37 protein-coding genes are annotated in these 40,981 nt (G+C 61.2%); 20 read left to right on the plus strand and 17 right to left on the minus strand.

Going from position 1 to position 40,981, the window contains the following annotated elements:
- Window positions 1-122: 122 nt before the first annotated feature.
- The 7 genes from FFS45_RS35630 to ureG all read left to right on the plus strand — a co-directional run bounded on the left by FFS45_RS35630 (window position 123) and on the right by ureG (window position 5,537).
- Window positions 123-926 carry a transporter substrate-binding domain-containing protein gene (locus FFS45_RS35630; RefSeq protein WP_137959360.1) on the plus strand — a complete coding sequence of 268 codons (804 nt, stop codon included), beginning with the start codon at window positions 123-125 and terminating at the stop codon, window positions 924-926.
- Window positions 927-1,080: 154 nt separating this feature from the next.
- The gene (gene ureA / locus FFS45_RS35635) at window positions 1,081-1,383 is read left to right on the plus strand and encodes an urease subunit gamma (RefSeq protein ID WP_074266173.1); all 303 of its coding nucleotides are present in this window, start codon (window positions 1,081-1,083) and stop codon (window positions 1,381-1,383) included.
- An 18-nt stretch (window positions 1,384-1,401) separates the two neighbouring features.
- Window positions 1,402-1,707 carry an urease subunit beta gene (locus tag FFS45_RS35640; protein ID WP_137959329.1) on the plus strand — a complete coding sequence of 102 codons (306 nt, stop codon included), beginning with the start codon at window positions 1,402-1,404 and terminating at the stop codon, window positions 1,705-1,707.
- Between the two features lie 70 nt (window positions 1,708-1,777).
- Window positions 1,778-3,484: an urease subunit alpha gene (gene ureC / locus FFS45_RS35645; RefSeq protein ID WP_137959330.1), complete on the plus strand. Its 1,707-nt coding sequence runs from the start codon at window positions 1,778-1,780 to the stop codon at window positions 3,482-3,484.
- Window positions 3,485-3,487: 3 nt separating this feature from the next.
- Window positions 3,488-4,210 carry an urease accessory protein UreE gene (ureE, locus tag FFS45_RS35650; RefSeq protein WP_137959331.1) on the plus strand — a complete coding sequence of 241 codons (723 nt, stop codon included), beginning with the start codon at window positions 3,488-3,490 and terminating at the stop codon, window positions 4,208-4,210.
- Window positions 4,197-4,877 (plus strand): urease accessory protein UreF, encoded by a 681-nt coding sequence (locus tag FFS45_RS35655; protein ID WP_137959332.1) that lies wholly within the window; start codon window positions 4,197-4,199, stop codon window positions 4,875-4,877. The genes ureE and FFS45_RS35655 overlap by 14 nt, the downstream gene beginning before the upstream one ends.
- A 12-nt stretch (window positions 4,878-4,889) precedes the next feature.
- Window positions 4,890-5,537: an urease accessory protein UreG gene (gene ureG / locus FFS45_RS35660; RefSeq protein WP_137959333.1), complete on the plus strand. Its 648-nt coding sequence runs from the start codon at window positions 4,890-4,892 to the stop codon at window positions 5,535-5,537.
- A 21-nt stretch (window positions 5,538-5,558) separates the two neighbouring features.
- On the opposite strand, the gene waaA is transcribed toward ureG, so the two are convergent.
- The 4 genes from waaA to FFS45_RS35680 all read right to left on the minus strand — a co-directional run bounded on the left by waaA (window position 5,559) and on the right by FFS45_RS35680 (window position 10,590).
- Complete coding sequence (waaA, locus tag FFS45_RS35665; RefSeq protein ID WP_137959334.1) at window positions 5,559-6,860, minus strand: lipid IV(A) 3-deoxy-D-manno-octulosonic acid transferase; 1,302 nt, start codon at window positions 6,858-6,860, stop codon at window positions 5,559-5,561.
- Window positions 6,861-6,927: 67 nt separating this feature from the next.
- On the minus strand, window positions 6,928-7,812 hold the full coding sequence (locus FFS45_RS35670; RefSeq protein ID WP_137959335.1) for a Kdo hydroxylase family protein: 885 nt from the start codon (window positions 7,810-7,812) through the stop codon (window positions 6,928-6,930).
- Window positions 7,813-8,007: 195 nt separating this feature from the next.
- Complete coding sequence (gene waaC / locus FFS45_RS35675) at window positions 8,008-9,009, minus strand: lipopolysaccharide heptosyltransferase I (protein WP_137959336.1); 1,002 nt, start codon at window positions 9,007-9,009, stop codon at window positions 8,008-8,010.
- A gap of 186 nt (window positions 9,010-9,195) precedes the next feature.
- Complete coding sequence (locus FFS45_RS35680; RefSeq protein WP_137959337.1) at window positions 9,196-10,590, minus strand: phosphomannomutase/phosphoglucomutase; 1,395 nt, start codon at window positions 10,588-10,590, stop codon at window positions 9,196-9,198.
- A 258-nt stretch (window positions 10,591-10,848) separates the two neighbouring features.
- Here FFS45_RS35680 and FFS45_RS35685 point away from each other — a divergent pair, with 258 nt between their 5' ends.
- The 4 genes from FFS45_RS35685 to galE all read left to right on the plus strand — a co-directional run bounded on the left by FFS45_RS35685 (window position 10,849) and on the right by galE (window position 15,266).
- Window positions 10,849-12,123: an oligosaccharide flippase family protein gene (locus FFS45_RS35685; RefSeq protein WP_137959361.1), complete on the plus strand. Its 1,275-nt coding sequence runs from the start codon at window positions 10,849-10,851 to the stop codon at window positions 12,121-12,123.
- 113 nt (window positions 12,124-12,236) lie between these two features.
- Complete coding sequence (locus FFS45_RS35690; RefSeq protein ID WP_249363062.1) at window positions 12,237-13,013, plus strand: glycosyltransferase; 777 nt, start codon at window positions 12,237-12,239, stop codon at window positions 13,011-13,013.
- A 67-nt stretch (window positions 13,014-13,080) separates the two neighbouring features.
- The gene (locus FFS45_RS35695; protein ID WP_137959339.1) at window positions 13,081-14,226 is read left to right on the plus strand and encodes a glycosyltransferase family 4 protein; all 1,146 of its coding nucleotides are present in this window, start codon (window positions 13,081-13,083) and stop codon (window positions 14,224-14,226) included.
- Window positions 14,227-14,237: 11 nt separating this feature from the next.
- A complete protein-coding gene (gene galE, locus FFS45_RS35700; RefSeq protein ID WP_137959340.1) occupies window positions 14,238-15,266 on the plus strand; it encodes a UDP-glucose 4-epimerase GalE in 1,029 nt (342 codons plus the stop codon).
- Window positions 15,267-15,452: 186 nt separating this feature from the next.
- On the opposite strand, the gene FFS45_RS35705 is transcribed toward galE, so the two are convergent.
- Entirely contained in the window at window positions 15,453-16,574 is a 1,122-nt protein-coding gene (locus tag FFS45_RS35705; protein WP_137959341.1) for a porin, read from the minus strand.
- Window positions 16,575-17,065: 491 nt separating this feature from the next.
- Window positions 17,066-17,815, minus strand: a complete 750-nt coding sequence (locus FFS45_RS35710; protein WP_137959342.1) for a winged helix-turn-helix domain-containing protein — start codon at window positions 17,813-17,815, stop codon at window positions 17,066-17,068.
- Between the two features lie 269 nt (window positions 17,816-18,084).
- Here FFS45_RS35710 and FFS45_RS35715 point away from each other — a divergent pair, with 269 nt between their 5' ends.
- Both FFS45_RS35715 and FFS45_RS35720 read left to right on the plus strand, forming a co-directional pair.
- On the plus strand, window positions 18,085-19,047 hold the full coding sequence (locus FFS45_RS35715) for a LysR family transcriptional regulator (protein ID WP_137959343.1): 963 nt from the start codon (window positions 18,085-18,087) through the stop codon (window positions 19,045-19,047).
- 78 nt (window positions 19,048-19,125) lie between these two features.
- Window positions 19,126-19,452, plus strand: a complete 327-nt coding sequence (locus tag FFS45_RS35720; protein ID WP_137959344.1) for a hypothetical protein — start codon at window positions 19,126-19,128, stop codon at window positions 19,450-19,452.
- Window positions 19,453-19,472: 20 nt separating this feature from the next.
- Here the strand turns inward: FFS45_RS35720 and FFS45_RS35725 are convergent, their stop codons facing one another.
- Window positions 19,473-20,339: a GNAT family N-acetyltransferase gene (locus tag FFS45_RS35725; protein ID WP_249363060.1), complete on the minus strand. Its 867-nt coding sequence runs from the start codon at window positions 20,337-20,339 to the stop codon at window positions 19,473-19,475.
- Window positions 20,340-20,456: 117 nt separating this feature from the next.
- On the opposite strand from FFS45_RS35725, the gene FFS45_RS35730 reads away from it, so the two are divergent.
- Window positions 20,457-20,681, plus strand: a complete 225-nt coding sequence (locus tag FFS45_RS35730) for a hypothetical protein (protein WP_137959345.1) — start codon at window positions 20,457-20,459, stop codon at window positions 20,679-20,681.
- Window positions 20,682-20,733: 52 nt separating this feature from the next.
- Here the strand turns inward: FFS45_RS35730 and FFS45_RS35735 are convergent, their stop codons facing one another.
- Window positions 20,734-20,919 (minus strand): hypothetical protein, encoded by a 186-nt coding sequence (locus FFS45_RS35735; RefSeq protein ID WP_137959346.1) that lies wholly within the window; start codon window positions 20,917-20,919, stop codon window positions 20,734-20,736.
- A 283-nt stretch (window positions 20,920-21,202) separates the two neighbouring features.
- Here FFS45_RS35735 and FFS45_RS35740 point away from each other — a divergent pair, with 283 nt between their 5' ends.
- On the plus strand, window positions 21,203-22,429 hold the full coding sequence (locus FFS45_RS35740) for a glycosyltransferase (protein WP_137959347.1): 1,227 nt from the start codon (window positions 21,203-21,205) through the stop codon (window positions 22,427-22,429).
- Window positions 22,430-22,463: 34 nt separating this feature from the next.
- On the opposite strand, the gene FFS45_RS35745 is transcribed toward FFS45_RS35740, so the two are convergent.
- On the minus strand, window positions 22,464-22,769 hold the full coding sequence (locus FFS45_RS35745) for a hypothetical protein (protein ID WP_249363061.1): 306 nt from the start codon (window positions 22,767-22,769) through the stop codon (window positions 22,464-22,466).
- Window positions 22,770-23,031: 262 nt separating this feature from the next.
- On the opposite strand from FFS45_RS35745, the gene FFS45_RS35750 reads away from it, so the two are divergent.
- Window positions 23,032-23,418: a GtrA family protein gene (locus FFS45_RS35750; RefSeq protein WP_137959348.1), complete on the plus strand. Its 387-nt coding sequence runs from the start codon at window positions 23,032-23,034 to the stop codon at window positions 23,416-23,418.
- Between the two features lie 12 nt (window positions 23,419-23,430).
- Window positions 23,431-25,308 (plus strand): glycosyltransferase 87 family protein, encoded by a 1,878-nt coding sequence (locus FFS45_RS35755; protein ID WP_137959349.1) that lies wholly within the window; start codon window positions 23,431-23,433, stop codon window positions 25,306-25,308.
- A 67-nt stretch (window positions 25,309-25,375) separates the two neighbouring features.
- Here the strand turns inward: FFS45_RS35755 and FFS45_RS35760 are convergent, their stop codons facing one another.
- Together FFS45_RS35760 and FFS45_RS35765 are read right to left on the minus strand one after the other, a co-directional pair.
- Complete coding sequence (locus FFS45_RS35760; RefSeq protein WP_137959350.1) at window positions 25,376-26,926, minus strand: methyl-accepting chemotaxis protein; 1,551 nt, start codon at window positions 26,924-26,926, stop codon at window positions 25,376-25,378.
- 181 nt (window positions 26,927-27,107) lie between these two features.
- On the minus strand, window positions 27,108-27,494 hold the full coding sequence (locus FFS45_RS35765) for a hypothetical protein (protein WP_137959351.1): 387 nt from the start codon (window positions 27,492-27,494) through the stop codon (window positions 27,108-27,110).
- 202 nt (window positions 27,495-27,696) lie between these two features.
- Here FFS45_RS35765 and FFS45_RS35770 point away from each other — a divergent pair, with 202 nt between their 5' ends.
- The gene (locus FFS45_RS35770) at window positions 27,697-28,800 is read left to right on the plus strand and encodes a glycosyltransferase (protein ID WP_137959352.1); all 1,104 of its coding nucleotides are present in this window, start codon (window positions 27,697-27,699) and stop codon (window positions 28,798-28,800) included.
- 79 nt (window positions 28,801-28,879) lie between these two features.
- On the opposite strand, the gene FFS45_RS35775 is transcribed toward FFS45_RS35770, so the two are convergent.
- The 6 genes from FFS45_RS35775 to FFS45_RS35800 all read right to left on the minus strand — a co-directional run bounded on the left by FFS45_RS35775 (window position 28,880) and on the right by FFS45_RS35800 (window position 36,969).
- Window positions 28,880-30,766 (minus strand): nucleoside-diphosphate sugar epimerase/dehydratase, encoded by a 1,887-nt coding sequence (locus FFS45_RS35775; protein WP_137959353.1) that lies wholly within the window; start codon window positions 30,764-30,766, stop codon window positions 28,880-28,882.
- Between the two features lie 5 nt (window positions 30,767-30,771).
- A complete protein-coding gene (locus tag FFS45_RS35780) occupies window positions 30,772-31,806 on the minus strand; it encodes a glycosyltransferase family 4 protein (RefSeq protein ID WP_137959364.1) in 1,035 nt (344 codons plus the stop codon).
- 8 nt (window positions 31,807-31,814) lie between these two features.
- Window positions 31,815-32,771, minus strand: a complete 957-nt coding sequence (locus tag FFS45_RS35785) for an SDR family oxidoreductase (RefSeq protein ID WP_137959354.1) — start codon at window positions 32,769-32,771, stop codon at window positions 31,815-31,817.
- Complete coding sequence (locus FFS45_RS35790) at window positions 32,768-33,613, minus strand: glycosyltransferase family 2 protein (protein WP_137959355.1); 846 nt, start codon at window positions 33,611-33,613, stop codon at window positions 32,768-32,770. Before FFS45_RS35790 ends, FFS45_RS35785 begins: the two co-directional genes overlap by 4 nt.
- 164 nt (window positions 33,614-33,777) lie before the next feature.
- A complete protein-coding gene (locus FFS45_RS35795; RefSeq protein ID WP_137959356.1) occupies window positions 33,778-35,805 on the minus strand; it encodes a hypothetical protein in 2,028 nt (675 codons plus the stop codon).
- A gap of 228 nt (window positions 35,806-36,033) precedes the next feature.
- Window positions 36,034-36,969, minus strand: coding sequence for a glycosyltransferase family 2 protein (locus tag FFS45_RS35800; RefSeq protein WP_137959357.1), 936 nt, complete (start codon window positions 36,967-36,969; stop codon window positions 36,034-36,036).
- 607 nt (window positions 36,970-37,576) lie between these two features.
- Here FFS45_RS35800 and FFS45_RS35805 point away from each other — a divergent pair.
- Both FFS45_RS35805 and FFS45_RS35810 read left to right on the plus strand, forming a co-directional pair.
- Window positions 37,577-38,431: a sulfotransferase family 2 domain-containing protein gene (locus FFS45_RS35805; protein WP_137959358.1), complete on the plus strand. Its 855-nt coding sequence runs from the start codon at window positions 37,577-37,579 to the stop codon at window positions 38,429-38,431.
- 396 nt (window positions 38,432-38,827) lie between these two features.
- Window positions 38,828-40,396: an acyltransferase gene (locus FFS45_RS35810; RefSeq protein ID WP_137959359.1), complete on the plus strand. Its 1,569-nt coding sequence runs from the start codon at window positions 38,828-38,830 to the stop codon at window positions 40,394-40,396.
- Window positions 40,397-40,981 lie beyond the last annotated feature (585 nt).

Here is a 40,981-nt window from a genome sequence, read left to right on the forward strand (position 1 = left end):
ACCCCGATCAAGGCCAGAACCCCCACCACCCCGACATGGCACACAGCTTGCTCACCAACCCACAAAAACACAGCCGCCGCCACCGGCGACCCCCGTCCCACCCAAATCACCGCTCAAAAATCATGACCCAATCACCCTTCCGCCAAACGCGCCGCGCCTGGCTGGCCGCCCTGCTCCTTTCCCCAGTCCTCGCATTAACCACCCCCACAGCACACGCCGACGCACTCGACAACATCACCAAAGCCGGCGTATTAAAAGTAGCCGTCCCAGAGGACTACCCGCCGTTCGGCTCAGTCGGCCCCGACATGCAACCACAAGGCTACGACATCGACACCGCCGCGCTGCTCGCCAAGTCGATGAACGTCAAGCTGCAGCTCGTGCCGGTCAACAGCGCAAACCGCATCCCCTACCTGCAGACCAACAAGGTCGACCTGGTGATCTCATCGCTCGGCAAAACACCCGACCGCGAAAAGGTGATCGACTTCTCGGACGCCTACGCCCCCTACTATCAAGGCGTGTTCGGCCCCGCCGACATCAAGGTAAACAGCCCCGCGGATCTCACCGGCATGACGGTTGGCGCCACCCGCGGCGCGCTGGAAGAAATCGCCCTCACACAGATGGCGCCGAACGCAACCATCAAGCGCTTCGAAGACAACAACGCCACCATCGCGGCGTTCCTCTCCGGCCAGGTGCAACTGATCGCGGCCGGCAACATCGTCGCCGCTGCGATCAATGCGAAGAACCCGCCGCGCCGTCCTGAGCCGAAGTTCATCATCAAGGACTCGCCGTGCTTCATCGGCATGAACAAGAACGAAGGCCGCCTGATGGCGAAGGTCAACGCTTCCATCGCGCAAGCAAAGGCCGATGGCACGCTCAACACCATGTCGAAGAAGTGGTTCGGCGCCCCCTTGCCGGCTCACCTGTAAGCCGTTCGTCAAATACAGCGGATATCTTTGCAAGCTGATCTGGCGTTAAGCTTGTCGCGGCTCTTTGTGTCCCTGCGCGAACACGCTGACGCCCATCCTCCATAGCATTGCGCGCCTGTCCTGTCGGGACGGGCGCAATCCAACCCGACATCCGATGAAGCTGACACCCCGCGAGAAGGACAAGCTGCTGATCTTCACCGCTGCACTGCTGGCCGAGCGCCGTCGCGCACGCGGCCTCAAACTGAACTACCCGGAGGCGATTGCGTTCATTTCGGCAGCGCTCATGGAAGCGGCGCGCGACGGCAAGACCGTCGCCGAAGTCATGCACTACGGCACCACCCTGCTTACGCGCGACGACGTCATGGAAGGCGTGCCCGAGATGATTCCGGACATTCAGGTGGAAGCCACCTTCCCTGACGGCACGAAACTCGTGACCGTTCACCATCCGATTCCCTGACCCGTCCCGGAGCTCCTGATGATTCCCGGCGAACTTCTCACCGACGACGGCGAGCACGAACTCAATGCGGGCCGCGCAACGGTCACGATCACCGTGTCGAACACCGGCGACCGTCCGGTGCAAATCGGCTCGCACTACCACTTCTACGAAGTGAACCCGGCGCTGTCGTTCGACCGCGAAGCGGCGCGCGGCTTTCGGCTGAACATTGCGGCGGGCACCGCCGTGCGCTTCGAGCCAGGCCAGGAGCGCACCGTCGAGCTGGTCGAACTGGCCGGCGCACGCATCGTCTACGGCTTCAACGGCAAGGTCATGGGGCCGCTTTAAGCTGCGGCGGCACGAGCCCCCGCAGCGAGCGCCACACGCACCCGCCCTGCCACTTTCCGGACTTCACACCATGACATTACGCATTGGCCGCCGCGCATACGCGGAAATGTTCGGCCCCACGACCGGCGACCGGGTACGGCTCGCCGACACCGAATTGCTGATCGAAATCGAGCGCGACTTCACCACCTACGGCGAAGAAGTGAAGTTCGGCGGCGGCAAGGTGATCCGCGACGGCATGGGCCAGTCGCAGCGCGTCGCGGCCGAGGTGGTCGATACCGTCGTCACCAATGCGGTGATCCTCGATCATTGGGGCATCGTCAAGGCCGATATCGGCATCAGGAACGGCCGCATTGCGGCCATCGGCAAGGCGGGCAATCCGGACATCCAGCCGGGTGTGACGATTCCCATTGGCGCGGCCACCGAAGTGATCGCCGGCGAAGGGCTGATCGTGACGGCCGGCGGCATCGACACGCACATTCACTTCATCAGCCCGCAGCAGATCGACGAAGCGCTCGCGAGCGGTGTGACGACCATGATCGGCGGCGGCACCGGCCCGGCCACCGGCACCAATGCCACCACCTGCACGCCGGGGCCGTGGCACCTCGAACGCATGCTGCAGGCCGCCGATGGCTATCCGATGAATCTCGGCTTTCTCGGCAAGGGCAACGTGAGCGTGCCGGAGCCGGCCACCGAGCAGATCGCCGCGGGCGCGATCGGTCTCAAGCTGCATGAAGACTGGGGCACCACGCCCGCGGCAATCGACAACTGTCTTTCAGTTGCCGACGACACCGACACCCAGGTCGCCATCCACACCGATACGCTGAACGAGGCCGGCTTCGTCGAAGCGACGGTTGCCGCGTTCAAGGGCCGCACGATCCACACGTACCACACCGAAGGCGCGGGTGGCGGCCACGCACCGGACATCATCAAGGTCTGCGGCGAGGCCAACGTGCTGCCGTCCTCGACCAATCCGACCCGGCCGTACACCGTCAACACGCTCGAAGAGCACCTCGACATGCTGATGGTGTGCCACCACCTGGACCCGTCGATTGCGGAGGACATCGCGTTTGCCGAATCGCGGATCCGCCGCGAGACGATTGCCGCGGAAGATATCCTGCACGACCTCGGCGCGCTCTCGATGCTCTCGTCCGACTCGCAGGCTATGGGCCGCGTGGGCGAAGTGATCATCCGCACGTGGCAGACCGCGCACAAGATGAAGGTGCAACGCGGCGCGCTGCCGGAAGACAGTACGCGCCACGATAACTTCCGCGCGAAGCGCTATGTCGCCAAGTACACGATCAATCCGGCCATCACGCACGGCATCTCACACGAAGTCGGCTCGATCGAAGCCGGCAAGTGGGCCGATCTGGTGTTCTGGGAGCCGGCGTTTTTCGGCATCAAGCCGTCGCTGATTCTCAAGGGCGGCATGATCGCGATGGCGCAGATGGGCGACCCGAACGCTTCGATTCCCACGCCGCAGCCGGTGCACTACCGCGATATGTTCGCCACACGCGGCGGTGCGCTGTCACGGACGTCGCTGACCTTTGTGTCGCAGATGAGCGCCGATGCGGGCATCGCCGAGCGCTATGGCCTGAACAAGCGTATCGTACCGGTGAAGAACTGCCGCAATATCAGCAAGGCCGACATGATCCACAACGCCTGGCGTCCGGCGATCAGCGTCGACCCGGAAACCTATCAGGTAATCGCAGACGGCCAGTTGCTGACCTGCGAACCGGCCACCGTGCTGCCAATGGCGCAACGTTACTTCCTGTTCTAAGCCATGCGCACTATCGACAAACTGATTGCTCCCAACGTCAAGCTTGCTGCCGTGCTGATCAAGCGCGCGCCCACGCTCACACTCGACTTCGACGCGCGCCGCAAGAGCCGTCTCGCGGCGACGCTCGACAACGGTGAAGAGGTGGCGCTGGTGCTGCCGCGCGGCACGGTGCTGCGCGACGGCGACGTGCTGGTGGCGCAGGACGGCGGCCTGGTGCGCGTAGTCGCGGCAGCCGAAGCGGTGCTGATGGTCACCGCGCGGGATCGGCTGACGCTCACGCGCGCCGCTTATCACCTTGGCAACCGGCATACACCGGTCGAGGTGGGCGCGGATTATCTGAAGCTCGAATACGATCCGGTGCTCGCGGATATGCTCAAGCGAATCGGCGCGCTGGCCGAGCAGGTGACGTTGCCGTTTCAACCGGAGTCCGGGGCTTATGGCGGCGGACACAAGCACGGGCATGACGAGACGTTCGCTGAGGACTATGCGCTCGCGCAGCAGGTTTATGGTGAGCATCATGGTCATGACCATGAGCATCATGACCACGACCATAGCCACGGGCACGCTCATGACCACGGCCATAGCCATGACCATGATCACAGCCACGAGCACGCACACGGCGCGGGACATGGGCACGAGCATGGGCACAATCACAGTCACGGGCACGACCACAACGACTGCGATGCGTCCTGCGACCACGACCACTCGAAACATGCGCATCGCTGAACTCACTGCATTGCTGCATCTCGCGTCGCCGGCGTTGCCGATCGGCGCGTTCAGCTATTCGCAGGGACTCGAAGCGGCCATCGAAGCAAACCTGATCGCCGACGCCGACAGCGCCCGCGACTGGATTGCCAGCGGCCTCGCCAACGTGCTTGCGCGCGGCGAGCTACCGTTCCTCGCCCATCAGATCGAACGCTGGCACACGCATGACGCAACGAACCTCACCCAGGCCAATAGCGAGTTCCTCGCGAGCCGCGAATCCGCGGAACTGCGCCGCGAAACCGAGCAGATGGGCTGGTCGTTGCGGCAATTGTGCGTTTCGCTCGAATGGGGCGACGCCGAACGCCGCGCCACGCTGGCCGCAATAGTGCCTCTGGCACAACCGACCGCCTTTGCGTACGCCGCCTTCGCTCACGGCGTCTCTACTGAGGCTGCGCTCGCCGCCTACGCATTCAGCTGGGTCGAGAACCAGGCCGCCGCTGCCTTGAAAGCGGTCCCGCTTGGACAACTCGCAGGGCAACGGATCATCGTCGCGCTACGCGCACCCATCGACGCTGCCGTCCAGCACGCACTCGCCACCGCACCCGGTGACATCAATACCTTCGCGCCGCAGCTAGGTATTCTGTCGGCGCGTCACGAGTCGCAGTATTCGCGACTGTTCCGCTCATAGCACTGAAAGATCATGAACACACTTCAGCACCATACCGCTCAACGCACCAAGAAACTTCCACCGTTGCGTGTGGGAGTCGGAGGCCCGGTCGGCTCCGGCAAGACTACGCTGCTCGAAATGCTCTGCAAGGCGATGCGCGAGCGCTACGACCTGGTCGCGATTACCAACGACATCTACACCAAGGAAGACCAGCGTCTGCTGACCGTGGCGGGAGCGTTGCCCGCAGAGCGGATCATGGGTGTGGAAACAGGCGGCTGCCCGCACACCGCCATCCGCGAAGACGCCTCGATCAATCTGGAAGCGGTCGACCGCATGCTGACGCGCTTTCCCGATGCAGACATCGTGTTTATCGAATCGGGCGGTGACAACCTGGCGGCGACCTTCAGCCCGGAACTGTCGGACCTGACGATTTACGTGATCGACGTGGCCGGTGGCGAGAAGATTCCGCGCAAGGGCGGACCGGGGATCACGAAGTCGGATCTGCTGGTCATCAACAAGACCGACCTCGCGCCGATGGTCGGCGCGAATCTCGACGTGATGGCTTCGGACGCGAAGAAGATGCGCGGCGAGCGGCCGTTCGTGATGTGCAATCTGAAGGCGCTCGACGGGTTGGATGTGGTGGTGTCGTTTATCGAAAGGAAGGGGTTGTTGACTGTTTGACGTGTCAGCAACCGTCAGAGGTCACTCCGGCAACAACGCCATCAACACATCCACCGTGCGCGCCGTCGCCCCGCGATGGCGCGCCGCAAACGCCGAGGCCGCGCCGCTCATCGCCGTGCGCCGCGCCTTGTCGCTGAACAGCTCACGCAATGCCTGCGCCAGTTCCGCCGGGTCCTGCACCTGCACCGCCGCGCCCGCCGCCACAGCATCCGCCGTGGCCTGGGTGAAATTGAACACATGCGGCCCGATCAGCACAGGCACACCCACCGCACACGCCTCAATCAGATTCTGCCCGCCCAGCGGCAACAAGCTGCCACCGATAAACGCCAGATCCGACGCCGCGTAGTAAGCGCCCAGCTCGCCCATCGAGTCGCCGAGCAACACGGTCACATTGGCCGGCAACGCACGCGCGACGCCCTGCGCGGACGCCCCCGCCGCACCCGGCGCCCAGGTCGAGCGACGCTCATAGCGCAACCCCGTTCTCTCGACCAGCGCCGCCACCTCGTTAAAGCGCTGCGGATGACGCGGCACCAGAATCAGCAACGCGTCCTCGACGCCCAGCGCCGCAAACGCCTGCAGCACCAGTTCCTCTTCGCCTTCACGCGTACTCGCCGCCACCCACACCGGACGCGTGCCGATCGCCGCACGCCAGGTGTGGCCACGCGCCGCGAGTTCAGGCGGCGTGCTCATATCGAACTTCAGATTGCCGAGCACTGCAACGTTACGTGCGCCCAGCGCCGTCAGGCGTTCGGCATCGGACGGACTTTGCGCCAGCACCCGCGCAAAGCCGCCGAACACCTCGCGGGTGCCCTTGCCAAACCTCGCCGCGCGCCTGAACGAGCGCGCCGACATCCGCGCATTGGTCAGCACCAGCGGCACATCGGCGCGGCGGCATTCGTCGATCAGCGCCGGCCACACTTCGGTTTCCATCACCAGTCCCAGCGACGGCCGCCAGGCACGCAGAAAACGCCGCACCACATGCGGCATGTCATACGGCACATAGCTGCGCAGTACGCGGTCGCCGAAAATCTGCTCGCCGGTGGCGCGCCCGCTCGGCGTCATATGAGTGAGCAGGATGCGCGCATCGGGCCGCGCCTTCATCAGCGCCTCGATCAGCGGCTGCGCCGCGCGAGTCTCGCCCACCGACACCGCATGCACCCAGATCAACGGCGCATCGTCCTCCGGCAGCCTGCCGCGTGCATAGCCAAAACGCTCGCCGATATGCTCGCGGTAGCCGCGTTCCTTGCGCGAACGGATCAGCAAACGCAACACCGCCACCGGCGCGATGATCCACCAGAGCGCGTTATAGATTGCCCTTAGCATCCGCGCTCCGCACTCGGGTCCGCAATGTTGTCGAAATCGGCGCGGCTCCGCGCAAAGCTGGCGGCGCTCAAACCAGCGCCCTGCCCTTGAGGCGTTCGAGGATGCCGAGCGGCGCGCACTCGGGCTGCGCCATGGCCTTGACCGGCAGGAAGAAGGTCTGCTCCATCATGAACTGGCCGGACATCACGGCATGCGAGGTCTGATCGGAGAAGCACACCCACACGCAGCCAGGTGGAAACGGCATGGTCTCCTGCGGGCTCGATTTCTGATACTCGAGATCGGCCTTCATGCTGTCGTGCAGATTCAGCATCAGATGGTCGTACTCGCTGCGCAGCGACTTGGTGACGTGCAGCAGGTTCATCAGCCACGCGGAACCGGGCATTTGCGGCTTGATGCGCGGCAGGAAACGGTTAGCCATGTCCTCGAACGGCTCGCCCACCCGCCACACACGCGGCGCGCCATGCGGGTTGATATTGGTGAACACGCGCAAGATACGCTCGCCGTAATTCGGGCGCGACGGGAAGGCATCCACGTGCAGGCGGCTGTCGTCCTTGCGCCACGAGGTCTGGCGGGTTTCGACCTGATGCAGCCGCAGGCTCGTCGGCGCGACGCGCAGCTTGCCGTCGTACTCGGGGAACAGAGCGTCCACCAGCGAGCGGGCGTTGGCCTGATAACGTGCGATCAAGGCACGCACCGCCGATTGCGTCACCGCATCGCCCACCACGCCATGCAGCGCGCCGCCGTTCGGTTCGAGACTGATGTTCTTGCGGTTCGGATCGGCCAGCGCCGGGTCGAGCAGCGCCTGCTCGCCGCCTTCGATCGCAAAACGCAAATTCGGGAAATACAGCACCTTGCCGCGCTCGACGCCGGCCAGCAGCGTCTCGCGCGGCACAGACAGGTTGTGTCCGTGCCAGTCAGCGCTTGCAACTTCGATGATCTGGGTTTCGTTCATGGTCGCCCTTCAAAAGCGGATGGAGCGTAATTCGCGTGGCTGCGGGGGTTTGCTGTCCCGCAGCATGTTGTCCTGGCTACGTGGCCCTGGCCTCGCGGTCCTCGTAACCGGGCCGGGATGCCGCGCCGGTCACCTGTCACCGGTCGGCCAGCGTGAGCCATAGAGCCGCAGAGTCACAGCGCCCCAGGCACGGCCTTATAGCAGCCCAAAACCGGCCAGCGCGGACTTTACCTGCTGCAGCGTCGGCGGCTGGCCGGCGGTGCCGAGATTGACGACATTCGGCGACCAGTAGCCGCCGGTGCGCCAGGCGGTCGCGAAATTGTACAACTCGACCGTGGGCCGCTTCAGCGCAGCCGCAATATGAACTAGACCTGTGTCAACCCCGACGGTCGCGGCTGCGCCGTCGATCAGGCCGACCACCGCCGGTAACGAGAGGCGCGGCGGCACGATCGCCGCGGCGCCGAACTCCTTCGCAAGCCGCTCGCTGGTAGCGCGTTCCGCGTCGCTGCCCCACGGCAGCACGATCGAGGCGCCGCGCCGCACCAAGGCCTGACCCAACTCGATCCACGCGGCGTCCGGCCATTGCTTGTCGGCGCGCGAGGTGGCGTGCACGAACACCACGTAAGGCACCGGCAGGTTCAGATTTGCCTCGGACAGGGCCAGCGCAGCGCGGCCGGTGTCGAGGCCGAAATCGATCTCGTCGGTCGGCTCGGGCTTCGGGTCGTTCAGCGCGGCGGCTACCAGTTGGCGCGTGCGCTCCACTACGTGGGTGCGCGGCTCGATCGGCACGCGCTTGTCGTAGAAGAAGCGCACCGGCCATTCGTAGCCGGCGCCGTCGGTGCGGTTGCCCAGCCCGACCACCGGACCGCGCGCCATGCTGGCCACCCATGCGGTCTTGATGAGCCCCTGGCAGTCGATTACCAGATCGTATTTCTCGTCAGCCAGCGCGCGGCGGAACGCACCGATTTCGCGCCAGTTGTCGAGCGACAGCAGCCGCTTGCGCCAGCGCCGCAGCGAGACGGGGATAGCCCGGTGCACACCGCTTACAAGCTGCACGAGCCCCATGAAGCTCTCTTCGACGAGCCAGTCGATCTGCGCATCGGGATGGCGGCGGCGAATGTCCGCGATCACCGGCATGTTGTGCACGACGTCGCCCAGCGACGACACTCGCACGATCAGTATCTTTTGCACGCTCAAAAGTGGAACGCCGGCAATCCGGCCATAAGATGCGTTGAAAGGACGGCAATTTTAGCTTGCCGCGTGCAAAAAACATGAAAAAACGCGGCGCAGTGCAAAAGCACCGCGCCGCGTGTGGCGGCGATCCAGCCCGGCGCGCCCGCGGGCCGTGAGGCCGGAGGAAGCGCGCCGCCGCCGTTATAGCGGTCAGAACGGCAGTTTGGCGTCCGGCTTCTCGGCCAGAATCACGCGGCGGAAGTCCTCCTGAATGCGCGCGAGCGCGGCGTCGTTATCCGCCTCGAAGCGCATCACGACCACCGGCGTGGTGTTCGACGAGCGCGCCAGACCGAAGCCGTCCGGGTATTCGACGCGCAGGCCGTCGATCTTGACCACGTCGTCCGCGCCGGTGAACTGGGCGCTCTTCTGCAGACGCGCGATCAGTTCGAAGTTTTCGCCTTCTTCGAGCTTCAGTTGCAATTCCGGCGTGGAATGCGAATTGGGCAGCGAGTTCAGCAGCGCGCTCGGGTCGCTGACGCGGGCGAGAATTTCAAGCAGGCGCGCACCCGTGTACAGGCCGTCGTCGAAGCCGTACCAGCGGTCCTTGAAGAACACGTGGCCGCTCATCTCACCGGCCAGCGGGGCGCCGGTTTCGCGCAGCTTGGCCTTCACCAGCGAGTGGCCGGTCTTCCACATCAGCGGCTCGCCGCCCTTGTCCTTGACCCACTTCGCCAGATTGCGCGTGCACTTCACGTCATAGATGATCTGCGCGCCCTTGTTGCGCGACAGCACTTCTTCGGCAAACAGCATCAACTGGCGGTCCGGATAGATGATCTGGCCGTCCTTGGTGACCACGCCGAGACGGTCGCCGTCGCCGTCGAACGCGAAACCGATTTCAGCGTCGGTCTCCTTCAGCGCCTTGATGACGTCCTGGAGGTTCTCCGGGTGAGCCGGGTCCGGGTGGTGATTCGGGAAGTTGCCGTCGATTTCCGTGAACAGTTCAACCAGTTCGCAGCCGAGCTTCCTGAACAGCTTCGGCGCAAGGCCGCCGGCCACGCCGTTACCGGTGTCCACGACGATCTTCAGCGGCCGGGCCAGCTTGATGTCGCTGGCGATGCGCTCGAGGTACGCGTCGGCGATGTCGTAGTCGGCATAGCTGCCGTTGCCGCTGGCGAAGTTGTCGTCGACGATGCGCTGATGGAGCGCAAGGATCTGCTCGCCGTAAATGGCGGCGCCGCGCAGCACCATCTTGAAGCCGTTGTAGTCGGGCGGATTGTGGCTGCCGGTCACGACGATGCACGAGTCGACGCGGCGCTCGCCGCCTGCCAGCTGGAGCGGCACGTTCGCGGCGAAGTAGCCGACCGGCGTGGGCACCATGCCGACGTTGACCACATCGACGCCTGCCGAGCGCAGGCCGTCCGACAGCGCGGCGACCAGCTCGGGACCCGACAGGCGGCCGTCGCGCGCGACCACGACGGCGTCGCCGCCTTGCGCACGCACTTCACTGCCGAACGCGCGGCCGATCAGACGAGCGGTATCGGCATCGAGCGTCTTGCCGATCACGCCGCGAATGTCGTACGCCTTGAAAATGGATTTGGAAATCATGGTTGGCTCACTTGCGTGCATTGGGAAAGTTGACCGGTACCTTGCGTGGTTATGGGCGGTCGTGGGTGGTCATCGCGCTGCGCCCCGGCCGGAAGCACTCCGGTTCCAACTTATAATTGCGCTTTTCTGACACGCCATACAGACGACTATTCTAATGCTTAGACGCCCTCCTCTTGCAAAGTTGCCGCTTCGGACGGCCAGGTGGGCAATCGCAGCCACAGCCGCGCCGGGTCCGGCCAGGCGGCGGGCGGGCGCTGGATGCTGACGCTCCGGCGCCTCTCCGCGCGCTTCGCCAATCCCGACGTCACGCGGGCGTTTGCGAATATCGTCTGGCTCGGGCTGGAACGGCTGACGCAGATCGCCGTCGCCATTCTCATCAGCGGCATGCTGGCGCGCTACTTCGGCCCGGATATCTTCGGCAAATGGCAGTACGCCAATACGCTGCTGCTGGTGCTCTCGCCCATCACCTGGGTGTGCGGCGCCGAAATCCTCGTGCCGACCATCGTCAACCGGCCGCCGGCGCAACTCGGCACCGTGCTGGGGAGTGCCTTTGCGCTACGCATCTCGGTTTCGGCCGGCGCGCTGCTGCTGACCTGGATCGGGATTGCCGCCGGACTCACCGATCCGCTCGTCGGCGCCATGCTGGCCGGGCTGGCCGTGACCATGCTGTTTCGCGAGCCGTTTGTCGGCGTGATCAATTCGTGGCTGCAAAGCATGACGTACAGCAAGCCGCAACTGCTCACCAGCATGAGTACCGCCATCGTCAAGGCCGGACTCGTGTACCTGCTGGTGCGGGCCGCCACCACGCCGTCGCGCTTCGGCTGGCTGTGGGCGCTCGAATCGGCGGCAATCGGCGCGGTGCTGCTCGTGTATTACATCCGGCGTCACGGCGGCAAGCTCGGCTGGCACGTAGACCGCTCGCTCTTCAGGCACTTTGCCTCGGCCGGCACGGTGTTCTGGCTCGGCCTGATCTGCATGTACCTGTTCCTGAAACTCGACCGGCTGATGCTGGAACGGGCCATTTCATTTGCCGATCTCGGCCGCTACTCCGCGGCCCAGCAACTGAACGAGAACTGGATCACGCTCGCGCTGATGCTGGCGCAGACTATCGCTCCCGCTTTCGTCTACCGGGTCCAGGAACCCGGTCACCTGCGCCGCAACATGTGGCGCCTGACGGCGATGACCGCGGCCCTGATGGTGAGCGGCGCGGTGGTGCTCGACCTGCTGGCGGGAATCATCATCCGCCGCGTGTTCGGTCCGGCCTACGAAGGCGCCATCGAGATCTTCCGTTGGGCCGTCTGGCTCTCCGTGCCGGCCGGGATCGAGGCGATCGGTAACCTGATCGTGCTGAAATATCAGGCCAAGTTCGTGCTGCTGGCGAAGTGGCTGCTGGCGCTGGCCGTGGCGTTCGTCGTCAATCTGCTGGCGATTCCGCGCCTCGGCCCCTATGGCGCGCTGGTCGGACTTGCGGTGGGCTATCTGGCCGCCGCGTCGGTCAACCTCTATTACATCCGCTTCAAGCTGCGCCCATGACGAATTCATCCGCCTCCGGGCACGGCGTCCAAACCCCGGGATCGACAGCGCAACCGGCGGAGGACACGTGGCTCCGTCCTTCGGGCGATGCCCTCGGCGATATCGCCGTGCTGATGCCCGCGTATAACGGTCAGGCGGATGTCGAGCGCACGCTGGCCTCGTTCAGCGAAGAGGCACCGGTCCATGTGCTGATCGTCGATGACGGCAGCACGCCGCCGATCGTGGCTCCTTTCCTGCCGAACCTCATAGTCGAGGTCCTGCGCATGCCGCAAAACGGCGGAATCGAGAAGGCTCTGCAAAGCGGCATCGACGCGCTTGCCGAGCGGGGATTCCGCTACGCGGCACGAATCGACGCGGGCGACCTGACCGTGCCGCAGCGGCTCGCGAAACAGCGCGCGTATCTGGAAGCGAACCCGCGGGTGGCCGGTCTCGGCATGTGGACCCAGGTGGTCAAGCGCGACGGCACACCGCTCTTCATGCTGACGCCGCCCGCCGCACCCAGCGCAATTCGCCGCATGCGCTTTTACCGTAGCTGTCTCGCCCATCCTTCGATGACGCTGCGTATCGACGCCGTGCGCGCGGTCGGCAATTATCAGGCGCAGTACCGTTCGGCTGAGGACCTTGATCTGTTCCTGCGTCTGATGGAGCGTTACGACTGCGCGAACCTGCCGGAACTGGGCCTTTACTACGAACTGAACGAAGGCGGCATCAGCGCCACCAAACGACGCCGCCAGGTGAGCTCCACACTGCGCCTGCAACTGCGCTACTTCAACGCGGCCAACCTGTATGACTGGCTGGGGCTGGCCAAGAACCTGCTGCATCTCGTCACACCGTATCGCACGTTGCAGGCGGTGAAGCGCAGGCTGTTCGCCCCGCGCGCCGGCGCCTAGCCACGCAGCCCGCCGGCCATGAATTACCCAGGCACTCTCCGTCTCGTCAAGCCCCAGTAGAACAACCATGAAGCCCAACGTTTCCAGCGTGTCCCTGCGCATTACACTCGTCTGCAACACTGCGTGGGCAATCTACACGTACCGGCAGGGGCTGATCCGCGAGCTCGTTGCACGCGGCGTCGAAGTCACGGTGCTGGCGCCGCGCGACCGTACCTTCGAACTGTTGAGCGGCATGGGTTGCCGCTGCATCGATCTGCCGGTAGCATCGAAAGGCACCAACCCACGCGACGACCTGCGCACGCTGTGGGCGCTCTACCGCCACTACCGGACGATCCGGCCGCACATCGTGTTTCACTATACGATCAAGCCGAACATCTACGGCTCGATTGCGGCGAGGCTGGCGGGCGTCGATTCGGTGGCGGTGACCACCGGACTCGGCTACGTGTTCATCCAGCAGAGCCGCGCGGCCCAGGTCGCCAAAAAGCTGTACCGTTTTGCCTTCCGCTTTCCGCGCGAAGTCTGGTTTCTGAATCGCGACGATCAAGCCGCCTTCGTCGATCAAAAGCTGCTCGCGCATCCCGAGCGCGCCCGCCTGCTGCACGGCGAGGGGGTCGATCTCGAGCAGTTCGCCTTCACGCCGCTGCCGGACAAGGCGCAGTTCGATTTTGTGCTGATCGGCCGGCTGCTATGGGACAAGGGCGTGGGCGAATACGTCGAGGCGGCGCGGCGCCTGCGCGCACGCTATCCGCACGCGCGCTTCCGTCTGCTCGGGCCGGTGGGCGTGGATAATCCCAGTGCGATCACGCGCGAAGAGGTGGCCGCATGGGAGCAGGAAGGTGTGATCGAATATCTGGGCGAGGCACATGACGTGCGGCCGTTTATCGCCGCGGCGGATTGTGTCGTATTACCCTCGTATCGTGAGGGCGTGCCGCGCACGCTGATGGAAGCCTCGGCGATGGGCCGGCCGATCGTCGCGACCGATGTGCCCGGCTGCCGGGAAGTGGTCGCAGACGGCGTCAATGGTTTGCTGTGCGAAGTCCGCAATGCGGAGAGTCTTGCTGCGCGGCTCGCACAGATGCTCGAGATGAGCGGCGAAGCACGCCGTGCGATGGGCGAACGCGGCCGGCAGAAAGTCGCGGCGGAATTCGACGAGAAGGTGGTCGTCGAAAAATATAAAGACCTGGTTCGCAACTTGACGGGCGTTTCACTTTAACGGAGCACAGCATGGCCACGAAGGGCACGATTCTGGTAACGGGCGGCGCGGGCTTTATCGGCTCGCACACGTGCGTCGAACTGTTGAACGGCGGCTACGATGTCGTCGTGATCGACAATCTCGTGAACAGCAATCGCGAATCGCTCAGGCGCGTCGAACAGATCACCGGCAAGACCGTCACGTTCTACGACGCCGACGCGCGCGACGAAGCCGCACTGCAGCGCATTTTCGACGCGCATCCGGTGACGGGCGCGATCCACTTTGCGGCGTTGAAGGCCGTGGGCGAATCGGTGGCAAAGCCGATCGAGTACTACAGCAACAACGTGGGCAGCCTGCTCACGCTGCTCGGCGTGATGCGCGATCGCAACGTGAAGCAGTTTGTGTTCAGCTCGTCGGCCACGGTGTACGGCGTGCCGAAGAGCTCGCCGATCGACGAGTCGTTTCCGCTCTCGGCAACCAATCCCTATGGGCAATCCAAGCTGATCGCCGAACAGGTGTTGCGCGATCTCGAAGTGGCGGACCCGAGCTGGCGGATTGCCACCCTGCGCTACTTCAATCCGGTGGGCGCGCATGAGAGCGGGCTGATCGGCGAAGATCCGGCCGGGATTCCGAACAACCTGATGCCGTATGTCGCGCAGGTGGCGGTGGGCAAGCTCGAAAAGCTGCGCGTGTTCGGCGGCGACTATGAGACGCCGGATGGGACTGGCGTGCGTGACTACATCCATGTGGTGGACCTGGCGCGTGGGCACCTTGCGGCGCTCGATGCGCTGGTCAGGCATGATGCGAGTTTTGTGGTGAATCTCGGCACGGGTCAGGGGTATAGCGTGCTCGATGTGGTGCGTTCGTTCGAGAAGGCATCGGGCCGGCCGGTGCCTTACGAGATCGTCGCGCGGCGTCCGGGCGATGTGGCGTCCTGCTATGCCGACCCGGCTGCGGCGGCGAAGCTGCTCGGATGGACGGCTGAGTTTGGCATCGAGCGTATGTGTGCGGATCACTGGCGGTGGCAGGAGAAGAATCCGCAAGGGTTTAAAGCACCGTAGCTTTTAGTGAACCGGCGGCCGGTTAGCCGCTCACGAAGACCGGCCACCGCGTTTCGCAGCAGCCACCACCATTGGGCCCGGCATCAGCCCAAAAAGCGGCGCCATGCTGTAAGGCATGGCGCCCAGACGCGCCTCTCGTGGCGGCGTGAAAAATATCGGCGATCCAACCGCCCGCGCTACGCCCGATCAGAACGAGTGCTGAATACCCGCATACGCGCCGGTCTGACTATGGCCTTGCAGCGGGTTCTCGTTGTACACGCCGTCGCTCAAGCCGCCAGGCCCTTCATTGTTGGCATCCAGACCGAAGTTCGCGCTGCTGCTGTTACGCACCGTCGCGACCTGGAAGTCGAGCAAGGTCCGCTTCGAGAGGTTGTACGTGCCGCCGATCGTATAGATGGTTGCGTTGCCGCCTCCATTGTTGGCGTTCACGTGATAGACCGCGGCGATCAGCGCGGCAGCCGTCGTGGCCTGCCACGTCACGCCGCCCCATTCCAGATCGGCGGTGGTCGGCGCCGTCGGCGAGCCTGCCGGCGTGACTACGCCACCCGAGGTGCGCTCAGCCGTATAAGCGGCTTGTACCTTGAAACGGCCAAGGAACAGGTTACCGCCGACAAAGTATTCACGCGATGCCGTGAACGGATTGTCGAGCTGGCCGTTCAGCGGATCGCGAATTTCGTCATAGATGCCGCGCAACTGGAACAGCGAATTGGTGTACGTAAGCTGCAGGCCGTCGGTACGGCCGGTGGCTGCGCCCGACGCGCCGGCATTCCAGTTCGTGGAGTTCGACAGGCCATACTGACCGAACACGTCGAAACCATAGAGCTTCGGCGATTGGTACGAAATGTTGTTGCTAGTGTGCTCCCAGTTACGGCCGCGGACCAGCGAAGCCGACGACCAGTTCGACTGGCCGAACGGATCGAAATCCCAGTCGCCATTGGCGATCTGCAACTGGCGCCCTAACAACGCCGTACCGAACTGGTCGTTGGAAAGACCGACGTTTGCAATCCGGTCAAAGATAGACCCCGGCAGACCAAACGAGCCATTCGCAGTACTAAATGCGCCTTCCAACTGAAAAACCGCCTTGTTTCCGCCACCCAGATCCTCAGAGCCTTTGATACCCCACAGGCTCGTACCCCAGTCACCGCTCTCCTGCCGCCAGCGCGAGGTGGAACCGGTATAGCTGTTGTTCGGCAAGCCGTTTATATATTCGATGCCGGCATCCAGGCGGCCATACAAGGTCACGCTACTCTGGGCATGCGCCACCACGCCGGCCGACATCAACGCTGCGGCAAGCAAACTCCTCTTCATCCTCATCCTCTCCTCCGTACCGTTTTAAAGGAATGCAATCCACCCGATGGGTGGAGCAAAACTACTTTTAATTGGGGTTCTTTTACTACTTTGATAACCAGTCTACCAAAACGTATTTCATCAAGCACAACAATCCATGGCCTCTTTAGACCATGTTCCAAAACAGCAACACAAACAGATTGAAAGCAATTCCCCGCCTCACAACGAGGTCATGGAGCGTGTCGTTTCACATAACAGGATGCTCGCACTTCGAAGCAGTTAAATTTTCCGCATTGTGGTGATTAGCAAGAAATCCGGAAACAAGCGATTATCGAATTCGCAAACAATCGAAGAAGCACGCAATTTCGGTGCGAATTTAATTTCTGATTTGGAAATAGATATTTTCCGCTTCTGGCAACATTGAAACTGGACGCAAGGAGAGCCGCCGCGCTGCGCCAGTCAGGCGAGCGAGGTTCATGAAGGCCGACGTTCAGGTACGGAGAGACGACGGATCAGAGTGCAGCTTCGGCAGGCGCCTGCGTCGGAATGCTGGGTTGTTGGCTAAGCATTTGATAGCGGGACACGGGATCGAGCCGGTAGCCGTAGTTGTAGATCGGCGTAAGCACGAAGTCGGCATCGTCGCGCAGTTGCAGCTTGGAGCGGATCGCTGATATGTGCGCGGTCATGGTGCGTGCATTGATGCGGTCATCGTGCCGCCAGACCGCCCCAGCAAGATAGACACGCGACACCGGCCGAGACAGATTCCTGAACAGGATCAGGGCCAACTGATATTCCTTCTGTGTCAGCGGAACCCGCGCTTCACCCACCAGTACGCTGCGCCCGTGAGTGTCGCCGGGTGGTTCGAAGATGTAGCGGCCAAATTGTGTCGCCGTGGTAAGGGCGTATCCGTCCCACGTTTTGCTGAGCATGGTCTTTACGCTCGCGGCCAACCCTCGCGCGGAAACGGGTTTGAGAAGAAAGCCGTCTTTCTCCCGGATCATCTGGCTCAGACGCCGCTCGTCACTACCGACGACAAGCATCTTTCGCTCAGGCCAGAAAATCTCGGCAAGATAAGAAATGAGCCGCTTATCGAGCTTCATCGCGTCGGTATCGACAATCGCCAGATCGGCTTCAACGACCCACGGGCTATCGACCAGCGCATGAGGCGTGCCATAACCACGGCAGTGATAGCCGGCGTGCCGAAGCATAGTGGCCATCGACCATGGATTATCAGGATCATTCTCGAGTGTCACCAGCTTCATCGCTCTTCCCGCTCAATAAAACACATAAGCCATACGCGCAGACCAGACGGTATTACCCGCACTCTATTTGATTTGGACAAATTCAGCAGGCACGGTGACACGCCGCAATTCAGCGGCATCCATTTAGAAGCGGTATCATTTCCACTCATGCAAAAGTGTTTTGAGCGATTTCGCACCAATGCTGGAAATCGCCATCAAGATACAATTGGGTAAGTTTCCGAAAGGATCCGCTTTCGAAGCGTCAACCTTGTTCTGTAGTCAGGATTCCGATGGACACGTTGGACAGTATGCGGATGTTCGTTCGAGTCGTAGAGGCCGGCAGCTTCACGAAGGCCGCGTCGCTCTCATCCGTGAGCACGCCGCAGATGTCACGCGCGATCACCGACCTGGAGTCTCGACTGCATACACGCCTGCTGCACAGAACGACGCGGCACATGTCGTTGACGGAAGCCGGCGAACGCTATTTGCAGCATTGCGAACAGATTCTGGCCCAGGTCGATCTGGCGGAGGCGGAAGCAGCGGGAACCGGTGGCCAGCCGTCCGGAAAACTGCGCGTACATGGCACGACCAGTTTCGGGCAGCATTATCTGGCGCCGCTGATTGCCCGCTATAACAAGCGCTTTCCAGACGTGCTGATCGAACTGGTGCTGGCGCAGCGGGTACCCGATATGGTCGAAGAGGGTTTCGACGTCTCGGTCGTGGTCGCGCGGGAACTGGCGGATTCAGCCCTGGTGTCGCAACGCATTGGCAGTGTTTATACGGTTCTCTGCGCTTCCCCGCAATACCTGGCAAAGCACGGCACACCCCTGCGCCTCGCGGATCTGCATAAACACACCTGCCTGCAACTGGTTCTGCCGGATGTGCCGCTCGGACGATGGCATTTCGAAGGCGCCGACGAACCGGTTTTCCGTCACGCCAGCCCCACGCCGCTCACCGTCAATGTGGCCGAAGCGCTGGCCGAGGCTATTCGCGAAGGCATGGGCATTGGGCCCTTGCCCATCTCGGTGGCGCTGCCCGCGATGCGCGACGGCAGCCTCGTGCGCGTGTTGCCGGAACACCATCTGCGCGCGAACAACGTCTACGCGTTGTACGCGTCGAGACGCTATCTCGACGCCAAGATCAAAACCTTTGTCGAGTTCTTGCGGGAACAGGTGCCGGTTTCGTTAGCCGCGCAGGACCGGGAGCTGGCGGCGTTCGGACAAGGTCTGATCCACGAACCGCAGTCGATCTGAACCGCGTGGACCGATAGTTAAGGCCCTTTGCGCGCAAGAGGGATAAACTGAAAGCAAGACGGTCCCCGGAGCGCGATCATGGCCGACTCTACTCCTGCCAGCACATTTCGCGGGCTTCCCTTGACCGCGGAGCAAGACGCGGAAATCCGGCACTATATAAAAAAGCAAAAACAGCGTGGTGCGCCCTGGAACACGCCGGAGCTCGCAGCCATGCTGCATGACATGCTCGATCCCCCCGGCGACGAGGATGAAGAGGACGGGGAAGCCGGCGAAATCGTCGACGAGGCCAAGGCGGCTACGGAACGGGCAAGCGCCTTCATTGACGAGACCATGGACCCCATCGAGGCCAGCGAAGAGCGGAATGCGGCAATGGAAGCCGAGGGGATGAGAGGGCCGAAGCGGTGAATCGAGCGGCGTGCGGAGCACTAGCCCAGTTCAAAGGTAGTCACACCAAACACACCCTCGAGTTCGATCGCTGGCACCTGCCTGGTGTACATCCGCGCCGTTTCGAATATACGGCTCATGCCATGCCGCTCGGCCAGCGCAACAGCGGACGGGTTGGCTTCCGGTACATCAAGCGAGACAGGTTGCGATCGCGAGCGGGCGGCCAGTGCGTCAAGCAGGCGCGCGGCAATCTGCTCATCATCTGCGAACAGCGGGCCGACCTTGCATCCTTCCCGGCACGCACGCAGGACAGCATAGCCGGTTATGCGGGTTTCGGAGACCGTCGCCACTGCGATCGCATCCGCCTGCCCCACCCACTGGGCGAGGAACTCCGGACGACGCGACGGAAAGAAGCGTGCGTCATAGGCAAGCAGACGATCAAAAGGGAGCGTGGCCACCTCCTTGACGTCGGCATGCGCTTTGCCCGCCATCACGCCCTGGAAGCGGATATTGCGGTAAGCGAGTTTAAAGCCCGACTTCCTGTAGTTCGGCTGTTGGGCAACCACCCCGTCTAGGCCTATGTTGCGCTCGCCGAGATATGCCATTGCGTGTTGCCAGATGCGCACGCCAAACCCCATGCCGCGAAATTCGGGTTTGACGATGTAAAGGCCAATAAAGCCGAACGCATCGTCGTAGGCAACCGCTGAGATACAGGCAATCGGCTGGCCCCTCAGCGTGCCGATGAAAAAGCCGCTGGGGTCGGCCTCTCCAAAGCATTGCGCGTCATTCCTGCCGGGATTCCAGCCCTCTGCCGCGGCCCAGTCGAGCGCGAGTGCGATCTCCGCGCGGTTCATCGCCCGTATGGTGAAGTCGTCGTGTACGTGAGGGGTTGGGGTCTTCGAAATCATGGGTGCCTCCCGCAGCAACCCAGCGCCATTGCCGGCGGCGCAGCGTCCAAACCAGAGTACACCATCACGGCAGATATGCTATGTTTTTGTCTGAACAATGATGGACATGCATGTTGAATGGACCGCTTTTTTATGCAGCGGGCCAGCGCCGTCGCATATCTGATGGATCGACGTCAACGCTCGCTCGAACAGATCGAGGCCATGCACGATGCGGACCGTGAATCTGCACGGGGCGAACTCGACCTGCTCGACCGGCTCATCCTCGACGTGCGCGCCGCAAGGGTCGACATGTTTCAATTCAGCCATCCGCAGGCTGTCGCCATTTACGTTTCGGAAGACTAGGTCCTGCGGCGCACGCCTGTGGACCATCTCGCGCGGCGGGTGTCCGAGGGTCTTATCTGGCAACCTTCAGCAGATTGCGAGCCATCTGACTGTCACCACCGGGTGCAGGTTTGCCCGCGGTGGGCGGCTGAGACGAGTAAGCATCGATTGCTTCGTTCGGCGCCGACGTGAACCATAAAATCTGCCCATCGCACTCGATTCCAACCTGACGGCCGTGCCAATAGATTGCGTTTTCCATGCCGTGCCCCTTGGAGAAAACAAAATCACATTTTGCGCGCGGCGTGGAACGACAACGTTGCCGGCCGCACAATGGCAGATGGAAAGTGGCGAGATCCCGCTTTCTCAATCCTTTGAATCCATCAATCTGGATTGGAAACGCCCCATTCCGCCCTGATTCGGCACTTCCATTACGCCCCAAAAAACCTGTCTGCAATACGCGACGCCCGGTAAAGCGCACTGCCCATTAAGCCACCCAAAATGTTACAGTGCAGCCTCATCTTGCGGCCCGTTACATCAAGCGTATGTCGTCACCCAACCCGCCCGCACCTGCCGATAAACGCGTCCGCGTACTATTCCACATCACCGACTTCAACGATGGTGGCATCGAGTCGTCCATCATTCAATGGCTGAGAATTCTCGATCGAAACCGATTTAAAGTCGTGCTTTCTGTCATGCATACGTCACCGGCATTTGAAAACCGGTTTCGGGCATTGATTCCGCCAGATGTGGAGGTCGAGGTATTGGTAGACCGTCCGTGGCTGAAGTACTTTCAGGCGAAACGCTATGAGCGGCGTCTGAGCAAATTGGGGCGGGTGGCGCGTGACGTCCACAACACGCTGGCGGTGCGCCCGCACGTGGCGAGGCGTATGACGCAACTTGCGCAGCGGGTCGACGTGATCGTCGATTTCGACATGTCGTTGCGGCGCCTGTCCGGGCGTTTCGGCGTCACGTGGCTCGGCGTCAATCACTTCAGCTTCGATGCGCGGCTGGGCGGCAGGCCTCGCAAGGTCCGGCGGCTGCTCGAGCAATACCGGCGCTATGACGGCGTGGCCGCGCTGAACCAGCATATGGCCGACGAAGCGAAACGGATTTTTCAGGGCAAGCTGGAGCGCGTAATCGTGCTGCCGAACGCGCTGGATATCGCGTCGATCCGCGAGCGTGCCGCTGCCCCACGCGATGCCTTCAGGGTCACACCCGAGGGCGTGCCCTACATTGTCTCGGTCGCCCGTCTAGACGAGATTCAGAAAGATCACCGGACACTCTTGCGTGCGTATGCTGAGTTGTTGCAGCGTGGCCCCGTTGAAGAGCATCTGGTGATCGTGGGCAACGGTGCATTCCGCGAAGAGCTGGAGAAGCTGGCACACGACCTGGGTATCGCCGCCCGCGTGCATTTTGCCGGCCATCAGGACAATCCGCACCCGATCGTGGCGGGTGCATCGGTGCTGGTTCTGAGTTCGAAGTACGAAGGGATGCCGATGGTGCTGCTGGAAGCGCTCGCAATCGGCAAGGCGATTGTCGCGACCGACTGTCCGACTGGGCCGCGCGAGATTCTGGATGGCGGCAAGGCAGGCGCACTGGTGCCGGTTGGCGATGCCGGGGCGATGGCGGATGCGCTTGGACGGTTACTCACCGACAAGACCGCCCGCGAGGCGGCCGCAGCGGAAGCGCATACGCGTGCCGCCTACTACGGTATCGAGGAAAGCAACGGGCGGTTGATGGCGTTTATTCAAGCAACCATAGTCGTGTAATGGATGGCGGGCCAAGGTCGCACCCCGCCGTCCATCAATAGCAATCGAACACCACCTCGATCGTCTGATCGGTCACCCCCCATACGCCCGCGGTATGCACCGCAACAACGTGCAGTTGCCGGTTCTGGTCTTTGCAATACGCGGCCGCGTGCCTTACGCCAACGGTTCTCACATGGTTCCAGGACGTCAAGCCCCAGCGAGCGCGGCTCATCAGGGTCAGGTGGCCATCCTGGCGCGAGTCGATGGGCGAGACCGCGGTGCATGCCGATAGCACGCCCACGCTTGCGAGAAAGGCGCTCCGTTTCACGGCGACACCCCAGAAGAAGGAGCGAACCGTCATCAGTGCGGATCCGCGAAACCGGTAATTGAGCAAAGAATTGGACATAAGCGCTGCGCAGGAAACAGGTATAACGGCAACGCGATTGTAAGGGCGGAATGAGCTTTGCAGTGTGTCACGCCAAAAAATCGTGCCTATCCCTGCACGGTCGGCGCTGCTTGCGCCAACCTTCCGGGCATTTTTTCGAAGCAATTGCGCCAGAGGTTAAAATCCCGCGCAGATACCGTTAGCCATCAAGCAACACCACGTTGGAGTCTCCTATAGCATGCAGCGCCAAGTTCTACAGTTCGTTATCGCCGGCGTCGTCGGTTTCGTGGTGGATGCCGGCATCCTGTACCTGACCCTGGCCTTGGGTCTTGGCTACTTCGGCGGCCGCGCAGTTTCTTTCCTATGCGCCGTATGGGCTACATGGCAAATCAATCGCCGCTACACCTTCGCCTCGTCGCGCACGGAGTCGGCCTGGGTTGAATGGTGGCGCTATCTTGCTGCGATGTCGGTTGGCGGCGTCGTCAACTATGGCGCCTACAGCGCCACGGTGCTCGCACTCAAAGGTATTCCATTCTTGCCGATCGTGGCCGTGGCGGTCGGATCGCTAGCAGGCATGGTCGTCAACTTTGCCACCGCGAAGCTGTGGGTCTTCAAACAACGCTGATTGCTCGCAAACATGGCTACCGTAGAAGGCAAAATTCGCCGCGAATCGCTCTGGCGCAGGCTGCGATCCGTCGACCTCAACACGCCACGCGCCTTGGCGAGCGCTCGCGTTGCCGTCCCTTTGCTGTTCGGTCTCTGGTCGCTATGGCTGGGCCAGGACAGAAACTGGGACCTGTTCAACTATCACCTCTACAACGCCTACGCGTTTCTGCACGACAAGCTTCACACAGACTTCGCGCCTGCCGGGATGCAGACTTACTTCAATCCGGTACTCGATCTCGGCTACTACCTGCTGAACGCCTATCTGCCGGCGCCCCTCGCCGGCTTTCTCATGGGGGCGATTCACGGGCTCAACTTCGTGCTGCTGCTCGCCATTGCACGGCGCGTGCTTCCCGACCTGCCGGCCGAAGACCGCTACCGCGTACCGTTGCTACTGGCGCTCGCAGGCGTCCTGACTGCGAATTTTCTCTCCGAGCTCGGCAATACGATGGGCGACGACACGACCGCGCTATTCAGCCTCGCGTCGCTCCTCTTGCTTGTGACGTCCTGGCATCGGCTAGGCAGCGGGTCTGCGAAGTCCCTTGGTATGGCCGTGTTGGGCGGCTTGCTGGTCGGCCTTGGCATGGGTCTAAAGCTGACCAATGTGGTGTACGCGGTCGCGCTGTGCGCTTCGCTGCTGCTGTTCCCTGCAACGCCTGCCGTCCGCATTCGCCTTGTCTTCCTGTTCGGTATCGGTGTCCTGATCGGACTCGCGGTGACAGGCGGATACTGGCTTTGGAAAATGTGGGAGACCTTCGGGAATCCGACCTTCCCGCAGTTTAGTTCGGTGTTCCCGAATCCCCTGACACCAAGCGTCGGCGTAGCGGATACGAGCTGGCTGCCGAAAAGTGTGCTGGAGACCGTCTTCTGGCCGTTTCTGTTTTCGCTGCACTCCAAACGGGTGGGCCAGGTCACGCTGCATCAATGGATCTGGCCGGTGGTGTATGTCCTGTTCTGGGCATGGGTGATCGTCTCCTGCGTGCGAGCACGGCGCGCCTCTTCGCGCGGCAAGCCGCTTGATCCGCGCGCCCGCTATGTCATTGCGTTTGTGGCGCTCGGATACGCGCTGTGGGTCAAGCTCTTCAGCATCTACCGCTACGTCGTACCCATGGAGCTGCTGACGCCGCTCGTCGCCTATGTCCTTCTGACGCAGTTGTTTTCCTACCTGACGGCCCGTCGCATCGCCGCGTGGACGTTGTGTGCGACAACGCTGGTCGTGGTACTCGGTGGCGTCGAAACCTGGGGGCATGAGAGCTGGGCCAGTGAGGCGTTCCGCGCGGAAACGCCGGAGCTGGACTCGCCCAACACCACGACCGTGATTATCGTCGGCGGAGACCCCGCCTGGGGATGGCTTGCGACATTGTTCCCGCCGAGCGTCGCATTTACGCAGATTGGGGGCAACTTTCCAGGCACGCCGCTTTACGACGAGCATGTGCGGGCAATGGTGCGTCAGCGCGGCGGCCCGACCTTCGCCCTGTTTCAGACCCGATACAACTGGCGCGTCGAGTATGTCGCCAAGATGAACCGGATCGCGGACATGCTCGGACTGATCGGCAGTACCCAGGCTTGTAACCGGCTGCAGTGGGTCGTGTCCCGCCTACACCTGCATGCGAGCGTACAGTGGCTCCCCGGCGCGACGCATGAGTCGGCCTGCCAGTTGGGACTTCGCGCCGACGACGTGCGCGATCTCGAGGCAGAAAAGCGTCAACTGGCGGAGCAGGCAAGACCGGTCCTCGAGCGCAGCGGGTTTCTCATCGACCCGCTTAGCTGCACAATTCATCGGGCATATGCCGGCAAGGGCATCTATCCGTATCAGTGGTGCCGCGTCACGCTGAACAAGGCTGCGGGTTGACCTGATCCATCGGATCCATCGCTCTACCCAAGGACGGCGCGTGGTCGACGCCGTCTTTGCCCGACTTCTAAGCCTCAACCCGAAACACGGCGACCGCTTCCCTCAGCACCGTCGCCTGCTCTTCAAGCGACTTGGCAGCGGCTGCCGCCTGTTCCACCAGCGCGGCGTTGTGCTGGGTAACCTCATCGATCTGCGTAATCGCCTTGTTGACCTGGGCGATGCCCTCGCTCTGCTCGAGCGCGGCCGCTTCGATTTCACCCATGATGCCCGTCACGCGCTCGACCGACTGCATCGCTTCATGCATCGTCTTGCCCGCTTCGGCAACCAGTGACGCACCCTGCTCCACCTTGGCCGCCGACTCGCCGATCAGTTCCTTGATCTCCTTGGCCGCACCACCGGAGCGTTGCGCGAGGCTGCGCACCTCCGAGGCCACCACCGCAAATCCGCGCCCCTGCTCGCCGGCGCGTGCCGCTTCGACGGCCGCGTTCAAGGCGAGGATGTTGGTCTGAAAGGCAATGCCTTCGATCATGCCGATGATCTCGGCAACCTTGCGCGACGAGGCCGTGATGCCCTCCATCGTCTCGGTCACCCGGCCCACCACGCTGCCGCCGCGCGTCACCGTCTCCAACGCGCCATGAGCCAGCCGGTTGGCCTGCTGCGCATTGTCGGCATTCTGCTTCACCGTCGCTGACAGCTCCTCCATGCTGGCCGCGGTTTGCTCGAGCGCCGCCGCCTGCTGCTCGGTGCGCCGCGACAAGTCGGCGTTGCCTGAGGCGATCTCGTTGGCGCCCTGCGTAATTGCGCCCGTACTGCCCCGCACTTTCGAAACCGTGTCGACGAGACCATCGCGCATCTGCGTCAGCGCCGCCAGCAACTGGCCCATTTCGTTACGCGAACGGACTTTCACCGCGATCGTCAGGTCACCGGCCGCGATACGCTGGAAATGGCGAATAGTCTGGTTCACCGGTTTAAGCAGCGCCGCCGAGAGGCCGACGCGGGACATCACGCCAATCACAATCGAAATCACACCAATCGCGGCAAACAGCAACGTCGCCATGCGAAACCGTGAGGCCGCCGTTTCGGCTTCGCGCTGCTGGCTATCGGTTTCCAGTTGCTGAAGCGCGTCGATGGCTTTCGCATAAGTGGCGTAGTACCCATTGGCGGTTTCGCCCTGGATGTTGCGGAAGGTGTTGAAGTCGTTGTCGGTGAGCGCCTTGAATTCCGGTTCGATCGCCTGATCGACCAGCGCCGCTCGCGCCGTTTCCACTGCATGGGCGAGCCGCTGCTCGTCGTCGCTGCCGAAGGGACCGGCCGCGTAAGTGCGGAAGTCGTTGTTCGACTCCACCAGCACCTTATGCGCCGCCGGCAGCAGATCGTCGGTTTGCTTGCCGACACTGAACAGGGTCTCGTAACTGCCAAGCGCCAGCCGCGCCTGCAGAAGCTTCTCAGAACTGGCGTTCAGGTGCGTCAGCGCGACCGAATTGCGCTGGATATCCCCCAGACCATTGCTCGCAAGCTTGAGCGCGCCGTAGCCAACCGCAATGACAGTCAGCAGAAAAGCGACGAATACGCCAATGACCAGCGTCAACCCACCCCGGATGGTGATGTTATTCAGCATTATTTCTCCGTAACGTCCTGGCCGGGCGGCACACGGCCCAGACTCCCCGTTCGCACCTCGCCGCTTCCGGTTTATCGGCTGCTGGAGACTTCGGCTAGATAGGGGGAATCCATGACTGGCAAGGGTTTGCGGGCGTGACGGGTCACTATGTGGGACTGGAAGGCGCGACTGCTGGCGTGGTTTATCGCTGTGTCACTTTCCAGAGCATGGAGAAGGTCGCCGTTCCCATGGTGACGTAACCCGTCGACATGCAGTTATCCGATCTCGGATCACACAGAATGGTCAGCTTTTGTTTGTCGCTGAAATCGAGGTTGACTGCTGGATCGACTGCCTTGCGCTGCGCCGCCGGCAGGTTGTAAACAAAACGATAGGTCTGCTTGGGCGTTTTCGTGTGATCGCCAAGAATCACGAGGGTGCCAGTGTCTGCGGGAGCGGGGTCGAAGTGCAGTTCAGCCGTGTCGGCCATTTGCGTGACGCCCGTCATCACGACGGGCCGCGAATAGCCATCGGCAAAGGCACTGCCGGCAATAGAAAAGAGAATGAAAGCAACGGTGAGATTGCCAAACATCGGGGGTCACTCAGTCAAACAGGGAACTACGAAGTATGACGGAACTGGCGATTCTTTTCAGTGGCGCTGCGTGTGGCCGGCAGCGTCAAGCGGCAATGCATCAATATGGTCGCTGCCTGAAACTCTAGTCCGTTCCGGCCTGCTTTTCGAGGCCCGTGCGTTTCGTTTGTATAATTCGGCGTCCTCGCTCAGGCTCATCTTCATGCTTAGTTTCGCGCTCGGGTTTCTCGTCTCACTGCTGGTCACTTTGTTGATCGTGCGCTACGCGCATCTGCATGAAAAATTCTCCACCGATACCGATCTGGCGGGCGTGCAGAAATTCCACGTGCGCCCGGTACCGCGGATCGGCGGCACGGGCATCCTGATCGGCCTGGTTGCATCAGCCGCGCAACTACATCGAGCCTATCCCGCGGTCTCCAGCGGCATTCTGGGTCTGGTGGCGTGCGGTCTGCCGGCATTCGGGTCGGGACTGGTCGAAGATCTGACCAAACGCGTTTCCCCGCTGGCACGGCTCATCTGCACCATGGCGGCCGCCGCCCTTGCCTATTTCCTGCTGAATATCGCCGTCACGCGCATCAGCGCGCCGCCGCTCGACTTCCTGCTCTCGTATGCGGTGATTTCCTGCGTAGTCACTGTCCTCGCCGTCGCAGCGCTGGCGAATGCCGTCAACATCATCGACGGTTTCAACGGACTCGCGTCGATGGTCGCGTTCATGATGTTCGCGTCGTTGGCCTATGTGGCGTTCGAAGTCTCGGACCCGGTCGTGCTGTCCGCCTCGCTCATCATGATGGGCGCCGTGATGGGCTTCTTTATCTGGAACTTCCCCGCGGGCCTGATCTTTCTCGGGGACGGCGGCGCGTACTTTATCGGCTTCATGCTCGCCGAGCTGTCCATCCTGCTGGTGATGCGCAACCGCGACGTGTCGGCGTGGTACCCGGTGCTGCTGTTCATGTATCCGATCTTCGAGACCTGCTTCTCGATCTACCGCAAGAAGTTCATCAGGGGCATGTCGCCCGGCATTCCCGATGGCGTGCACCTGCATATGCTGGTCTACAAGCGCCTGATGCGCTGGGCCGTGGGTGCACGCACCGCGCGCGAACTGACACGGCGCAATTCGCTGACCTCACCGTATCTGTGGCTGCTTTGCCTGATAGCCGTGATTCCCGCCACCTTGTTCTGGAGGCACACGCTGCATCTGTTCTGCTTTGTGATGGTGTTTGCCGCGACCTACGTCTGGCTGTATGTCAGTATCGTGCGCTTCAAGTCGCCGCGTTGGCTCGTGGTACGGAAGGGTCGGCGGTCGTAAAAAAAGGCGCTTATAGCGCCTTTTTCGTGTTCCTCTAGCGCTGCGGTCCAGCGCACGCTCTACGAGTTCGATACTTCAATTACAGTGCAGCGCGCAACGGAGTCGCCGAAGGCACGCTCTCCAGCGGCGGCGCCAGAGTGGGCTGATATTCGGGCACCCAGCGGCGCAGGTCACGCCGCACTTCGTGGTCAGCCAGCACACGGTGCTGCATCAACCACGGCAGCAGTTCATCCAGGAGGTTATCCGGTACGCCGCGCGCCTGCGCAATGCGCAGCTTCGGATGCGGCGTGCGCGTGGTCGTCTCGTCGTCGGCGAGCAACTCCTCATATAGCTTCTCGCCCGGGCGCAATCCGGTAAAGACAATCCGGATGTGTTCTTCGCTGAAACCGTAGAGACGGATCAGGTCACGCGCCAGATCGACGATCTTGACCGGCTCGCCCATATCAAGAATGAAGATCTCGCCGCCACGCCCCATGCTCGACGCCTGCAACACCAGTTGCGAAGCCTCAGGGATGGTCATGAAGAAGCGCGTGATTTCCGGGTGCGTCACCGTAACCGGGCCACCCTTGGCGATCTGCTGCTGGAATTTCGGAATCACGCTGCCCGCGCTGCCAAGCACATTGCCGAAGCGCACCGTCTCGAACTGAGTCCGCGTGCTGGTTTGCTGCAGGGCCTGGCAAGCCATCTCGGCGAGCCGCTTGCTCGCCCCCATCACATTGGTCGGATTGACCGCCTTGTCAGTGGAGATCAGAACGAAGTGCCTCACGTCGTGACGGATCGCCGCGCGTCCCACGCGGTAGGTGCCCAGCACGTTGTTGCGAACCGCCTGCCACGCGTTCTGCTCTTCCATCAACGGCACATGCTTATAGGCCGCTGCGTGAAAGAGAATGTGCGGCGCATGCCGCGACAATACCTGGTCGAGCAGCAGCGAATCCTTGGCGTCTCCGATCACGGGGACTACCGGCAAACCGGGGAAGCGATCGTGCAGCTCTTCCGTGAGCTTGTACATCGCGTACTCGGACAAGTCGAACGCGACCAGTTGGGCCGGCTCGAAGCGCAAGATCTGGCGACACAGTTCCGAGCCAATCGAGCCACCCGCTCCCGTCACCATCACGACGCGATTACGCAGCAGCGCTTCGACGTGCGGCGTATCGATATTGACGGGATCGCGGCCCAACAGATCTTCAAGGTCAATTTGCCGTACCCGCGACAGGAACGCCTGGCCTTGCGTCAGCGTGGTCAGGGCCGGCAGGACCATGGCGCGAACGCCAGCCCGCACGCATAGCGTCGCCACACGGCGCTGCGCTTCCACGGACGCAGAGGGGATCGCGATGATCGCGTATTCCGTCTTGAGCGACTCCGCCAGTTGCGGCAACTCGCTGATAGCGCCGAGCACCTTGTAGCCGTAGATTTCGCGGCCGTGCTTGGCAACATCGTCGTCCAGCAGGCCGACGAGACGCCACTCGCTCGAACGCGACAGTTCGCGGGCGAGGCTCGCGCCCGCCGACCCCGCGCCGAGGACAACAACAGGCTTACCTTGTCCGACCAGCCCACCGTAAAGATAAAACTCCTTGGTCGCGCGGTAGAGCGCGCGCGAGCCGCCCATGACAAGGAACAACAGCAATGGGGAAACCAATAGCACGGAGCGCGGGACGATCGGCACCGGCTGAATCATCACCGAGGTCACCATGGCGACCAGCGCGCCGGCGAGGACTGCCTTCGAGATCCGCATGAGGTCCGGCAGGCTCGCAAACACCCACATGCCGCGGTACAGGCCAAAGATGCGGAACATCACACCGTAGACCGGCAGCACCCAAAGGAGCGTATGCAACGCGCCGTCCCGGAAGTCTGCCGGAACGGTGCCGTTGAAACGGATGAGGTAAGCCGACAACCAGGCGCCCGCGACCGCAAAAAGGTCGAACAGGAAAGCGCTGAGCGAAAGCAATGAGGCTTTATTTTTTAACATCAGCGTCATACCTCAGAGGATTGTTCAGACAGTGTTGATTGGAAACGACGCCAACGCAGATCCACTGCCACGCCCATCAGACAGAGAACGACGATCCACGCGGCGACAACGCACCATTGAACAGCCGGAGGGAGGCCAAGCGTGTAAGTAGCAAGCATTATGCCCGCAGCCATCACGGCATACCATACCAATGCCGTCCTGGCATGGCCCAACCCCGAACGCACCATACGCTGATAGTAATGCTCCCGGTGCGCTTGCCAAAACTTTTCGCCGCGCAATACGCGCCGCAACAAGGTAATCGATGCATCGGTAATAAACGGCGCAAAGACCAGCACCGGGAACCAGACCGGCCAGACGCCATGAGCCCAGCCCCAGTAACCCAGTGCGCCAGCGAGAAAGCCCAGGGAGATCGAACCGGCGTCGCCGAGGAAAATCCGCGCCGGGTGGAAATTAAACAACAGGAACCCTAGTGCCGCCCCCGCCACCAGGGCGCAGGCGAGAGCCAGTTCGGGCAGCGGCTGGGCGCTCGTCAGCGCTGCCAGGGCATAGCCACCGAAGCCGAACAGCGCCATGCCGCCGGCCAGACCGTCGGCGCCATCCATGAAGTTGTAAAGATTGACCAGCCAGATCATCAAGAATGACAAGGCAGCAAGCATCAGCCAGGGCGCCTGGGCCGGATTGAGAACGACGAAGCCAACGACTGCGATCAGGTGAGCGGCGAACCGGACCCGCGCCGGCAGTCCGCGCCGGTCATCGATCTGGGAGACGGCAGCAAGGAACGCCGCCGCCACCGCCGCACACCAGAGGCCCGGTGACAGCAGCAGAATGCCGAGCACCGCGACCGGCACGATGCCCCAGCCGCCGACCCGTGGCGTGGGCCGCACGTGCAGCGAACGGTCGTTCGGGATGTCGGTAGCGAGCCGCCAGGCGAGGCCGCTCTTCAGCAACACGAACAGAATCAGCGCACAGGCCCCCGATGCCACCAGAGCGGCCAGGGCGGGGAGGGTCCAGGGTGTAGTCGCGAGGGCTTGCATGTCCATGGACGATCTCAATGCGTCGCTCGATACCAACGGGCCGTCTCGGCGAGCCCATGGTCGAAGGAAGAAGGCGGCTGCCAGCCCAGCACCGCGCGAATGTGGCTCGTATCGAGCTGCAAACTGCCGATCAGACGGTCGACCTGGGCCGAGCGGCCAGTCAGCCGACCCGCCAGGCGCAACCAGCCCGCCGGCACCGGAACCAGCCGGGCTGGCGCCTGCAGGTGCCGGCCGAGCGCGCGAGCCAGCCCGGCGACGGTCGGATCCTCGCCGTCGGTGACGTGGAAACACTGCCCCGCCGCTCGCGGGTCGAGCGAACAGCGCGCCAACGCGTCGGCCAGGTTGTCGACATAGACCATGCTGCGCTTCGCCTCGATAGCGCCGAGCGGCAACGGCAGGCCCTTGGCGATGGCGGCCATCAGGCGCAGGAAATTGGCGCGCACGTCTGGCCCGTAGACCAGCGGCGGGCGGACGATCACGATCTCCAGCCCGGACGCTTCACCATAGCGCACGAGCGCCTGCTCGGCCTCGTATTTGGACTGGCCATAGGGATCCTGCGGCAGCGGCGTATCGTCCTCGCGTAACGGGCGGCCCCTGTCGGACTCCGCTATCGCCTTGATGCTGCTGACAAAAACCATCCGCCGCGCGCCTTTTGCGTGGGCAGCCTGCGCGACTCGCAGCGCACCCTCGACGTTCGTCGCGCGAAATTCGGCCAGCGGATCGGACGCGACGTCGCGCATGACGTGGACGCGCGCCGCGAGGTGCACCACGCAGTCAGCATGCAGGTGCTCCGGCCAGGCCTGCGTCATACCGGCAAAGTTTTCGCCGGCATGCACCCACTCCCTGGTTCCGGCAGGGCAACCGCCGGGCTGGCGAATCAGGCCAGTCACTTCATGCCCGCCCTGCAACAGGGCACGGCAAAGGGCCCGCCCGACAAAACCGTTCGCCCCGGTGACGAGAATCCGGCTCATAGCCACTTCCAGCCGAAACGGTTGAAGAACTTGAACGCCGAAGCCACGAACATCTGGATATGCGACGAGCCTTTGCGCGCAGCGCCGCCGCCATGGTGCAGCACCCGCACCTCGGGTGCATAGACGACGCGCGCACGCTCATGGGTGCGCAAGCTCAGGTCGTAGTCTTCAAAGTAGAGGAAGTAGCGGGGATCGAAGCCTGCGAGGCCCTTCAGCAATTCGGTGCGGAACAGCATAAAGCAGCCGCTGACGATAGGCGGGTCCCAGACTACGTCACGGTCGTTGATCACATCGCGCATTTCGTAGCGCGAGAGGCGCCGCGCAAACAGGCGTCGGATCTGGTCCGGCAGAAAGCCTCTGACAAACAGGTCGAGCAGGGTCGGATAACGGCGGCACAGGTACTGAAGACGCCCCTCGTCGTCGCCGATGCGTGGCGTCAACAGGCCCGCCTCGGGGTGCTTCGCGAAGAAATCGAGCGCGTTCACGAGGGCATTCGCGTCGAGATCGATGTCCGGGTTCAGGACGAGGTGATAGCGGCTCACCGAGCGCTCGATTGCCAGATTGTGACCTCGCCCGTATCCGACGTTGCCGTGGCCGCTGATCGTCTCGGAGGCAATGCCGCGATCCTGCAAGGCTTGCAGGTCTGCGGAGAGGTCTGGCAGTCCGCCGTTGTCGACCAGATAAAGGGTGGCAGTGAATGCGGGGGTTTTGACGCGCAGCGCATTGCAGGCGGCCTCCAGACTCGACAAGGTGCGGGTCAGGAGCGCGAGGTCCGGCCGGTAGACGACGACGGACACGGACAAGCTATCGTTCTCGGAGCGCGGCGCGTGGGTAGCAGTCATGTGCGAAAAGTGAATGCCGTCTTAGCGACACTTATGTATGTTTAGCCCGCGACAAGCCCCCAATTTTGCTCAAATTGGGGAGGTTCGGCAACCTGGCTTGCGTTTTGTTACGGCACGCAGCGCTCTTGTAAAATTTGGGGCTACGCGCGTCGTGCGGTCTGCCGTCAGGACTTGCCTTGGGTCCCGACGAGTTCCATAGAGCGCAGTTTGAACGATCTCAGGCGATTGTCAGCATCGATCTGCGGGACGAAAGGAACGTGCTCGTCAACTGTCAAATTGACCTTGAAAGGCTGCACTGTTGGGTAGGCTTGGCAGGTCAAAGGCAACGTGACCACCCATATCCCAGCATTGTCAAGCGAGAGCGTCTGGTCCAGGCAACCGGGGCTAGTCAAATGAAGCAAGGCTTGCTTCGGGGCAATGCCCTTAACAAGCTCGACCGGCACCTCGAACGTCATCCGCAGGACGTTCTCGTTTGAGCGCCTGAGCATTACCGCCGCATCTACGCCTACCCACGCGTCCCGGTTGCTTTCTCTCTGGAATATACCTCGTCGGTGCGCATAGTCCTCACGCGCAAAATCAATAGCGCTCGATAGGTTTGCTGGATTGCTGTCTTCCGGTGTGAATGGGGGATAAGGTTGGACGGTGTCCAGCTTGTATAACGCTCCACCATCTATCTTTAGCAGCGTCTGGTACGCAGATCTGTCGAGTACTGCATGAATCGACGACTGGTCTATCCCCTCGGCATACATGTCCGTGACGAAATATTTATTCCCAAGCTCATTGATTTTGGAGACAGGCCAGTGGTCAATATTCATGAACTGACGCTGCGAAAACAGCGCAACCACCGGTGCCTGCCACCAACCCGAGCCAAAAATCGTGGCGTCCTGCGGAAGTGCTCGCACCTTGTCGGCGACCCGATACATATCCAACGCGTAGCCCGGTGACTGAGGGGGATGCGCAACCGATTCACCGCTGCGGACGAGTTGCAGTTGGCATACGATAACGGGAATCAGCGCCAGCAACATCGCCGCGCGCGCACCTTTCGCTCTGGTGACCGAAGCCTCGGAACCCTCTGACGGACGCCGCCATGCCGCGGCAAGCACTGCGACGATCAGGCACTGCAGCAACAGGAAGCCGTCGAGGATACGGCGCAGCCACGTCATCGCCGTCGGGCTCATGAACAGCCACCAATAGAAATAGAGGCCGGTCACTGCGACGAGCGTCCACAGAACCAGACGCGCATTGGCGCTCCTTCTGCGGTCGCGCGCCAGGATGACACCAACGACGATCGGCACGACGATACCGATCGCAAGCCACGGGGCCGCTACACCCGTCAGGTCGGCAAGAATGGATAGGTGATGTACACCCTTCCTCAGGAATCCTTCTGCTGCATCCGTTCGATTCGCTCCGGACTGTGCACGAATCTGAGCCAATTGAAACCGCCACCAGTGGACATAGTCACGGACACTGCCTACCTCGACCAGCCGAAAGACTTCCCAAGCGACAACGGGCATTGTGAAGCCGGCGCACAGAAGCCCTAAACGCCGAAACTTGTTGGGTTGCGCAAGCAATGTGCAACCAAGGACAACCATCGCCGGAGCAACGCAAACAAGCGCTACGACCTTCGTAAGATAAGCCATCCCGAACAACAGCCCAACAGAAAACAGTCTCGCGTGGCTAAGGTTCTTGTGCGATTCGGCTGAGGCCAGAACGGCAAGCGCCGCAAGGAACCAGACCATCACCGGTACCTCGCCATAGCCGTTCATCGAATATTCGACAAATCCGGGTGTCGCCACGCAGACCATCACCCCAAACAGCGCGAGCCACAGCGGCGCACCGACACGACGGAGCAGAACCACCATCACGCAAACCAGCGCCGCGATATAGACAAGGTTGACGACCTGACTCGTGAACGGCGTGATCCCGCCCAGCCAGAACGCAATGGCGGCAGGCAAGATAAATGGCCCGTCGGTCTGCGCGGGAAACGGGAAGAACCGATCGTAGAAGAATCCGTAACCGTGGCCGTGCAGGAACGACGCAGCGGTATTGAGATTCATCGCGCCATCGAAGCTCGGCGGCGCGACGATCGCGTATCGCACCAAACCGAGGAAGGTCCACGCGATGATCCCGCTAAACAGCACGCTTGCCACAATCGCGACGACCGACGCCTTCGCTCGATTCGATGCATCCATGTGAGTATTGATTGGGTGAATGGTGGCGCTGCGGAACCGCGAGAAAAGCGGCAGCGCCTCGAACCCGAAACATCGGGACCCAGCGCTTGGCCGCCTCAAAATTCACTGACGCCTACCAACGGACATCGCGCCAGATCGGTTATCCGTTCCGTCAAACGCTCTGTTATCGAACGGCCGCGATGAATCCAGTAGCTGGGACTACATCGAAGCGAGGAAATTTCGACCCCGTCACCGGCGCAATGTGGAGGATGGTCCAGGGACCGACAGGTAGGCGAAGCGTTTAGCCTCAAGTCGGCCTTTGGTCACTGTATCGAGCACAAGTCCGCACACGAGGAATAGAAACCCAAGCAATGCCAGTGCGACGCAAAGCAGCGCGGTGGGCATGCGTGGTACCAATCCGGTCTTCATATAGGTTTCGAAGATTGGAACGGCCAGCACGACCGACAACAGCAGACTCGCGGCGAAACAGATGGAAAAGAAGGCCAAGGGGCGCTCAAGCTTAAACAGCTTGAGAATGGTCATCAAAATCCTGAAGCCATCGCGGTAAGTATTGAGCTTGCTGACGGAGCCTTCTGGTCGACTTCCGTAGTGAGTGTCTACCTCAGCCACGGGCATGCGCAACTCAAGCGCATGTACGGCGAGTTCGGTTTCGGTTTCGAAGCCTTCGGCGTGCGCCGGAAACGACTTTACGTAGCGGCGAGAAAAGATGCGATATCCAGACAGCATGTCCTTGAACGTACGGCCAAAGATCGACGCTGCGAAGCCCGTCAACATGACATTACCCAGCCGATGGCCAGTCCGGTAGGCTGCAACTTCGTCAGAAACACGGCAACCCACTACCATGTCGAGGCCATCATTGACCAGCGTCTCAATCAACTGCGGTGCGACACTCGCGTCATACGTGTTGTCTCCGTCGACCATCACGTAAACATCGGCGTCTACATCTCCGAACATTCGGCGAATAACGTTGCCTTTGCCCTGCAGAGCAACTCGCCGAACCTGGGCACCAGCCGCCAACGCGACCTCTGCGGTGCCGTCAGTTGAGTTGTTATCGAACACGTATATTCGGGCGTTCGGCAGGTACTGCCGAAAGTCCGCAACAACCTGCGCGATGGTGCTCGCTTCGTTATAGCACGGCAAGATGACCGCAACATCGTGATCCACTTCGTCCCTCTGTCTATCGATTGGTGTCGCTGGGGGCAACAGATTTCGCTCACGGTATCGCCGAGCAGCGGCCACCCAAACACGGTTAAACGTTCGAAAGCCGACATCATACCTGCCCCGACGATTGAAATGCTCGGCGAACAGCGAGAATGATGCGGATTCAGGCAAAAAAACAACCACTTACCAACTCGACGAAACCCCCAAGCACCCACTGGCGACGCATATTCCAACGCCCAGAATAGAAACGCCGCGACGCGTATCTCACCGCAGAAATGATTCGCCTAATGGGCAGCCCGCTACAACCAGTGAGCGGCCTGGAAAACTCAGATATTTGATGAATAAAAAGCAAATTCGCAAAAGTCAAGAGTCGCTTTATCGACATAGGTTAATCAGCGTTAAATCAACCCTCAATCCACGCTGTCCTCCGTAAGCACCGGCGCCGTAAATTACGAAATCGTGACCAGCCTACGGAATCCAAGGGACACGAAAGGCGGCTTTTGACTTCGCTATAATCGCAACCTGCGACCCGCGAGGGAACAGCCCCGGGAACCCTCCGACACCGTGAGCCATCGCCCCGGCTGGCATACGTAGCCGATTTCGAAAGTTGATGAAAATACGCCCAGTTGTCGTTCATTACCACCTCTTCAAAAACGCTGGCACCACGGTGGACAGCATTCTGAATCGGAAATTTCCCGGGGAAACTCACGGCCACATCGAGGGCCCGTATCCCTGGTCCGTAGTGAGTCCGGATGATATCCTGGCATATGCACTCGGCAACCCGGCGCTCCGAGCGATCTCCAGTCATCAGGCACGATTGCCGTTGCCGCAGCATCCCGACGTGCTCTTCCTGCCAATCCTGTTTCTTCGTCACCCTATCGACCGCTTTGCGTCCGTCTACGATTTCGAGCGGCGGCAGCCCGCAGACAGCGCGAGCCCAAGTGTCGCTATTGCCCGCAACGGCGGACTGGCCGCGTTTGCCAACTGGGCCGTGGAGCGCGAATCGACTGCGGTTTGCCGCAACTTTCAGGTGGCGCACCTAGCCAGTACCCAACTCGACATGCGCAAGGCGCGCAGTACGCATGTCGACTATCTTCAGGCCTTGGCTCACTTAAGAAGCCTTCCATTCTTCGGGTTAGTCGAGTCGTTCGAGGAATCCATGAAGGGGCTGCAAGACTTTCTGCGGCCTCATATCGGCGAACTCAACCTTGAATTTACGATCCAGAACGGCAGCCCGGGACGCAAAGCGACGTTAGAGGAGCGCCTCGAGCATATAGAAAGCGAACTCGGAGCTTCGCTTTATCGTGAATTGCTTGAGCGCAATGCACTCGACATGCTGCTCTATCGCGAAGCACAGCAACTGTTCGCGATGATCCGAGGCAGACAGCAAGCATCGACGCAACCATCGGGGACACCCAAATCCGCTTGGGGGCGAATTCTCCAGAGAATTCAACCCAGTCGATAAAGGCAACCACACCGGAAAGATTCGGCGGCGGCCGCACGCTTGCTGCTGACGAGCGGCAAAGAAACAACAGGTTCGAGTTCGAGCCCGCCAAACAACGCGCTTTATTGCCAGACGAGCTGCGTCGAGAGTCGCGAGCGCGCAGCCCGGAAATAAGACACTCCCCGCACGGGATAAGGCTTCCATCCCTTCACGCAAATTCCGCGGTAAGAGATTACGCACCTCCGCGTAAGACATTACAAATCACAAGAAAGGAATTCGGCTAGAAATCGCCAGCTCAGATGTGGGACAAGCTGCTTGCTACGACATTGGCATGTGTGTAGCCTATGCACAACCATGTAAGTTTTATTTCCATTCCTTACACACATCCTACAATTTTCCCAGTGTGACATCGGCCAAATGCCCCCTCTCCCTGTCTATCCTGCGTCGACTCATCTGAAGGCGTGGCCAGCGCTGATCTCGTCGAAATATTCGAAAAGTCGCTCCCTCAGAGAGGTAATTGAAAGCCACGAAAATAACTACACTTTAATTCGCGCATTTCTGGCGGCCAGTGTTATCTATTTTCACTCCTTTCACTTGGTTAAGGCAGATGGTTATGCAGATCATCTGAGCGGGGCGCTTTCTCCGATTACCCAAGTAGGCGGTCTGGCGGTGCAGGCGTTTTTTTTCCTCAGCGGACTGTTCGTGACGCAAAGCTTCTGTCGCGACCCGAGTATTCGTAATTTCATCATTAAACGAGTCTTGCGCATTTGGCCAGGATATTTTGTATGCCTTGCAATCACAGCTTTACTTTGCGTTGCGGCATCCACGCATGGAAAATTTCTTCATTATTTGGTCTTTGACGGATTTTATAAATATATATTGAGCAATTCAATTTTCCATTTCACCTGGGAAATTAATGGAATTTTCACCACACATCAAGACGCGACCATCAATGGCTCAATTCACACACTTCCGCTTGAAGCCAAGATGTATGTTGTACTCGGATGTATGGGCTTGCTCGGGATGCTTTCCAAGGCGTACCGCATCGTATTGGCTGGGTTCGCTCTTATAGCACTAGCCTTCGTGCCGGCTGCTTTGAATTCCCTGCCAATCAACCTTTTCGATGAGCCGTATAGCCGCGCGGCGGGCGTAATGTTCCTGGCTGGCGTGATCACCTTCGGCGCGGCCAATTGGATCAAACCGCGTCTCTGGCAGGGTGCAGCTTTCGCTATTCTAACAGCCATCACATCGAGCTTTCTTCATCTCATTTGCTTCTATTTGGCCGTCATCTGGGTTTTGCTGTACCTAGGACAAATGTCGTCATTGGCGAAGTTCGTGCGCCCACGCCAGGATCTGAGTTACGGAATCTATCTGTACGGATTTCCATGTCAGCAGATGGTACTTTCGACAACGACACCGCATTTAAATCCGTATGCGCTAACCGTTGCGTCGCTGGCCCTAGCCTCGATCTTGGCTGCCGCGAGTTGGAGGTTCATTGAGGAGCCTGCCATCGCTCTAGGAAAGACTCTGTCGAAAGTAAAGTTCACCGTATTGAGAACGCCACGTCTAAAAATACAGTTACCGACGGCCCGCGAGACGCGAGTGAGCATTGGAATCGCGTTCTTGCTGCTGGCGTGCATAGCAATGAAATTTGTCGCCGAGACGTACGATTTAGTACCAGTTGTTCCAATGCAGACCCATCTCGTCGACTTTGGACCGAAACAAAGCAAAGCAGGCAATCCTATCAATCCCCAGCCAGATGGAAGTTCGGCCATCTGGATAAAGCTTGACTCAACGCCAAGCGCAGACACGATGATTGTTTTTGCAGGCAGACAGATACAGACGCAGATCGATTCCGGGTTTGCAACTGGAACGGTTGACGCCGATTTGTTGAAGCATGCGGGCGACAAGTCCCTGTTCCTTGAATATAGGACCGCCGACCAGATACAGCGCTCGAATGTACAAACCCTGCACGTCGTTCGGTGATGCTGGACCGGCGAGGAATCCACGCGGGGCCCCAAAAGGCGCTGGGCGGACCAGAGGTATGCAGCCCAAACTTCGCTGTGCGCGTTGATATAGCAGGGTTTGCATTCATGGCGGGAACTGTGCGCAAGTTTCTTTGGGAGCGCGACAAACCTCCGGTGACGAGGTACGCTGCCGGCTGGCCTCTTGAGCGCACTAATCTAGTACGACGATTTCTTTTTTCGCTGACAGGTGGTCACACCCGAGATTTTCGGACACAATCAATGCCGTTTTTACAAGGCGGGACTCCCAGCCTCAATCACGCGCCGCGTTCGCCAGCATGGTTCACCAACAATGAATGATACATACGAGACCCCTTCGCCAAATGCAGAGCTGCAAGCAAGGGCAGAAATCGCTCCAAACTCTGTCCGCCGGATGGCGAAATTAGCCTCGCCGTTGCTAATAGCCACTATTATCCTCGTCGCCTTCAACTCAATAGTCGGGCCTGCAAAATTCAGTTTGCCTGACGCACGACGCCGATCGGGCATTTTGTCGGCGCAGGAAGGTTAGGCCGCCGGAAGCGTCCGCTGCGCAAGCAGCGGATGCGAC

This window comes from Burkholderia sp. 4M9327F10, from assembly GCF_005503145.1.
Classification (GTDB): domain Bacteria; phylum Pseudomonadota; class Gammaproteobacteria; order Burkholderiales; family Burkholderiaceae; genus Paraburkholderia.

Excerpts from the sequence above, each read along its gene's own strand:
- FFS45_RS35770 (WP_137959352.1), top strand. The coding sequence starts at position 27,697 with ATGCTTAGTTTCGCGCTCGGGTTTCTCGTCTCACTGCTGGTCACTTTG.
- FFS45_RS35790 (WP_137959355.1), bottom strand. The coding sequence starts at position 33,613 with ATGACTGCTACCCACGCGCCGCGCTCCGAGAACGATAGCTTGTCCGTG.
- FFS45_RS35685 (WP_137959361.1), top strand. The coding sequence starts at position 10,849 with ATGCTGACGCTCCGGCGCCTCTCCGCGCGCTTCGCCAATCCCGACGTC.
- galE (WP_137959340.1), top strand. The coding sequence starts at position 14,238 with ATGGCCACGAAGGGCACGATTCTGGTAACGGGCGGCGCGGGCTTTATC.
- FFS45_RS35695 (WP_137959339.1), top strand. The coding sequence starts at position 13,081 with ATGAAGCCCAACGTTTCCAGCGTGTCCCTGCGCATTACACTCGTCTGC.
- ureE (WP_137959331.1), top strand. The coding sequence starts at position 3,488 with ATGCGCACTATCGACAAACTGATTGCTCCCAACGTCAAGCTTGCTGCC.
- ureC (WP_137959330.1), top strand. The coding sequence starts at position 1,778 with ATGACATTACGCATTGGCCGCCGCGCATACGCGGAAATGTTCGGCCCC.
- FFS45_RS35715 (WP_137959343.1), top strand. The coding sequence starts at position 18,085 with ATGGACACGTTGGACAGTATGCGGATGTTCGTTCGAGTCGTAGAGGCC.
- FFS45_RS35720 (WP_137959344.1), top strand. The coding sequence starts at position 19,126 with ATGGCCGACTCTACTCCTGCCAGCACATTTCGCGGGCTTCCCTTGACC.
- FFS45_RS35690 (WP_249363062.1), top strand. The coding sequence starts at position 12,237 with ATGCCCGCGTATAACGGTCAGGCGGATGTCGAGCGCACGCTGGCCTCG.
- FFS45_RS35765 (WP_137959351.1), bottom strand. The coding sequence starts at position 27,494 with ATGTTTGGCAATCTCACCGTTGCTTTCATTCTCTTTTCTATTGCCGGC.
- FFS45_RS35780 (WP_137959364.1), bottom strand. The coding sequence starts at position 31,806 with ATGGACATGCAAGCCCTCGCGACTACACCCTGGACCCTCCCCGCCCTG.
- FFS45_RS35775 (WP_137959353.1), bottom strand. The coding sequence starts at position 30,766 with ATGTTAAAAAATAAAGCCTCATTGCTTTCGCTCAGCGCTTTCCTGTTC.
- FFS45_RS35730 (WP_137959345.1), top strand. The coding sequence starts at position 20,457 with ATGGACCGCTTTTTTATGCAGCGGGCCAGCGCCGTCGCATATCTGATG.
- FFS45_RS35760 (WP_137959350.1), bottom strand. The coding sequence starts at position 26,926 with ATGCTGAATAACATCACCATCCGGGGTGGGTTGACGCTGGTCATTGGC.
- FFS45_RS35785 (WP_137959354.1), bottom strand. The coding sequence starts at position 32,771 with ATGAGCCGGATTCTCGTCACCGGGGCGAACGGTTTTGTCGGGCGGGCC.
- FFS45_RS35655 (WP_137959332.1), top strand. The coding sequence starts at position 4,197 with ATGCGCATCGCTGAACTCACTGCATTGCTGCATCTCGCGTCGCCGGCG.
- FFS45_RS35680 (WP_137959337.1), bottom strand. The coding sequence starts at position 10,590 with ATGATTTCCAAATCCATTTTCAAGGCGTACGACATTCGCGGCGTGATC.
- FFS45_RS35735 (WP_137959346.1), bottom strand. The coding sequence starts at position 20,919 with ATGGAAAACGCAATCTATTGGCACGGCCGTCAGGTTGGAATCGAGTGC.
- FFS45_RS35630 (WP_137959360.1), top strand. The coding sequence starts at position 123 with ATGACCCAATCACCCTTCCGCCAAACGCGCCGCGCCTGGCTGGCCGCC.
- waaA (WP_137959334.1), bottom strand. The coding sequence starts at position 6,860 with ATGCTAAGGGCAATCTATAACGCGCTCTGGTGGATCATCGCGCCGGTG.
- FFS45_RS35670 (WP_137959335.1), bottom strand. The coding sequence starts at position 7,812 with ATGAACGAAACCCAGATCATCGAAGTTGCAAGCGCTGACTGGCACGGA.
- FFS45_RS35750 (WP_137959348.1), top strand. The coding sequence starts at position 23,032 with ATGCAGCGCCAAGTTCTACAGTTCGTTATCGCCGGCGTCGTCGGTTTC.
- ureA (WP_074266173.1), top strand. The coding sequence starts at position 1,081 with ATGAAGCTGACACCCCGCGAGAAGGACAAGCTGCTGATCTTCACCGCT.
- ureG (WP_137959333.1), top strand. The coding sequence starts at position 4,890 with ATGAACACACTTCAGCACCATACCGCTCAACGCACCAAGAAACTTCCA.
- FFS45_RS35705 (WP_137959341.1), bottom strand. The coding sequence starts at position 16,574 with ATGAAGAGGAGTTTGCTTGCCGCAGCGTTGATGTCGGCCGGCGTGGTG.
- FFS45_RS35710 (WP_137959342.1), bottom strand. The coding sequence starts at position 17,815 with ATGAAGCTGGTGACACTCGAGAATGATCCTGATAATCCATGGTCGATG.
- FFS45_RS35795 (WP_137959356.1), bottom strand. The coding sequence starts at position 35,805 with ATGGATGCATCGAATCGAGCGAAGGCGTCGGTCGTCGCGATTGTGGCA.
- FFS45_RS35640 (WP_137959329.1), top strand. The coding sequence starts at position 1,402 with ATGATTCCCGGCGAACTTCTCACCGACGACGGCGAGCACGAACTCAAT.
- FFS45_RS35740 (WP_137959347.1), top strand. The coding sequence starts at position 21,203 with ATGTCGTCACCCAACCCGCCCGCACCTGCCGATAAACGCGTCCGCGTA.
- FFS45_RS35805 (WP_137959358.1), top strand. The coding sequence starts at position 37,577 with ATGAAAATACGCCCAGTTGTCGTTCATTACCACCTCTTCAAAAACGCT.
- FFS45_RS35725 (WP_249363060.1), bottom strand. The coding sequence starts at position 20,339 with ATGATTTCGAAGACCCCAACCCCTCACGTACACGACGACTTCACCATA.
- FFS45_RS35745 (WP_249363061.1), bottom strand. The coding sequence starts at position 22,769 with ATGACGGTTCGCTCCTTCTTCTGGGGTGTCGCCGTGAAACGGAGCGCC.
- FFS45_RS35810 (WP_137959359.1), top strand. The coding sequence starts at position 38,828 with ATGCCCCCTCTCCCTGTCTATCCTGCGTCGACTCATCTGAAGGCGTGG.
- FFS45_RS35755 (WP_137959349.1), top strand. The coding sequence starts at position 23,431 with ATGGCTACCGTAGAAGGCAAAATTCGCCGCGAATCGCTCTGGCGCAGG.